Source organism: Acrocarpospora catenulata (assembly GCF_018476525.1).
Lineage (GTDB): Bacteria > Actinomycetota > Actinomycetes > Streptosporangiales > Streptosporangiaceae > Acrocarpospora > Acrocarpospora catenulata.
Genome location: NZ_JAHCST010000074.1, coordinates 1 through 44,705, shown reverse-complemented (window position 1 = coordinate 44,705; position 44,705 = coordinate 1). Strand labels below are relative to the sequence as shown.

General features: G+C 71.9%; 34 protein-coding genes. 18 read left to right on the top strand and 16 right to left on the bottom strand.

Annotated features, from left to right (window positions below; all coding sequences use genetic code 11):
• The 7 genes from KIP79_RS40755 to KIP79_RS40720 form a co-directional block, all read left to right on the top strand.
• Positions 1–1,222 (top strand): DUF5691 domain-containing protein (locus tag KIP79_RS40755; protein WP_214110382.1); only part of this gene is annotated, 1,222 nt, incomplete at its 5' end.
• Positions 1,219–2,298 (top strand): ATP-binding protein, encoded by a 1,080-nt coding sequence (locus KIP79_RS40750; protein ID WP_214110381.1) that lies wholly within the window; start codon positions 1,219–1,221, stop codon positions 2,296–2,298. The genes KIP79_RS40755 and KIP79_RS40750, both read left to right, overlap by 4 nt.
• The gene (locus KIP79_RS47910) at positions 2,264–5,182 is read left to right on the top strand and encodes a DUF5682 family protein (RefSeq protein ID WP_372453746.1); all 2,919 of its coding nucleotides are present in this window, start codon (positions 2,264–2,266) and stop codon (positions 5,180–5,182) included. The genes KIP79_RS40750 and KIP79_RS47910 overlap by 35 nt, the downstream gene beginning before the upstream one ends.
• The gene (locus KIP79_RS40735; protein ID WP_214110380.1) at positions 5,179–6,351 is read left to right on the top strand and encodes a VWA domain-containing protein; all 1,173 of its coding nucleotides are present in this window, start codon (positions 5,179–5,181) and stop codon (positions 6,349–6,351) included. Before KIP79_RS47910 ends, KIP79_RS40735 begins: the two co-directional genes overlap by 4 nt.
• Positions 6,352–6,496: 145 nt before the next feature.
• Positions 6,497–6,778, top strand: coding sequence for a hypothetical protein (locus tag KIP79_RS40730; RefSeq protein ID WP_214110379.1), 282 nt, complete (start codon positions 6,497–6,499; stop codon positions 6,776–6,778).
• A gap of 17 nt (positions 6,779–6,795) precedes the next feature.
• Complete coding sequence (locus tag KIP79_RS40725) at positions 6,796–8,136, top strand: MFS transporter (protein ID WP_308170162.1); 1,341 nt, start codon at positions 6,796–6,798, stop codon at positions 8,134–8,136.
• 13 nt (positions 8,137–8,149) lie between these two features.
• Positions 8,150–9,157 carry an enolase C-terminal domain-like protein gene (locus KIP79_RS40720; RefSeq protein ID WP_214110378.1) on the top strand — a complete coding sequence of 336 codons (1,008 nt, stop codon included), beginning with the start codon at positions 8,150–8,152 and terminating at the stop codon, positions 9,155–9,157.
• A 2-nt stretch (positions 9,158–9,159) separates the two neighbouring features.
• Here KIP79_RS40720 and KIP79_RS40715 read toward each other — a convergent pair whose 3' ends face one another.
• Complete coding sequence (locus tag KIP79_RS40715; RefSeq protein ID WP_308170161.1) at positions 9,160–10,563, bottom strand: LCP family protein; 1,404 nt, start codon at positions 10,561–10,563, stop codon at positions 9,160–9,162.
• A 126-nt stretch (positions 10,564–10,689) separates the two neighbouring features.
• Positions 10,690–12,168 (bottom strand): alpha/beta hydrolase family protein, encoded by a 1,479-nt coding sequence (locus KIP79_RS40710; protein ID WP_214110376.1) that lies wholly within the window; start codon positions 12,166–12,168, stop codon positions 10,690–10,692.
• A 143-nt stretch (positions 12,169–12,311) separates the two neighbouring features.
• Between KIP79_RS40710 and KIP79_RS40705 the strand changes: the two genes are divergently transcribed.
• Entirely contained in the window at positions 12,312–13,403 is a 1,092-nt protein-coding gene (locus tag KIP79_RS40705; protein ID WP_214110375.1) for an exonuclease SbcCD subunit D, read from the top strand.
• The gene (locus tag KIP79_RS40700) at positions 13,400–17,140 is read left to right on the top strand and encodes an AAA family ATPase (RefSeq protein WP_214110374.1); all 3,741 of its coding nucleotides are present in this window, start codon (positions 13,400–13,402) and stop codon (positions 17,138–17,140) included. The genes KIP79_RS40705 and KIP79_RS40700 overlap by 4 nt, the downstream gene beginning before the upstream one ends.
• A 173-nt stretch (positions 17,141–17,313) precedes the next feature.
• Here KIP79_RS40700 and KIP79_RS40695 read toward each other — a convergent pair whose 3' ends face one another.
• Genes KIP79_RS40695 through KIP79_RS40680 form a run of 4 tightly spaced genes read right to left on the bottom strand, consistent with a single transcriptional unit; the run spans position 17,314 to position 23,833 of the window.
• Complete coding sequence (locus tag KIP79_RS40695) at positions 17,314–20,610, bottom strand: coiled-coil domain-containing protein (RefSeq protein ID WP_308170160.1); 3,297 nt, start codon at positions 20,608–20,610, stop codon at positions 17,314–17,316.
• On the bottom strand, positions 20,607–21,869 hold the full coding sequence (locus KIP79_RS47905) for a hypothetical protein (protein WP_250214666.1): 1,263 nt from the start codon (positions 21,867–21,869) through the stop codon (positions 20,607–20,609). The genes KIP79_RS40695 and KIP79_RS47905 overlap by 4 nt, the downstream gene beginning before the upstream one ends.
• A complete protein-coding gene (locus KIP79_RS40685; protein ID WP_214110373.1) occupies positions 21,862–23,061 on the bottom strand; it encodes a hypothetical protein in 1,200 nt (399 codons plus the stop codon). The genes KIP79_RS47905 and KIP79_RS40685 overlap by 8 nt, the downstream gene beginning before the upstream one ends.
• Before the next feature lie 46 nt (positions 23,062–23,107).
• Complete coding sequence (locus tag KIP79_RS40680; protein WP_214110387.1) at positions 23,108–23,833, bottom strand: M50 family metallopeptidase; 726 nt, start codon at positions 23,831–23,833, stop codon at positions 23,108–23,110.
• A 91-nt stretch (positions 23,834–23,924) separates the two neighbouring features.
• On the opposite strand from KIP79_RS40680, the gene KIP79_RS40675 reads away from it, so the two are divergent.
• The 4 genes from KIP79_RS40675 to KIP79_RS40660 all read left to right on the top strand — a co-directional run bounded on the left by KIP79_RS40675 (position 23,925) and on the right by KIP79_RS40660 (position 27,522).
• Positions 23,925–25,037 carry a magnesium and cobalt transport protein CorA gene (locus KIP79_RS40675; protein WP_308170158.1) on the top strand — a complete coding sequence of 371 codons (1,113 nt, stop codon included), beginning with the start codon at positions 23,925–23,927 and terminating at the stop codon, positions 25,035–25,037.
• Between the two features lie 84 nt (positions 25,038–25,121).
• Complete coding sequence (locus KIP79_RS40670; RefSeq protein ID WP_214110372.1) at positions 25,122–25,700, top strand: PadR family transcriptional regulator; 579 nt, start codon at positions 25,122–25,124, stop codon at positions 25,698–25,700.
• Positions 25,697–26,668 (top strand): ATP-binding cassette domain-containing protein, encoded by a 972-nt coding sequence (locus KIP79_RS40665; protein ID WP_214110371.1) that lies wholly within the window; start codon positions 25,697–25,699, stop codon positions 26,666–26,668. Before KIP79_RS40670 ends, KIP79_RS40665 begins: the two co-directional genes overlap by 4 nt.
• Entirely contained in the window at positions 26,665–27,522 is an 858-nt protein-coding gene (locus KIP79_RS40660; RefSeq protein WP_214110370.1) for an ABC transporter permease, read from the top strand. Before KIP79_RS40665 ends, KIP79_RS40660 begins: the two co-directional genes overlap by 4 nt.
• 41 nt (positions 27,523–27,563) lie before the next feature.
• On the opposite strand, the gene KIP79_RS40655 is transcribed toward KIP79_RS40660, so the two are convergent.
• From KIP79_RS40655 to KIP79_RS40635, 5 genes are all read right to left on the bottom strand, one after another.
• Positions 27,564–27,971 (bottom strand): Rieske (2Fe-2S) protein, encoded by a 408-nt coding sequence (locus KIP79_RS40655; RefSeq protein ID WP_308170156.1) that lies wholly within the window; start codon positions 27,969–27,971, stop codon positions 27,564–27,566.
• A gap of 90 nt (positions 27,972–28,061) precedes the next feature.
• Complete coding sequence (locus KIP79_RS40650; RefSeq protein ID WP_214110369.1) at positions 28,062–29,210, bottom strand: acyl-CoA dehydrogenase family protein; 1,149 nt, start codon at positions 29,208–29,210, stop codon at positions 28,062–28,064.
• The gene (locus KIP79_RS40645; RefSeq protein ID WP_214110368.1) at positions 29,210–30,121 is read right to left on the bottom strand and encodes a hydroxymethylglutaryl-CoA lyase; all 912 of its coding nucleotides are present in this window, start codon (positions 30,119–30,121) and stop codon (positions 29,210–29,212) included. The genes KIP79_RS40650 and KIP79_RS40645 overlap by 1 nt, the downstream gene beginning before the upstream one ends.
• Positions 30,121–32,091, bottom strand: a complete 1,971-nt coding sequence (locus KIP79_RS40640) for an ATP-binding protein (protein ID WP_250214665.1) — start codon at positions 32,089–32,091, stop codon at positions 30,121–30,123. The genes KIP79_RS40645 and KIP79_RS40640 overlap by 1 nt, the downstream gene beginning before the upstream one ends.
• A gap of 5 nt (positions 32,092–32,096) precedes the next feature.
• Positions 32,097–33,665: a carboxyl transferase domain-containing protein gene (locus tag KIP79_RS40635; RefSeq protein WP_308170163.1), complete on the bottom strand. Its 1,569-nt coding sequence runs from the start codon at positions 33,663–33,665 to the stop codon at positions 32,097–32,099.
• 55 nt (positions 33,666–33,720) lie between these two features.
• Between KIP79_RS40635 and KIP79_RS40630 the strand changes: the two genes are divergently transcribed.
• Positions 33,721–34,287 carry a TetR/AcrR family transcriptional regulator gene (locus KIP79_RS40630; protein ID WP_250214664.1) on the top strand — a complete coding sequence of 189 codons (567 nt, stop codon included), beginning with the start codon at positions 33,721–33,723 and terminating at the stop codon, positions 34,285–34,287.
• Here KIP79_RS40630 and KIP79_RS40625 read toward each other — a convergent pair.
• Complete coding sequence (locus KIP79_RS40625; RefSeq protein WP_214110366.1) at positions 34,284–36,512, bottom strand: thiamine pyrophosphate-dependent enzyme; 2,229 nt, start codon at positions 36,510–36,512, stop codon at positions 34,284–34,286. The two genes, KIP79_RS40630 and KIP79_RS40625, sit on opposite strands and share 4 nt — an antisense overlap.
• A 210-nt stretch (positions 36,513–36,722) precedes the next feature.
• Between KIP79_RS40625 and KIP79_RS40620 the strand changes: the two genes are divergently transcribed.
• Positions 36,723–37,781 (top strand): hypothetical protein, encoded by a 1,059-nt coding sequence (locus tag KIP79_RS40620; protein ID WP_214110364.1) that lies wholly within the window; start codon positions 36,723–36,725, stop codon positions 37,779–37,781.
• 152 nt (positions 37,782–37,933) lie between these two features.
• Here KIP79_RS40620 and KIP79_RS40615 read toward each other — a convergent pair whose 3' ends face one another.
• The gene (locus KIP79_RS40615; protein ID WP_214110363.1) at positions 37,934–38,599 is read right to left on the bottom strand and encodes a hypothetical protein; all 666 of its coding nucleotides are present in this window, start codon (positions 38,597–38,599) and stop codon (positions 37,934–37,936) included.
• A 257-nt stretch (positions 38,600–38,856) separates the two neighbouring features.
• Here KIP79_RS40615 and KIP79_RS40610 point away from each other — a divergent pair, with 257 nt between their 5' ends.
• The 3 genes from KIP79_RS40610 (at position 38,857) to KIP79_RS40600 (ending at position 40,688) form a co-directional block, all read left to right on the top strand.
• The gene (locus tag KIP79_RS40610; RefSeq protein WP_214110362.1) at positions 38,857–39,081 is read left to right on the top strand and encodes a UCP032817 domain-containing protein; all 225 of its coding nucleotides are present in this window, start codon (positions 38,857–38,859) and stop codon (positions 39,079–39,081) included.
• Between the two features lie 108 nt (positions 39,082–39,189).
• Complete coding sequence (locus KIP79_RS40605; RefSeq protein ID WP_214110360.1) at positions 39,190–40,068, top strand: phosphotransferase family protein; 879 nt, start codon at positions 39,190–39,192, stop codon at positions 40,066–40,068.
• A gap of 161 nt (positions 40,069–40,229) precedes the next feature.
• Entirely contained in the window at positions 40,230–40,688 is a 459-nt protein-coding gene (locus tag KIP79_RS40600) for a GNAT family N-acetyltransferase (RefSeq protein ID WP_214110359.1), read from the top strand.
• An 80-nt stretch (positions 40,689–40,768) separates the two neighbouring features.
• Here KIP79_RS40600 and KIP79_RS49070 read toward each other — a convergent pair whose 3' ends face one another.
• From KIP79_RS49070 to KIP79_RS40585, 3 genes are all read right to left on the bottom strand, one after another.
• Entirely contained in the window at positions 40,769–42,685 is a 1,917-nt protein-coding gene (locus KIP79_RS49070; protein WP_214110358.1) for a hypothetical protein, read from the bottom strand.
• 74 nt (positions 42,686–42,759) lie between these two features.
• On the bottom strand, positions 42,760–43,683 hold the full coding sequence (locus KIP79_RS40590) for a carbohydrate kinase family protein (RefSeq protein WP_214110357.1): 924 nt from the start codon (positions 43,681–43,683) through the stop codon (positions 42,760–42,762).
• A gap of 2 nt (positions 43,684–43,685) precedes the next feature.
• Positions 43,686–44,594 carry a pseudouridine-5'-phosphate glycosidase gene (locus KIP79_RS40585; RefSeq protein ID WP_214110356.1) on the bottom strand — a complete coding sequence of 303 codons (909 nt, stop codon included), beginning with the start codon at positions 44,592–44,594 and terminating at the stop codon, positions 43,686–43,688.
• Between the last annotated feature and the right edge of the window lie 111 nt (positions 44,595–44,705).

Genomic DNA, 44,705 nt, shown 5'->3' with positions numbered 1-44,705 from the left:
GGAGGAGACCCGCCCGGCGGCCCCGCGCCGGGCGGGGGACCGGCTGGCCCGCATGCTCGGCGGCGAGCACCCCCGGCTGGTGGAGGAGTGGCTGGAGATCGCCGCCGAGCGGGGCGTCCGGGTGCCGGCCCCGCTCATCCCGCCCCTGCTCGACCTGGGCGCCAGGGACCGGTCGATCCGGGCCCGGCTGGCCGTGCTGACCGGCGCCCGCGGCCGCTGGCTGGCCGGGCTCAACCCCGCCTGGGCGTACCTGCTGGGCGAGAGCTCCGGCGCGGGCGACGCGCTCGACCATGGCATCTGGGAGTTCGGCGCCGGCGGCGACCGGCGCGCCTTCCTGGCCCGGCTGCGGGCCGCCGACCCCGGCCAGGCCCGCGAACTGCTCGCGGTCGGCTGGGCGAGCGAGTCCGGCGACGACCGCGCGGCCTTCCTGGCCGCCTTCGCCGACGGCTTGAGCATGGCCGACGAGCCGTTCCTCGAGTCCGCCCTGGACGACCGCCGCCGCGAGGCCAGGCAGACCGCGGCCGACCTGCTCACCCGCCTGCCCGACTCCCGGCTCGGGCGCCGTATGGCGGAACGCGCCGCCCGCGCCCTGGTCAGGGTCGGCGACACCCTGACGGCCCGGCCGCCCCAGGCGTGCGACAGCGCCATGGAGCGCGACGGCCTGCGGGCCAGGCCCCCCGCCGGCGGCGGCGAGCGCGGCTGGTGGCTGCAGCAGGTGATCTCGCACACCCCGCTGGCCTTCTGGCCCGGCCACCTGGGCGGCACGGTCGCCGAGATCACCCGGCTGGACCTCGGCGACTGGGCCAGGGAGGTCCGCATGGGCTGGACCAGGGCCGCCATCCTGCAACGCGACCCCGAGTGGGCCCGCGCGCTGCTGGACATCGAGCCGCTCACCGACCTGCTGGCCGTGCTCCCGCCGGACGAGCAGTCCCAGCGCGCCGCCCAGCTCGTCTACACCGGCAAGGTGGACGGCCAGCTGATCATGATGCTCGGCGGCGTGCCCCGCCCGTGGGGCGAGCCCCTGGCCCGCGCGGTGCTGACCCGGATCACCGAGCTCGCCGCCAAACAACCCTGGAACGCCGGAGAGCTGGCCAACCTCGCCGCCGTGCGGATCGACCCCGGCTGGTACGACCAGGTCGCGCGGTTCGCGGAGCACGGTGAGATGGAAGACCTGGCGGCCATCCTTCGTTTCCGATCCGACATGATCAAGGAGTTCTCGTGACCACGGTGCTACGCCCGCACGCCGAAGACCAGTACGCCGACGAGCTGGCGCTCCTGGCCAAGGGCGACGAGCGGCCCCGCCCGCCCGGCTGGAAGCTCTCTCCGTGGGCGGTGACCACCTACCTGCTCGGCGACCCCGACCATCCCGGGGGCCCGATCACCCCCAAATACATCGGCCCCCGCCGGATCGTCGAGGTGGCCGTGGCCACCCTGGCCACCGACCGGGCGCTGCTGCTGCTCGGCGTGCCGGGCACCGCCAAGACCTGGCTCTCCGAGCACCTGGCGGCCGCCATCAGCGGGGACTCCACGCTGCTGGTCCAGGGCACCGCCGGCACCGCCGAGGAGGCCGTGCGGTACGGCTGGAACTACGCCCGCCTGCTGGCCGAGGGGCCCTCCCGGGAGGCGCTCACCCCGAGCCCGGTGATGCGGGCCATGGCGGAGGGGCGGCTGGCCCGGGTGGAGGAGCTCACCCGCATGCCCTCCGACGTACAGGACGCGCTGATCACTGTGCTCTCCGAGAAGACCCTGCCGATCCCCGAGCTGAACCTGGAGGTCCAGGCGGCCAAGGGCTTCAACGTGATCGCCACCGCCAACGACCGGGACCGCGGCGTGAACGAGCTCTCCAGCGCGCTGCGCCGCCGGTTCAACACCGTCGTGCTGCCGGTCCCGGCCAGCGCCGAGGAGGAGGTGGACATCGTCTCCCGCCGGGTCAGCCAGCTCGGCCGCGCCCTGGAACTGCCGGAGACCCCGGCCGGTCTCGACGAGATCCGCCGGGTGGTCACGGTCTTCCGCGAGCTGCGCGACGGGGTCACCGCCGACGGCCGCACCAAGGTCAAGTCGCCCAGCGGCACGCTCAGCACGGCCGAGGCGATCTCGGTGCTGACCAGCGGGATCGCGCTGGCCGCGCACTTCGGCGACGGCGTGCTCCGGGCCTCCGACGTGGCCGCGGGCATCGTCGGCGCGGTGGTCCAGGATCCTGTCTCCGACCGGGTGGTCTGGCAGGAGTACCTGGAGACCGTGGTCCGGGAACGGGAGGACTGGCGTGACTTCTACCGCGCCTGCCGCGATGCGGGCTGAGCCCCGGCGGGCCAACGCCCTGCGCGTCTCGGCGGGCGGCAGGGAGGCCGGGCTGACGGTGCTGGGCATCCGGCACCACGGGCCCGGCTCGGCGAGGGCCGTCCGGGATGAGCTGGCGCGGCTCGTCCCGGACCTCGTGCTCATCGAGGGCCCGCCGGAGGCCGACGCGCTGGTGCCGCTGGCCGCCGACCCCGACATGGAGCCCCCGGTCGCCCTGCTCGCCCACGTGCCGGGCGACCCGTCCAGGGCCGCCTTCTGGCCCTTCGCCGGCTTCTCCCCGGAATGGCAGGCCCTCCAGTACGCGGCCCGCGCGGGCATCCCGGCCCGCTTCTGCGACCTGCCCGCTGCCCACAGCCTGGCGATACGCCCTGACTCCGCCCAACACCCTGACTCCGCCCAACACCCTGACTCCGCCCAACACCCCGACTCCGCCCAACACCCCGACTCCGCCCAACACCCCGACTCCGCCCAACACCCCGACTCCGCCCAACACCCCGACTCCGCCCAACACCCCGACTCCGCCGAACAGCCGGAACCTGCCGAAGCGCCGGAGTCCGCCGAAGGCTCGGAACTCCCCGAACGCCCGGAACTCTCGGAACGTCCGGAACTCTCGGAGCGTCCGGAACTCGCCGAAGAGCCGGACACGCGGTCCGGCATCCGGGTGGACCCGATCGGCGCGCTGGCCGAGGCAGCTGGTTACGACGACCCCGAACGCTGGTGGGAGGACGCGGTCGAGCACCGCGGCGACACCCCCTTCGAGGTGATCGCCGAGGCGATGGCCGCCGTGCGCGACGGCCACACCCCCGACCTGTACGAGTCCCAGCGGGAGGCGTACATGCGCCGGACCATCCGGGCCGCGGTCAAGGAGGGCTTCACAGAGATCGCCGTGGTCTGCGGCGCCTGGCACGTGCCGGCCCTCACCGAACCGGGCACGGTCGTCGCCGACACCCAGCTGCTCAAGGGCCTGCCCAAGGTCAAGGCCGAGCTGACCTGGGTGCCCTGGACCCACGGCCGCCTGGCCAGCTGGAGCGGCTACGGCGCCGGGATCACCTCCCCGGGCTGGTACGGCCACCTCTTCGAGCACCAGGACCGGCCGATCGAACGCTGGCTCACCCGGGCCGCCCACACCCTCCGCGAGGAGGGGCTGCCCGTCTCCTCCGCCCACGTCATCGAGGCGGTACGGCTCGCGCACAGCCTGGCGCTGCTGCGCGGGCGCCCGCTGGCGGGCCTGGCCGAGGTGACCGAGGCGGCCAGGGCCGTGCTCTGCGAGGGCGACGAGCTTCCCGTCGAGCTCATCCAGCGCCGCCTGGTGGTGGGCGAACGCCTCGGCCAGGTGCCCGACTCGACGCCGATGGTCCCGCTCCAGCGCCACCTGCGGGACGAGCAGCGCCGCCTGCGCCTCAAACCGGAGGCGCTGGCCCGGGTCCACGATCTCGACCTGCGCAAGCCGCTGGACCTGGAGCGCAGCCGGCTGCTCCACCGCCTGTTGGTGATCGGCATCCCGTGGGGGGAGCGCCGGGAGACCAGCGGCAAGGGCACCTTCAAGGAGTCCTGGTCGCTGGAGTGGCGGCCGGAGTTCGACGTCGCCCTGATCGAGGCCGCCGCCTGGGGGGTCACCGTACCCGCCGCCGCCGTCGCCCGCATCCGTGAGCGCGCCGAGGATCCGGCCGGTCCCGCCCTGGCCGACCTCACCGGCCTGCTCGAACAGACCCTGCTGGCCGACCTGGCGGACGCGCTTCCGCCGCTGCTCCGCGCGATCGGCGACCGGGCGGCCCTTGACCACGACGTCCGCCGCCTGATGGCCGCGCTGCCCGCCCTGGTCCGCGCCGAACGCTACGGCGACGTCCGCGGCACCCCGGCCGCCGGCCTGCGCTCGATCATCACCTCGCTGCTGGCCCGCAGCTGCGCGGGCCTCTCCCCGGCGGTAACCGGCCTGGACGACGACACGGCCCGCGAGATGCTGGTCCAGATCGACGCGGTCACCTCAGCGGTGGCCCTACTCGGCGACCCGAACGAGCCGGGGAAGCCGAGCGACCCCGGTGTGTCTGGTGAGGCTGTGGCGCCTGGCGAGGCCGGGTCCGGTGTGTCTGGTGAGGCTGTGGCGCCTGGCGAGGCCGGGTCCGGTGTGTCCGGCGAGGCTGTGGCGCCTGGCGAGGCCGGGTCCGGTGTGCCCGGGGAGGCTGTGGCGCCTGGCGAGGCCGGGTCCGGTGTGTCCGGCGAGGCTGTGGCGCCTGGCGAGGCCGGGTCCGGTGTGCCCGGGGAGGCTGTGGCGCCTGGCGAGGCCGACGAGGTTGTCGCGCCTGGCGAGGCCGGGTCCGGTGTGTCCGACGGGGCTGTGGCGCCTGGCGAGGCCGGGTTCGGCGTGTCCGGCGAGGCTGTCGCGCCCGGCAAAGCCAGGTCCGGCGGATCCGGTGAGGCCGCTGCCATCCCCAGGGATCGTTGGTTCGCGGCGCTGCGTGGTGTGGCCGACCGTTCCGACGTGCCCGGCCTGATCGAGGGGCGGCTGGTTCGCATCCTGTTCGACGCGGAGGTCATCGACGACGCCGACGCGCGGATGTCGCGGGCGCTTTCCCTCGGTCACCCGCCCGCCCGGGTGGCGTCCTGGGTCGAGGGTTTCCTGTCCGGCGGCGGGTTGCTGCTGGTGCACGACGCCCGGCTGCTCGCCATGGTCGACGACTGGCTCACCGGGCTCTCGCCGGAGGCGTTCGTCGACGTGCTCCCGCTGCTGAGACGGACGTTCGGGGCGTTCGCGCCACCGGAACGGCGCTCGATCGGAAACCGGATCGCCTCCGGCGCCCCGGCGCGGACCGAGACTACTTACGACGAAGGTCAGGCGGCGGGGGCTGTCCGTACTGTGCTGGCCATCCTGGGGAGGGCGCGATGAACGTGACCGACGAGCGGCTGCGCCGCTGGCGGCTGGTGCTCGGTGGCGAGGCCGACGGCATGTCCGGCTGCCCGGCCCTGGGCGCCGCCGACGCCGGCATGGACGCGGCCCTGGCCGCCCTGTACGACCAGGGCGGCCAGGGGCAGGGCGAGCGCAACGTGCGCAGCGCCGGCCTGGGTGCTTCGGCCCCCAGGGTGAGCCGGTGGCTGGGTGACATCCGCACCTACTTCCCGTCCACCGTGGTCCAGGTCATGCAGAAGGACGCCATCGAGCGCCTCAACCTGGGCCGCCTGCTGCTGGAACCGGAGATGCTGGAGGCGGTCGAGCCCGACGTGCACCTGGTCGGCACGCTGCTCTCGCTCAACCGGGTGATGCCGGAGGAGGCCAGGCAGACCGCCAGGATGGTGGTCCGCAAGGTGGTCGAGGACCTGGAGCGGCGCCTGGTGCAGAAGACCAGGGCGGCCCTGACCGGCGCGCTGGACCGGGCGGCTCGCACCCACCGCCCCCGGCGCCCGGCCGACATCGACTGGGACCGCACCATCCGCGCCAACCTGAAGAACTACCTGCCGGACCGGAACACGGTGGTGCCGTCCCGCCTGATCGGCTACGCCCGCAAGCAGCGCTCGGTGCAGCGGGAGGTCGTGCTCTGCATCGACCAGAGCGGGTCGATGGCCGCCTCCGTCGTCTACTCCAGCGTGTTCGGCGCGGCGCTGGCCTCGATGCGCGCCCTCCGGACCAGCCTGGTGGTCTTCGACACGGCCGTGGTCGACCTCACCGACCAGCTGCACGACCCCGTCGAGCTGCTCTTCGGGACCCAGTTGGGCGGGGGCACGGACATCAACCGGGCCATCGCCTACTGCCAGGGGCTGGTCACCCGTCCCACCGATTCGATCTTCGTCCTGGTCAGCGACCTCTACGAGGGCGGGGTCCGGGAGGAGATGCTCCGCCGGGTCGCGGCGATGACGGCCGCCGGGGTCCAGGTGATCGTGCTGCTGGCCCTCTCCGACGAGGGCGCCCCGTCCTACGACCGGGAGAACGCCGCCGCCCTGGCCGCCCTGGGCGTGCCCGCCTTCGCCTGCACCCCCGACGTCTTCCCCGACCTGATGGCCGCCGCCATCCAGCGAAAAGACCTGTCGGCCTGGTTCGAACGCCACCAGCCCGCGCGCTGAAGGGGGGCTTGGCGTGCTGAAGGAGGGCGTGCTGAAGGGAGCTAGTGGGGCGTCTCCGAACCTTGACCCGGATTCGGTCGGGGGCGGGGGCGTGAATTGCCGGGTCAAGGTTGCGTGACGGGCCACTAGGTGACGTCGCCGGTCGGTGTGCGCCCGCATCATCCGCGGCCAGACGCTCTCCCTGCGCGAGCGCGAGTTCGTGGACGCCGGCCTCCAGGATGGCCGAGACCGGCTGCTTGATGCCGAGGTTGATCATCTCGTAGCCGTTGTTGGACAGGATGATGTCGACCCCGGCCGCCGAAGCCTCGCGGTTTTCGCCCGCTTGCCCGAGACCTGGTGCCGCTCGGCCCTGCCAGCCTGGTTCGAGGTCACTGCCGGCGCGCGGAAGTCCTACGACCAATTCCCGATGTTCGGTGATATGTCGTGATTTGTAGCGTTCAGGATGTGACTACTGTGATTTCTCCTCCTACGGTGCCCCGGGTCTTCGACCCGCGCTACCGGGCACTGAGCGCGGGCATGGTGGCGCTGTTCATGCTCGTCGCCTTCGAATACCTGGCGGTGGCGACCGCGATGCCCGTGGTCGGCCGGGAGCTCGACGGCTACCACCTGTACAGCCTGGCCTTCAGCGGGGGCCTGGCGGCCGGGGTGATCGCCACGGTGGCCGGTGGACGGTGGGGGGACCGCAGAGGACCGGACGCGCCGCTCTGGGCGGGGCTGCTGGCCTTCACCCTCGGCCTGGTGGTGTCGGGGATGGCGCCGGTCATGGAGATCTTCCTGGTCGGCCGTTTCCTCCAGGGCCTGGGCGGCGGCATGTTCAACGTGGCGGTCTACGTCCTGGTCGGGCGGGTCTACCCGGCGATCATGCACCCCCGGGTGTTCTCGCTGCTGGCCGCCGCCTGGGTGCTCCCCTCGGTGATCGGCCCCGCCATCACCGGCCTGGTCACCGAGCGGTTCAGCTGGCGCTGGGTGTTCCTGGCCGTGCCGCTGCTGGCCGCCCCTGCCGCCCTGGTGCTCTGGCGCGGCCTGCGCGCGAGCGTCCGCGAGACGCCACCGCCCCCCGAGCAGACCAGGGCGTTCCTGCCCCGGTTGCTGCTGGGCGGGCTGGCCGCGATCGGGGCCGGGCTGCTCCAGTACGGCAGCGGCGCCCGGCACATCCCGCTCATGGTCGCCGGGCTGCTGGTGCTGGTCGTCGCGCTGCCCCGGCTGCTCCCGCCGGGAACCGTACGGGCGGCCAGGGGGTTGCCCACCGTGGTCGCCCTCCGGGGCGTCGCGGCCGGGTCGTTCTTCGCCGCCGAGGTGCTGGTCCCGCTGGTGCTCGCCCAGGAACGCGGCCTCTCCCCGGCCCAGGCCGGGCTGGTGCTCACCGGCGGCGCGGTCTCCTGGTCGTTCGGATCCTGGCTCCAGGGGCGCAAGCCGTACGCGCGGAAGGGCATGTTGCGGGCGGGGAGCGCGCTGATCGCGGCCGGGATCGCCGGGACCGCGCTGGCGGTGGCCGGGGTGGTGCCGGTGGCGCTGTCGTTCGTGGCCTGGTCGGTGGCCGGGCTGGGCATCGGGGTGGTCTATCCGACCCTTTCGGTGCTGGTGCTCGAACTGTCCGAGCCGGGGGAGCAGGGGCACAACAGCGCCTCGTTGAGCGTGGGCGAGTCGGTGCTGACGATTGTGGCGGTTGCCGTGACCGGGGCCGTCCTCACCGTCTCCGCCGCGTACGCGGTGTGCTTCGCGCTGCTGGTGGCCTTGGCCGCGGTCGGCGTGCCCTTGGCGGGACGTGCGACGATGGAGACCTAGCGAGGGAGATTCCATGCCACGTGTCCGGGAGATCGAGGTGTTCCGGCTGTTCCTGCCCTACGGCAGGCGGCCGGAGAGCATCCTCGTCAAGCTGACGGACTACGGCGGCATGGCCGGGTGGGGCGAGGTCGTGCACCCGGCCCCCAAAACCTGGACCACCCTTGAGGGATCGCTGGGTCAGGCCCTGCTCGGCGTGGACTGGGAGCATCCCGACGAGCTCGGCGGCGTGCCGGGCGGGTCGGCGGCCGACATGGCCTGCTGGGATCTGTGGACCCGGCTCTCCGGCGTCCCGCTGGCGCACGCGCTGGGCGGCAGCCGTACCTCGCTGATCGCGACCGTGCGGCTGGCTCCGGACGGGTCGGCGGAGGGCACGGTGGCCCGGGTCAACCGGCATGTCGGCGCCGGCTACGGGCACGTGACCATCGACGTGCGCCCGGGCTGGGACGTGGAGCCGGTCCGCGCGGTCCGCGCGGCCTACCCGGTGCTGTCCATCGCGGTGGACGGCAACGGCGCCTACACCGACACCGCCCAGCTGGAGGCCCTGGACGCCTACGGCCTGGCCGGCATCGAACGGCCGTTCACCGACCTGTACACCAGCGCTGACCTGCAGGAACGGGTCTCGGCCCCGGTCGCGGTGGAGGTCGGCTCGGTGGCCGCGCTGGACCACGCGATCTCCTTGCACGCGGGCCGCTCCCTGTTGCTGCGCCCGTCCCTGTTCGGCTCCCTCACCGCGGTACGGCAGGCCCACGACCTGGCGCTCCTGGCCGGCTGGGACATCACCTGCGCCGACGGCCGGGGGGCCGGGCTGGCCCGGGCGGCCACGGTGGCGGTGGCCAGCCTGCCCGGGTGCACGCTGCCCAGCGACGTCACCGAACCACCGCGCAGCGCCCAGATCGTCGCCCCGCCGGTGGGCGCCTCCGGCGGGGTGGTCGCGGTCCCGCTCACCCAGCCGGGCCTGGGCCACACCGTGGACGAGGACCGGGTACGGCGGCTGGCCAGGGACAGTTTCCTGCTCCGCTGAGCTCAGCGGCAGTCGGCGCTCAGCCGGGGTGCCGGCGTGGGGGAGGGGGCGGTCGACGGCGCGACGGGGTTGGCGTGCAGGACCGCCATGGCCTTGACGCCGGGTTTGTCCCGCGTGCCGGTCTTGGTCTCCGGTTTGGCCTGGGCGGACTCCTTCAGCGCACGGGCGGTGGTCTCCCGGATCAGGTTCCAGTCCGGGTACCCCGTGTTGATCAGCGGCGGCACGAACTGCACGCTGCGCACCGAGGCGTTCTTGATCTTCGCCATCAGCGGCACCAGGTACGGCAGCGTGCCGCGCGGCAGATCGGTGTAGATCATGCCCTGGGTGGCCCGGGCGATCTGGTCGAAACCGGTCAGCACCTTGCCGGGGTCGGCCTGCCGCAGCAGCGCGTCGAACACGCAGCGCTGCCGCCGCATCCGGGTGAAGTCATCGGCGAAGGTGCGGGACCGGGCGTACCAGAGCGCCTGGGCGCCGTCCAGCCGCCGCAGACCTGCCTTGACCCGGCCCTCGTTGTAGCGGCCGTAGACGACATCCCGCTCCACGTTGAGCACCAGACCGCCGAGGGCGTCGATGATGCGGGCGAAACCCCAGATGTTGACCAGCGCGTACCAGTCGATCTTCAGGCCCAGGGTGTAGCCGACGGTTTCCTTCAGGGTGGCGGGGCCCATGTTCCGCCGGCCGCCGAAGATTTCCGGGTGCTCGTTGGCGTACCCCCAGACCGAGTAGAGCAGGTCGTCCCTGTCCCCGCCGGGGCTTTCCGGCAGGCGGAAGCCGTACGGGAAGCGGGCCCGCATCGGGCTGCCGGGCGGGAAGCGCACGTCCTCCAGGTTGCGGGGCAGGCCGAACAGCACGGTATTGCCGGTGCGCACGTCGATGCTGGCCACGTTGACGCTGTCGGTCCGGGTGCCCACCCTGCCGGGGTCCCAGTCGCCGCCGAGCAGCAGGATGTTGACCCTGTCCTTGCCGGCCAGCGGGTCGCCGCCGTTCCCGGGAACGGTGAAGACCTGGTCCAGGGTGCGCTGGGAGATCGCCGCGTACCGGGCGGTGACCGCGAACGGCAGCGCCACCAGCAGGGCCAGCAGCGCGGCCACCACCCCCGTCCCGGCCTGCCACCGGCGGGAGGCCAGTCCCGGCCGGAGCACCAGGAACGAGTGCACGATCAGGGCGCACCAGGCCGCCGCCAACACCCCCGCGGTAACCGTGATGGCGGGCAGCCGGCCCAGCGCCCACCCGGCCAGCGCGGCCGGCCCCAGTTCCACGACCAATCCGGTGACCATTAGCACCATCGCCAGGTAGGCCAGGAGCAAGACCAGACCGGTCCGCTTCCAGCCCGCGCGCAGATGCGCGGCGCCCGGCAGGACGGCCGAGAGCACGAGCCACCCGATCACCCCTGCTGGATTCTTCACGTCCACCCCATTACCGACCGTGTCGCTTCGGTTACATTGAAGCGTCACCGGCGGCCAGGTGCCCTCAGCTTTACGGTGCGCGGCGCGTTGATCCCGGGTCTTTGACCTCGGCCAGGCCGACAACCCCTACCAAGGGAACGCGAACAGCCCGTAATAGGCGGCGGTCACCAGCAGCAATCCCGTGCCGCCGAGTATCCCGGTCAACGTGATCTTCTGCCACCGGGTGGGCTGCCAGCCGTCCCGGAACCCGGCGATCATCACTCCGGCCGCGCCCACCGCCTGCGCCAGGATCACCACGGCGAGCACCCGCACCACCAGCCACCCCGCCTGGACGGCCGGCCAGGCACCCGCCTGGTTCACCGAGAAGAGCACGATCAGCGTGATGAAGGCCAGCACGGCGGCCAGCAGCCCGACCCCCGTCCAGACCATGCGCCGCAGCCGCCGCCGCAGCCCCGGCCAGAGCTGGGCGTTGGTCTGGTGGCGCAGCTCCCGGCCGCGCAGCCGGACCACCATCTCGGTGACCGGCGCGGCCACGTAGCCCACCGCCGCCAGCAGCAGGGTCAGCGTGAGGAAGGTGGTGCCGCCGTACCAGGGCGCGGCGGGCACGTCACTGGCCTGGAACCGCTGCACCGGGGTGGCCCCCGCCATCCGGATCTCCGGCAGCCGGGGCAGGCCCTGGATCCAGTTGGCCAGCGTCGGCAGGTAGTCGGGCACGAAACGGCCGCCGTTGATCCGCATCGCGTGGTCGGCCCCCGCCAGGAAACGGATCGTGTAGTCGCTTCTGGGCAGCGCGTCGATCAGCGTCTGGGTGCTCTCCACGAACGGGATGGAGGGGTCCATCGTCCCGTACAGGGCGAGCGTGGGCTGGTGGATGCCGTGCAGCGCGGGGACGCTGTCGTAACGCAGGAAGTTGAAGCCGACCCCGCCCATCGCCCGGGTGAGCAGGTCGCGCACTCCGTCCGGCGCGCGCAGCCGGAGCAGCTGTTCGTTGAGCGCCCAGGCCACCTGCCGCATCGGGGAGACGTTCGGCGAGGAGACCAGCACGGCGTAGGCGACGTCCCGGCTCTTGGCGGCGGCGATCGGCACCACCCAGCCGCCCTCGCTGACCCCCCACAGCCCGGTCCTGGCCTGGTCCACGTCGGGTCGTTCGCGGAGCACCTGGATCATGTTCAGCGCGTCGTCGGCCAGGAGCGAGAAGTCCCTGCTGCGGAAGGAGTACCCGACCGTGCGCTTGTCGTAGGCCAGGGTGATGATGCCCGACCTGGCCAGCCACTCGGCCTGCGAGATGAACTCGTCCCTGGTCCCGGAGCCGGAGCCCTGCACGAAGACCATGGCGGGGTGCTTGCCGGGGGTCTGCGGCGCGCGGATGGTGGCCGTCAGCTTCTCGCCGTTGACCGGCACCGTGATGTCCTGCACCTTGATCGGCGCGGTGGTGTTGACCGGCCGGTGCTCGGCGGGCGGCTGTTCTGGCAGGTCCTGGAAGGCGGGCGGGTTGGTCAGCGGCGGGGGGTCGAACGCGGGCGGGGGCAGCAGGTAGCCCAGCACGGCCAGAACCGCGACCAGCGCGCCCGCCACCACGCTCAACGTGCCCCGGCCAGCCGTCATGCCGCTCCCCGACGGACGATCCACATTCCCGGTCGTGCCCTCCCCCTTACTGTGCCCGCTGATCGCCAGGTTAAGACATTACGTGTCGCTACCGGTGCGGCAGGGGCCACATTTGTCGGCGGGACCTGTTAGCTTCCTGCGACATGCGGCTGCTGCACACGTCGGACTGGCACCTGGGCCGGTCGTTCCACCGGGAGAGCCTGCTGACCGCCCAGGCGGCCTTCGTGGACCACCTGGTCGCCACGGTCCGCGCCGAACGGGTGGACGTGGTGGTGGTCTCCGGCGATGTGTACGACCGCGCTCTGCCGCCGGTCGACGCCGTGGCGCTGTGCGGCGAGGCGCTGGCCCGGCTGCGGGCGCTGGGGGTGCACACCGTGCTGATCAGCGGCAACCATGACTCCCCGGTGCGGTTGGGTTTCGGTGCTGATCTCATGGATCGGGTGCATCTGCGCACCGATCCTGGTCGGGCCTGGCAGCCCGTGGTCGTCAACAACGTCGGTTTCTACGGCATTCCGTACCTGGAGCCGGAGCTGGTCAAGGGCCCCTGGGAGCTGGCCGAGCGCACCCACACGGCCGCGATCACCCATGCCATGGACCGCATCAGGGCCGACCGGCGGGAGCGCAAGGTGGTGCTGGCGCACGCGTTCGTGACCGGCGGGCAGGCCAGCGACAGCGAGCGGGACATCACCGTCGGCGGGGTGGCGCACGTGCCGCTCGGCGCCTTCGACGGGGTGGACTACGTCGCGCTCGGCCACCTGCACGGCCGCCAGCGGATGAGCGACACCGTGCGCTACTCGGGGTCGCCGCTGGCGTACTCCTTCTCCGAGGCCGGCCACGTCAAGGGCTCCTGGCTCGTCGATCTGGACGCCGGGGGCGCCGAGTTCGTGCCCGCCCCCGTGCCGCGCCCGCTCACCCGGCTCACCGGCCGCCTCGCCGACCTGCTCACCCGCGACCCCTGCGACCACTGGATCCAGGCCACCCTCACCGATCCGGTACGGCCCAAGGCCGCGATGGAACGCCTGCGGGAACACTTCCCCAACACCGTGGACCTCCAGTTCGCCCCCGAGGGCGGGGCGGAGTCCGCCGCCGCGCCCGTGACGACCGCCGGGCGCCCGCCCGTCGAGGTGGCCCTGGACTTCGTCCGAGAGGTCAGGGGCGAGCCCGCCGACGACGAGGAACGGCGGCTGCTGGAAGAAGCGATCATGGCCTACCGCATCAAGGAGACCACCGCGTGAGGCTGCACCGGCTGCGGATGACCGCCTTCGGGTCCTTCCCCGGCGTCGAGGAGGTCGACTTCGACGCGCTCGGCGAGGCGGGCCTGTTCCTCATCCACGGGCCCACCGGCGCCGGGAAGACCACCGTCCTGGACGCGGTCTGCTTCGCCCTGTACGGCATGGTGCCCGGCCTGCGCAACAGCGCCCGCACCCTCCGCTGCGACCACGCGCCGCCCGGCCGGGGGCCTGAGGTGCTGCTGGAGGCCACCATCCGGGGGCGGCGGCTGCGCATCCAGCGTTCCCCGTCCTGGTCGCGGCCGAAGCTGCGGGGCCAGGGCACGGTCCAGGAGAACGCCAAGGTCGTGCTGGAGGAGCTCCGGCACGACTGGGTCGCCCTCACCACCCGGCTGGACGAGGCCGGGGATCTGATCGGCGGCCTGCTCGGCATGAACCACGACCAGTTCGCCCAGGTCGCCATGTTGCCCCAGGGCGAGTTCGCGCGCTTCCTCCGCGCCGACGGTGACGACCGCCGCAAACTCCTCGAACGTCTCTTCTCCGTACGCCTCTACACCGAGGTCGAGAAGTGGCTCGCCGAGCACCGCCGCGTGACCGGCCGCGCTGAGGACGCCCTGCGCGGGAACGTGGCGGCCGCCGCCAACAGGATGCACGGCGCCGCCGGTGACCTGCCCGTCGCCGACCTCGGCGACGACCCGCTCGGCTGGTCCGCCGCCCTGCTCGCCACCGCGGCCACCGCCGCCTCCGAAACCGCCGCCTCCTGTACGGCCGGCGAGACGGCCCTGCGCGAGGCGCGAACTCGCCTCGAGGGCGCCCAGAACCTGGCCGACCGCCAGAAACGCCACGCCGCCGCCCTGATCCGCCGCGACGAGCTGGAGAACACCGCCGAGGAACGCTCTGACCTGGAGACCTTCCTCACCGAAGCGGCCAACGCCGACCGGGTGCTGCCCCTGATCCAGCAGTACGACGCCCGGACCGCCGCCGCCGAACTGGCTGACGACCACGCCACCCAGGCCCTGTCCAGGCTCGGCTCGTCCGGGAACCTGCCCGGTTCACTCGCGGCGTCTCCCCCCGAGCTGACCGCGCTCGAACAGGAACGCCGCGACGAGATCGCCCGGATCGAGCAGCTCCGGCCCGAGGAGTCCCGGCTCGCGCAGCTCCGCGCCGATCGGGATCGGACCGGCCATGACATCGTCGCGATGGAGAAGATCCAGAGCGAGATCACCGACCGGCTCGCCGTGCTCCCGGTCGAGCTCAAGGAGGCCGAATCCCGCCTGTCCCACGCCCGCCTCTCCAAGGCGGCCTTACCGGGGGCCGAGGCGGCCGTTCGCGCGGCCGAGTCCACCCTGACCGCCGTCCGCCGCCGCGACACTCTCGCCGCCGCCCTGGCCGAGGCCGTCGAGCTCAGGGAGAGTTCCCTGGCCGCCATCCGGCCCTTCGCGCCGGATCCCGACCTCGGGCAGGTCGCCTCCTGGGAGCGCACCTGGCGGGAGGAGGCGGCCCGGCTGGGTGAGCTGGTGGCGGAGGAGGTCCGGCTGGCGGCCGTCCAGGCGGAGGCGGAGTCGGTCGCCGCCTCGCTCACGAAGCTCGCCGCCGACGAGGCGACGGCGCTCCGGTCTGTGTCGGAGATTCCGGACCTGCTCGATGCCGCGAAAGCCGGCCTGCAGCAGGCCAGAGCCGCGGCGGCGGAGATCCCGGTCGCCGAGGCGGCCTGCCGCACCGCGCGGGAGCGGTTCGAGGCGGCCCTGCGGCGGGACGAACTCGTGGCGGAGTCGGCCGCCGCCGATGAGGCACGCCGAGCCGCGACCGACCAGGCCCAGGCCGCCCTCGACCGGCTGCTCACCGTACGGCAGACGCGGATCGACGGCATGGCCGCCGAACTGGCGGCCAACCTGGCCTCGGGGGAGCCCTGCATGGTCTGCGGCTCCGACGACCATCCCTCGCCGGCCGAGCCCGGAATCGGCGCGCCCACCGCTGAGGACGAGGAAGAGGCCCAGGCCGAGGCCGACGCGGCGCAACGCGTCAGGGAAGCCGCCGAATCCGAGGCCGCCGCCCTCGCCGCCCGTCTGGAGGAGGCCACCGACCGGGCGGACGGCCTGACCGTCGCCGACGCGGAAACCGCCGTCGCCGAGGGCGAGTCCACGCTCACCCGGCTGACGGCCGCCGCGGAACCGGAAACCGCCCTCGCCACCAGGGTCGACGAGCTCACCGTCGCCCGCGACGCCGCCAGGGAACGCGCGGAAGACCTGCGCACCACCCTGGCCGAGCTGCGCGCCCACGAACGGAGCCTGCACGACGAGCAGTCCAGGATCACCGCCCGCCTGGACGACGCCAGGGCCGGGCACCCCACCGTGGCCGGCCGCCGCGACCGGATCGTCCACGAAGCCGCCCTGCTCGCCGCCGCCCTCGACGCGGTCGCCCAAACCGACGCCGTCCAGGCCAAGTACGACGACCTGCGCGGCACGGTCCCCGACGACCGCACCGAGGACGCCGCCGCGGCAGACCTGCGGGAGGCCGCCGCCGAACTGTCCCGCCTGCGGCTCGCCGCCGCCGACGAGGAGTCCGGCGCGCAGGAGACGGCCCGGCTCACCACCGAACTCACCGAACTCGCCGAACGCGGCAGCCGCAACGACATCGAACTCGCCACCGCGCGCACCAGAGCCGCCCAACTGGCGGCCGAGGACACCCGGCTGTCGGAGATCATCGACCAGGCCCGGGGCGACGACGCCACCCTCACCGCCAGGGTCCGCCGCCTCACCGACGAGGCCACCGCGCTCCAGCAGGCCGCCACCGCGCTACGTGAGGCGACCGCTGCCGCCGCCGAACGGGACAACGCCCGCGACCTGGCCCGGCGTGCCACCCTCGACGCCGGTTTCGGCGGCATCGAGGACGCCCGCGCCGCCGTCCGCACCGACGCCGACCGCACGGCGATGAGCGAACGCCTCACCTTCCTCCGCGACGAGTACGCCGCCGTCACGGCCCTGCTGGCCGACCCCGAACTCCTGGCCGCCGTCGCCGAACCCGTCCCCGACCTGACGGCACTCGCCGCCGAGCGCGCCCGCGCCGAGCAGGAACACGAGGACCGCGCCTCGGCCCGCGACCAGGCCCGCCACCGGCACGACCGCCTCACCGCCCTCGCCGCCGAACTGGCCACCGCCGTCGAGGCCCTCCGCCCCGCCGAACACCGCCACCGCCTCGCCAGACGCATGGCCGAACTCACCAACGGCAACTCCACCGACAACCGGTGGGACATGCCGCTCTCCGCGTACGTGCTGGGCGAGCGCCTCCGCCAGGTCGTGGACGCCGCCAACGACCGCCTCACCCACATGTCGGGCGGCCGCTACCTCCTCCAGTACGACAAACGCCGCACCGCGGGCTCCCGCACCCGCGCGGGCGGCGGACTCGGCCTGCGCGTCCTGGACGCCTGGACCGGCATCGACCGCGACCCCGCCACCCTCTCCGGCGGCGAAAGCTTCATCACCTCCCTGGCCCTGGCCCTCGGCCTCGCCGACGTCGTCACCGCCGAAGCCGGCGGCACCGAAATCGGCACCCTCTTCGTCGACGAAGGCTTCGGCACCCTGGACGAGGACACCCTCGACGACGTCCTCAACATCCTCGACACCCTCCGCACCGGCGGCCGCTCCGTCGGCATCGTCAGCCACGTCGCCGAACTCCGCATCCGCATCCCCACCCAACTCCAGGTCCGCAAGACCCGCACCGGCTCGACGCTCAGACCAGCTTGATCACCTGGACCGGATGGAACGGTCGTCGCCCTGGGCTGTGGCGTCCGGCGGTCCGGCGGGCGGGGCACCGGGTCCCGCGCGCAGGCCACGCCGGGCCGCCGCGGCGACGGCGAGGCCGGCCGCGACAGAGGCTCGGGGTGGCTTGCCCACCGGTCGGAGCCCGGCTTCGGCTGTCACGCCCAACTGGCTTCAGCGGTCGTCTCGGGGGGCGGTTGGGGATGCGGGCGGGTGATCGAGGTGGACAGGAGGCGGATTCGTTCGGAGTGGCGGTCGTGGGCGAGGATGATCGGGGGTTCGTTGTAGGGCATGGTGTCGGAGGAGCGGCGGAGTTTGATGTACTGGCCGCAGGCGTCGATGGCGTAGGGCTCCATGTCGTCCTGGAGGGCGCCGATCACGGTGATGCCGTGGGTTTCGCCGATTCGGCGGAACAGGGCCACGGCTTCGCGGCGGTGTTCCTTGCCGAGGTTGCGGCCCAGTTCGTCCAGGACCAGGGTGAGGTGGCCGCCGCCGGAGGAGGCGATGGCGGCGGCGCAGACGAGTTTGACGGCCTTCTCGTCCATCAGGGCGGTGTTGGCGCGGCGGTTGTAGGGGACGTAGCCCTGGCCTTCGCCGCGGCGCCATTTGGGGATGACCCGCCAGGCCCAGCGCTGTTCGGGGTCGGCGGGGGCGGCGGGGACGGGGAACTCCAGGGTGGCGCCGTAGCCGCCGTAACCGGTGTCGAGTTTCTCGAACTCCTCGGCGACCCGGGCGAGGCGCACCTTGATGGCCTCGGTCAGGGCCGCGCGGTGGACGGCGGTGGATTGGGCGGCCTCCTCGGCGCCCTTGGTGGCGGCGGCCAGGTCGCGGCGCCTGGAGAGGATCTGGGTCTCGATCTGCAGGCGCTGGTGGCGTTCGTAGTCCTCCTGGGCGCGCAGGTAGGACGCCAGGGCGGCGCAGAGGGCCGGGAAGGTGGCGAGTTCCTGGGCCGTCCGGCCGCCGCGCCTTTCCTTGATCAGGAAGTCGAGCTCCTCGGCGATCTCGTCGCCGTCGGCGAAGGTGCCGCGCAGGGCGCTGTCCAGGAGACGTTCGGCGCCGCGCCACCATTCGTCGGCGGTGAGGGTGTCGGCCTCGGCCAGCCAGGCACGCGCGCTCGCGACGGCTCCCGTCTCGTGGTGGTCCGCCGGGTCATGCTGGGTCACGGAGTCGTGGGGGGTCGCGGAGTCGTGGGGGACCGCGGAGTGGGGGACTGCGGAGTGGGGGACCGCGGAGTTGCGGTGGCCTCTGGAGGTCGTGGCTCTGCGGGTGCTCTCGAGGGTGCCGCCCCAGTCTCTGGCCAGACCGGGGAGGTCCAGGGCGTCGCGTTCGGCGGTCACCTGGGACGCCAGGGCCTTGGCCTGGGCGCGTTCGGATTCCATGTGCTGGCGGCGGGACTCCAGGCGTTCGACCTCCAGGTTCCTGGTCCGGGCCCGGAAGTCCAGGGTGGCCACCTCCTGTTCGGCGGCGTCGAGGATCGGCGTCAGGTCGTCGAGGGCGGTCCGCAGGGTGGTCAGCCGGTCGCGCTGGGCGGTGATCCGGGCCTCGATCTCGGTCAGGCGGATCGCGGCGGTGGCGCCCTCCAGGCGGCGTTCGGCCGTGGCCACGCCGTCCTCCGCCTGCCGGACGGCCTGCGCCGCCAGTTCCTGGGCGTCCAGGGCGCGGCTGAGCCGCTGCTCGGCCGCCTTGATCCTGGCGTCGCGTCCGGTGACGGCCTCCTCGGCCACGCCGACCACGGTCACCCCGGCGGGGCTCACCACGACCGACCCGGGAAGGTCGCGCAGCGCCTCGGCGGCGGGGGTCATGTCCCGGGCGTCCACGATGATCGCGGACTCCTGGGGCCAGCCGTCGCGCATCGGGGCCGGGAGGTCGGCGGGGCGGGCGTGTTCGGCGACCGCGAGGGTGTCCAGCAGGCTGGCGCCGGTCAGGCCCGCGGCGGCCAGCGCGCGGAGCTGGGCGGCGGCGGGGCCGTTCTCGGCGTCCTGGAGGGCGGAGCGGGCGGTTTCGGTCTCGCGGTCGGCCACGCCCTGGGCTTTGAGCGCCTCGGTGAGGTGCCGTCGGGCGGCGGTGAGCTCGGCCTGCGCGGTGGGCACGTCCCGGCCGTCGGCCTGGCGGCGGAGGTTCTCCAGGGCCGGGATCTGGGCGCGGAGCTCGTCCGCCGTGTTCTGAGCGACCGCCCGTTCGGTCTCCAGCTTGCCCGCACGGGCCTGGGCGGCGGCCAGCTCCCGGCGGGCCGCCGCCAGGGCGCGGTCGAGTGTGTCGTCCTTCAGTGCCAGGATCTCGTTCTTCACGGCGGCGGCGGCCTCGGCGGCGGTCTCCGCCGTGTCCTCGTGGGCGGCCAGCTCGGCGGCCAGCTCCGCGTCGCGGTCGGCGGCGTCCACCAGGCGCCTGGCCAGGCGGCCGCGCCAGCTGTGCAGCGCCTCGGCCAGCCGCTCCCTGGCCTGGTCCCGCCGGTCGAACACGGCCAGCAGCGCGGCCGACTCGGCCTCGAACTCGCGCAGCCGCCCCTCGGCCTGGGCGGCCCGGACGAGCTTGCCGTGCTCGTCCCGCCGGGCTTCGCGCTCCTGGTCGAGTTCGGCGTCCAGGCCGGTCAGCGCGGCGATGGCCTCGAAGATGCGCTCCGGGGAGATCTCGTTGAGCGGCTGGGAGAGCAGGTTGGTGGCGACCTTGCTGCGGACCGAGGTGGACAGGAACGACACGCAGCGCACCCGGTCCCCGTACAGGACACGGGTCAGGTCGCGGGCGACCACGTCGCGGCGGCCGGCGCTCTTCGGCAGCTCGGCCCAGATGTCGTCGGCCCTGGTCACCCGGTCGGCCTCGGAGGCGGCGGTGGCCAGGCGCACGCCCTCGGTCCACCGGATCTCCAGGTGGGGCGCCTCCTGGTTGACCCGCAGCCACACGGTGACCGGCAACCCCACCGAGGGCACGTCGAAGACGCCCACGATGTAGCCGTGGTCGGCGCTGGCCCACTGCTGGTCGCCGTGGGCCGCCAGCTCGGCGTTGAACAGCAGCTCGGACACGGCCTTGGCGCCGGACGCGAACCGCCACTGCTCGTCCCCGAGCAGGGCGGTGATCGCCGCGATGAACGAGGACTTCCCGGCCCCGTTGGAGTCCTTCGGCCCGGCTCCCGCCACCACGATCAACGTCCCTGGCACGGTGGGCACCGGGTGGGTCGACAATCGAGAGATGTTGACCGCCTGCACCGCGATCAGCACCCGGTCGCCCACCACGTTCTCGACAGGACCGGCGGGCACCCGCGGCCCGGCCTCCGCCGCCTCTGCGGACGCCGGCGCAGATGACGGCGCGGATGCAGGCTCGGCCGCCGCGGCCACCACCAGGAACCCGTCCTGTCCGCCCGCCGTCTGAGCCGCCGTCTGAGCCGCCGTCTGAGCCGCCGTCTGAGCCGCCGTCTGAGCCGCCGCGTCGCCCGTCACTTCGCCGGTCATGTCGCCGGTCACTCGGTTCCTCCTGGAGCTGATGGTTCGGTGGGGAGCGGGCGGGTCGATCTTCGGGAGCGGATCGCCACGGCCAGCGGCGTGTGCGGCCCGGCGGCCAGGATCAGTTCCTCCTGGAGGCGGGCTCTGGCGGCCTGGGTGAGCCGGTGGAACTGCGGGCCGGGGACGTAACCGCCGCCGGTCTCCTCCGCGCTCTTGACCTGGGTGAGCAGGCCGCACTGGCGGAGCGTGCGGAGGGCGGCGTCCAACTCGCCGATCGGCAGCAGCGTGCGCCTGCGCAGCTCCTCTACCGCCACCGGGTACGGCGAGAGCCAGGTGTCCTCGCCCAGCAGCCCGTCGGCCCGGGGGATCGCCACCGAATGCACCAGCACCAGGGTCAGCACTGCCCGCTCGCCCTCGCCCAGGCGCCCGGCGTCGGACGCGTCACCCCCGGACAGACCGTCGCGGTACCCCGAGATCCAGGTGTCCCGGCGCTGGATGAGCGTGCGGCCCCGGCGTTCCAGCATCTCGGCGAGGGTGCGCCGGAGCGCCGGATCGCGCAGGGCCGTGAAGCGGGCCTCCGGCACCGGCTCGGCCGCGTGTTCCACCGCCATGAAGGCGGCGACCAGTTCGGCCCGCCGCCGCTCGTCGTACCCGCCCAGGAGATCCTCCAGATCCCTGGCGCCCTCTTCCCGAAGGCCCGTCAGCGGCACCCCCGTCTCGCCGGTGGGGGCGGGCGGCGGTATGCGGCGGACGACGTCGCGGAGCTGGGCGTGGGAGTCGGCCGGCCAGAGGGCGCAGCGCGGCCCGAGGCGGACGAAGGCGCCCGCGAGGTCAAGGCGGCCCCTGCCGGGGCGCAGATCCGACCAGTTACCGTCGGCGGGCACGCCCAGGCTGATCCAGCCGGTCTCGTTCAGGCGGCGCAGGGCGCCGATGGACCAGCTGCGCGTGGTGTCGTCGGTACGTCCGGTCAGCGCCCGGTAGCAGGAGAGCGCCTGCTCGGCGGGAACGGCGACCCCGGGCCAGGGGTCGGCGGACAGGTCCTGCCAGCAGACCCGCAGGCAGGCCGCCAGCATGCGCCGGGTCTCCCCGGCCCGCTCGACCGGGAACGGCGCCAGCTGGTACTCCTCCAGCAGGGACGGCGTGGCCCCGTCCGGCCACTGGGGGAGCGCCACGGCCGAATCGCCCTGCGAAAGCCGTACGAAACCCGGCGGGACCCGCTCCGACGCCGGCACCCGGAGCACGCCCGACCTGCGGGCCGCGACATGTGCTTGCTCAGGCATCAGGGGAGCGCCTCTCCAGGGTTCCGTGGGACAGCCAGCTGGGATGGCCCTGCGGGCGGGCGGTGAGGGTGTCGGACCAGCGGAGGCGGTAGGGGAGTTCCGGGCGCAGGTCGGCGGAGGTGAGGTCGGCCAGGAGGCGGCGGATGGCGGGCCAGTCGTTGACGAGGAGTTCGCCGAGCGGGGCCTCGGCGCGGCCCGCGAGGGCACGTTCGGCCACGGCGATGAGGCGGTCCAGGTCGGCCTGCACCGGATCGTACCTACTGGCGGGGCCCGCGTCCGGCAGGGGAGAGCGGGGCGGGGCGGGGCGGACCGGCGTGGGGCGCGGGGCTTCGTCGACGGCCTGGGCGATCGCGGCCGGGTCGTGCCAGGGCGCGGCGGCGTCGAAGGCGAAACCGTCCAGCACGGCGGCCAGCCGTTCCCTGGTCGCGGTCTGCGCGAAGGTCCGCCAGGTCTCGGCCGGGAGCAGGGTCAGGTTCCGGGTGGTGCCCGCCGAGTCGGCCAGCCGCCCGGCCGCCCGCCGGGAGGCGTCGCTGTAGGCGTGGATGGCGGTCCGCAGCTCGGTGCAGGTGCGGTCCAGGGCGGGCCAGCGGCCGAGGATGGTGCCGTGCAGGCTCTGCGCCCGCCGGGTGATCTCCGCGGTGCCCCAGAGTTTGGGAGCCTGCTCGCGCAGCTCCTCGATGGTCCCGGTGGTCAGCGTGATCAGTTCCAGCGCCCAGAGCCGGAACGCCCGCGCCAGGTTCTGCGCCGACTGCCGCGCCTGCTCCATCGTGGTGCGCGGATCGGCGGCGTTCAGGTCCTCCAGGGCGAGCAGCCGGTGCATCTCGCTCTGGCCGCCGTCGTCCATCATGCGCCGGATGAACATCAGCCCGACCACCGAGGTGAACGAGGCCCGGTAGCGTAACTGGTTGGGCTTGGGGAACACCTCCCGCACCGCGCCCAGGCCGCGCAGCACGCGGAGCCGGTTCTCGAACAGGTCGGCGGGGTAGGCGCGGCAGGCGTGGCGCATCTGCTCGTGGGTCAGCCACTCCTCGCCCGCCGCGGCGAACGCCGCGAAGAGCGTCTCGGCGATGTCCACCAGCGCCGGATCGTCCACCACGGCCCCGCTGTCCCTGGCCAGCGCGGCGAACATCCTCCGGTAGGTGACCAGCACCGCCTCGTCGGTCAGCGCCGCGTCCAGCGTCTCCTCAAGCACGCGCCCTACCGTAGGGCCTGCCTCCGACAGTCTCGGCCTCCGGCCGCTACCTGGGCTCCAACAATGTCCCGAGCTCCGACTGAACCAGCAGGTAACCCCCTAATCCGAGGGCGGCCACCGCGACCAGCAGGAAGAGCATCACCCAGAACGCTCCGGGGATCCGGGTCAGCCGCGCCAGCTGGTCGGCGTCGGAATCCGGCGCCCGCCCGCGCCGCCGCTTCCCCTGCAACTCCAGGATCGGCCGGACTCCGCCGAGCATCAGAAACCAGGCGGCCCCGTACGCGACGAAACCCTGAACGTCGTCCTGGGCGAACCAGGAGACCGCGAACACCGCCCCGCCCACCGCGAGCAGCGAGACCACGCCGAACATGTTCCTGATCAGCAGCAGCATGCAGGCGAGCAGGACCAGCACGCCCCACAGCAGCACCCGCACGTACCCGGCCGAGGTCAGCCACGCCGCGCCCACTCCCACCAGCGACGGCGCCACGTACCCGGCCGCCGCGGTGATGATCATTCCGGGGCCGGTCGGATTTCCTCTGGTCAGGGTCACGCCGGAGGTGTCCGAGTGGAGCCGGATGCCGCGTAGTTTCCGCCGGGAAAGCACCGCCGCCAGCGCGTGCCCGCCTTCGTGGGCGATCGTGATCACTCCGCGTGACAGGTGCCAGGCGGGCCGGTACCCGACCAGCACCAGCGCCAGCAGGGCCGCCACGCCGACCAGCCAGAGCGGCGGCGCGGGCTGGGTCGCGGTCAGGTGGTTCCAGAACGCTCGCAGGGGGGTCACCTCCCAAAACTTAACCGACGATCATTGTCTCGTACCGCGAACACCCAGGTATACGTCGTGTTTTGCGGGATAACGTCATCATGTGGCAAGACTGCGTCTGGGTTCCTGGATGAAGCGAGAACTCGCCCCCGAACACTCGATGGACCCGCGCGGTTCCGTCGAGGAGGCCCCCCGGCCGAGCGTGATCGACAATGCCATCTACCAGGACGGCCTGCGTGTCGACACCCCGGCCTCGCTCGGCGACGCCATCGCCGCGCTCCGCTCCCGCCCCGGCGCCATGGCCTGGATCGGCCTCTACCGGCCGCAGGAGGACGAGCTGATCAAGGTCGCCGACGAGTTCGGCCTGCACGAGCTGGCCATCGAGGACGCCATTGTCGCCCACCAGCGCCCGAAGGCCGACCGGTACGGCGGCACCCTCTTCGTGGTGCTCCGCGCCGCCCAGTACCTGGACCAGCCGGAGAAGGTCGCCTTCGGCGAGTTGCACGTGTTCGTCGGCCCCGACTTCGTCATCACGGTGCGGCACAGCGAGGCCCCCGACCTGGCCAAGGTGCGCCGCCGCATGGAGGCCGACCCCGAACTGCTCAGGCAGGGCCCGCAGGCGGTGCTGTACGCCATCCTGGACGCCGTGGTCGACGGCTACGCCCCCGTGGTGGCCGGCCTGCAGAACGACATCGACGAGATCGAGGTCCAGGTCTTCGGCGGCGACCCGGCCGCCCCCCGGCGCATCTACAGCCTCTCCCGCGAGGTCATCGAGTTCCAGCGGGCGACCACCCCGCTCATCGCCATGCTGGAGGGCTTCGACGCGAACTCTCCCAAATACGGCGCCGACGAGGAACTCCAGCGTTACCTGCGGGACGTGGCCGACCACGCCATCACCGTGACCGAGCGGGTGGCCGGGTTCCGGCAGATGCTCCAGGACATCCTGATCGTCAACTCCACCCTGGTCAGCCAGGCCCAGAACGAGGAGATGACCAAGCTCACCGAGGCGAGCATCGCCCAGGGCGACGAGGTCAAGAAGATCTCCGCCTGGGCCGCCATCCTGTTCGCCCCCACCCTGGTCGGCACCATCTACGGCATGAACTTCGACCACATGCCCGAACTCCACTGGGTTCTGGGCTATCCATTGGCGATCGTCCTGATGGGCGTGGTCTGCGCCACCCTGTACATCGTGTTCAAACGCCGCGACTGGCTGTAGTCAACCGCATCCCCAGCAAATCCCATTGTCAGGTCAACTATCTAGATATATCGTTCATGTATCTCGATAGTTGAAGGTGAGGACATGGAAGACAACCTGATGTGGGTGCGCGGCGACCCCTACGCCCCGATGCCGCCCATACCGCCCCTGCCTCCGATGCCGCCGCTTCCCCCGCTCGGCGGCCCCCATCCGCCCCCACGGGTCCGGCGCGGCGACGTACGGCTGGCGCTGCTGCGCCTGCTGGCCGAGGAGCCGCGGAACGGCTACCAGATGATCGAGGAGATCGCCCGCCGGAGCTCCGGAATCTGGCGTCCCAGCCCGGGGTCGGTCTACCCGGCGCTCCAGCAACTGGAGGACGAGGGCCTGGTCCGTGCGGAGGAGACCGGCGGAAGCCGTACCTACCGGCTCACCGAGGACGGGCGGCGGTACACCGAGGAGCGGGTCGGCGCCGACCCCTGGGACGAGGTGGCCCGCAGCCTCCCCGAGGACCGGCACGAGCTGCGCCTGATCTGGGGCCAGCTCGGCGAGGCGTTCCTGCACCTGACCCGGGTGGCCTCCGACCAGCAGGTGGCCGCCACCAAGAAGCTGCTGAAGAACACCCGCCGCGAGATCTTCAAGATCCTCGCGCAGGACGAGGACGACGAGCCCGAGGAGGAACGGTGACCTCCGCCGTCGAGGTACGTGGGCTCCGGAAGGCGTACGGGAAGGTCGAGGCCGTCAAAGGGGTCGACTTCGAGGTCGCGCCCGGCGAGGTGTTCGGCTTCCTGGGGCCCAACGGCGCCGGGAAGACCACCACGATCAGCATGCTCTGCACCCTGACCACCCCGACCGGCGGCACCGCCACCGTGGCCGGGTACGACGTGGTCGCCAACCGGGACGAGGTGCGGCGCAACATCGGCCTGGTGTTCCAGGACCCGACGCTGGACGGCTACCTGACCGCCGAACAGAACCTCCGCTTCCACGCCGAACTGTACGGCGTGCCCCGCAACCTGGTGGACGCCCGTCTCCGCCAGGTCCTGGAGATGGTCGCCCTCTGGGACCGCAAGGACAGCAAGGTGCTCACCTTCTCCGGGGGCATGAAGCGCCGACTGGAGATCGCCCGCGGCCTGCTGCACTCGCCCCGGGTGCTGTTCCTGGACGAGCCCACCGTCGGCCTGGACCCGCAGACCCGGGCGGCCATCTGGGGATACATCAACAAGCTGCGCCGCACCGAGGACATCACCATCTTCATGACGACGCACTACATGGACGAGGCCGAGTACTGCGACCGCATCGCCATCATCGACCACGGCGAGCTGGTGGTGATCGACTCCCCGGAGGCGCTCAAGGCCAGCGTGGGCCGCGACCGGGTGCAGCTCCAGACGGCCGACGACCAGGGCGCCATCGAGGCGCTGCGGGAGCGTTTCGGTCTTGAGGCCGCGATCCGGGAGGGCCAGGTCACCTTCGGCGTGGCCGGCGGCGAGGAGTTCGTGCCGCGCCTGTTCGCCGAACTCGGGGTGCCCATCCGGTCGGTCAGCGTCTCCCGTCCCTCGCTGGACGACGTGTTCATGGAGTACACCGGCACCACCATCCGGGACGCCGAGTCCGAAGGCGGCGCCAACCAGTGGATGAGAGCGATGGTGCGCCGATGACCGCGACCGAGGTGGTAAGCGTCACCCTGCCCAAGGGCGGCGCCGCGCACGACCTGCGCGTCATTCGTATCGTGCTCCACCGCGAGCTGCTCCGGTTCTTCAACGACCGGGCCCGCCTGCTCTCCTCGCTGGTGCAGCCGGTGCTCTGGCTGTTCGTGATGGGGACGGGGCTCGGCTCGCTGGTGCAGGGGGCGATCCCCGGCCTGGACTACCGCACGTTCATCTTCCCCGGCATGATCTCGATGACCGTGATCATGACCGGTATGTTCTCGGCGGCCTCCATCGTCTGGGACCGCGAGTTCGGCTTCCTCCGCGAGATGCTCGTCGCCCCCGTCAGCCGGGGCGCCATCGTGCTCGGCAAGGTGCTCGGCGGCGCGGTGGTGGCCACCGCCCAGGGCGTGATCATCCTGGCCCTGGCGGGCCTGGTGGGCATCCCGTACGCCCCTGGGCTGCTCCTGACGCTCCTCGGGGAGATGTTCCTGGCGGCCTTCACCATCACCGCCTTCGGCACCCTGCTGGCCGCCCGGATGAAGTCCATGCAGTCCTTCTTCGGCGTCATGCAGATGGCCATCATGCCGATGGTCTTCCTCTCCGGCGCGATGTTCCCCCTGGCCAACCTCCCGTCCTGGTTGCACGTGCTGACCACGGTCAACCCGCTCACGTACGCGGTCGACCCGATGCGCAGCGCCGTCTTCAGCCACCTGGACGTGGCGCCCCAGGTTGACGCGATGCTCAACCCGGGCGTGGTCTGGTTCGGCTGGCGCCTCCCGGTCGGCCTGGAACTCGGGCTGGTGACCATGCTGGCCCTGGGCTTGCTCTGGGTGGCGATCGCGCAGTTCCGCCGTACCGACTGACGGCCCGGGGCGTCACCGTGCGCCCCGGGCTGTTACCTGAGTCAGGCAAGGGTGATCTTGTCGCCGTCCACCTTGACGGAAACCTCGGCGAGGGGGCTGGTGGCGGGGCCGGAGGTGACCGAGCCGTCGGTGATGGAGAAGCGGGAGTTGTGGCAGGGGCAGATGATTTCCTTGTTGGTGATGGTGGTGACGGCGCAGCCCTGATGGGTGCACGTGGGGCTGAAGCCCTTGAAGGTGCCGGATTCCGGCTGGGTCACCACCACGTTGGAGAGGATCACGCCGCCGCCGACGGGGACTTCGGCAGTAGTGGTCAGGGCGGCTCCGGGGGCGGGGGCCGCGGTGGCCTCGGTGGCGGGTTCGGTGGTGGCGGCACAGGCGGCCATCGCGGCGCCGGCGCCGGCGAGCGCGGCCGCCCCGAGTACGTGCCGGCGAGTGACGTTCTGCTCCACAGTTGCTGCCCTTTCGAGTGGTTGACCTGCTCACAGCCAACCACCTGGAAAGAGTGCCGCTGACCTCTTGATCTTTTTTCTAATGGTTTCTTAATCCGGCAGGCCGAGCTGGCGGGCGATGAGCATGCGCTGCACCTCGCTGGTGCCCTCGCCGATTTCCAGGATCTTTGCGTCCCGGTAGAAGCGCCCGACGGGGAACTCGTTCATGAAGCCGTAGCCGCCGAAGATCTGGGTGGCGTCCCTGGCGTTGTCCATGGCGGCGTTGGAGGAGACCAGCTTGGCGATGGCGGCCTCCTTCTTGAAGGGCTGCCCGGCGAGCATCAACTCGGCGGCGTGGTAGTAGGCCAGGCGGGCGGTGTGGGTGCGCACCTCCATGTCGGCGATCTTGAACTGGATGGCCTGGTAGGAGCCGATGGCCCGGCCGAAGGCGTGCCGTTCCCGCACGTACCTGAGGCATTCGTCCACGCAGCCCTGGGCCAGGCCGACCGAGAGCGCGGCGATGGCGATCCGGCCCTCGTCGAGGGTCTGCAGGAACTGGGCGTAGCCGCGGCCGAGCTCGCCGAGCAGGTTGGCGGCGGGGACCCGGCAGTCGGTGAAGGCGAGTTCCCTGGTGTCGCTGGCCGACCAGCCGACCTTGGAGTACTTCTTGCCGACCGTGAAGCCGGGGGTGCCGGACGGCACGATGATGGTGGAGATCTCGGGGCGGCCGTCGGCGCGGCGGCCGGTGATGGCCGCCACCGCCACGAAGCCGGTCAGGTCGGTGCCGGAGTTGGTGATGAACGCCTTGGAGCCGTTGATCACCCACGAGTCGCCGTCCCGCACGGCGGTGGTGCGCATGCCGCCGGGCACGTCGGAGCCGCCGCCGGGCTCGGTCAGGCCGAACGCGCCGAGCGCCTCGCCCGCCGCCAGCCGGGGCAGCCACTGCGCCCGCTGCTCGGCGCTGCCGAACCGGTAGAGCGGCATCGCGCCGAGCGACACCCCGGCCTCCAGGGTGATCGCCACCGAGGAGTCGACCCGGGCCAGCTCCTCCAGGGCCAGGCAGAGGGCGAAGTAGTCGCCGCCCATGCCGCCGTACTCCTCCGGAATCGGCAGCCCGAACAGGCCCATCGCCCCCATTTTCCGGACGATCTCGTACGGGAACTCGCAGCGTTCGTAGTAGTCGCCGATGACCGGGGCGACCACCTCGCGGGCGAAGGACTCGACGGATTTGCGCAGTTCGCTGTACTCGTCGTTGAGCATCAGGATTCCTTACCGAGGAGGGCGCGGACGACAGGGGAGGGGCTGGGGCGGCCGAGGCGGTCGGCCAGCCAGCCGCTGGTGGCGACCAGGGATTCCAGGTCTACGCCGGTCTCGATGCCGAGGCCGTGCAACATCCAGACCAGGTCCTCGGTGGCGAGGTTGCCGGTGGCGCTCTTGGCGTAGGGGCAGCCGCCGATGCCGCCGGCCGAGGCGTCCACCACGGTGATCCCGCAGCGCAGCGCCTCCAGGGTGTTGGCCAGCGCCTGGCCGTAGGTGTCGTGGAAGTGCACCGCCAGCCGGGAGGGACCGCACGGGAAGGCCTCGATCAGCGCGCGGACGTGGCCGGGGGTGCCGACGCCGATGGTGTCGCCGAGGGAGAGCTCGAAGCAGCCGAGGTCCAGCAGGCGCCTGCCGACCTCGACCACCTGGGACACCGGCACGGGCCCCTCCCACGGGTCGCCGAAGCACATCGACACGTACGCCCTGACCCGCACCCCGTTCTCCAGGGCCCGGGCCACCACCGGCGCGAACATCGTGAACTGGGAGTCCACGCTCCGGTTGAGGTTGCGCTGGGCGAAGGTCTCGGTGGCGCTGCCGAAGACGGCGATCTCGGTGACCCCGTGCTCCAGCGCCCGGTCCAGACCGCGCAGGTTGGGCACCAGCACCGGGTACCTGATGCCCGGCCGCCGCTCGATCCGGCGGAGCAGGTCGGAGGCGTCGGCCAGCTGGGGCACCCAGTCGGGGTGGACGAAGCTGGTCGTCTCGATCGTGGTCAGGCCGGCGTCCACCAGGCGTTCCACCAGTTCGGCCTTGACCTCCAGGGGCACGACGGCGGGCTCGTTCTGCAGGCCGTCCCGGGGGCCGACCTCGTAGATGCTCACCCGTTCCGGCAAGCCGTCGATGCGGTACATCACGCCTCCTCCGGCGTCACGGTGGCCAGCACGGCGTCCATCCCGACCTGCTGTCCAGCGCGCACGGGCACCGCGGCGACCACCCCGGCCAGCGGGGCCGTCACCGTGTGCTCCATCTTCATCGCCTCGACCACGACCAGCGCCTGCCCGGCCGCCACCCGTTCCCCGGCGCCCACCTTGACCACCAGTACGGTTCCGGGCATCGGGCTCCGCACGACTCCGTCGGCGCTGCGGCTGCCGCCGGACCGGTCGCCGGGATCGCCGACGCGGTGCAGGGTCACGCCCCAGGTCTCCCCACAGGCCGCCACCCAGAACGCGGCGCCGTCCCTGGCCACCACGTAACGCCTGGTCACGCCGTCGACGGTGGCCGTGTCGCCGGTGGCGAGCCTGGCCTGGAGCACGACCCCGTCCACCTCGACCTCGGTGACCTCCAGGCCGGACCGGATCCGGACCTCGGCGATGCGGCCGCCGGATTCCAGGCGGTACCGGGTCCAGGCGCGTTTCCCGAGCCGCCATCCGTCGGCGATCTCCCAGGGGTCGCCGGTGGCCTCGCGCCGGGGATGGGTGTGCAGGGCCACGACGGCGAGCACGTCCCCCGGCACTCCTCCCGATACATCAGGAAATTTCGGTATTAGTTCGTCCAGGTGGCGTTCTACCAGGCCGGTGTCCAGGTCGCCCGCGACGACCGCGGGATGGGCGAGCAGGGCCCGGAGGAAGGAGATGTTGGTGGGGACTCCCAGGAGGACGGTATCCGCGAGCGCGTCCCGCAGCGTCCGCAGCGCCCCGCCCCGGTCCGCCGACCACGCGATCACCTTGGACAACATCGGGTCGTAGTCGCTGCCCACGACCATGCCCTCGGCGATGCCGGAGTCCACCCGGACCGCGCTCGACTGGGACGCCGCGGCAGGCTCACGAAGCGTCAGGATCCGCCCGCCCGTCGGCAGGAACCCCCGGGAGGGATCCTCCGCGTAGACCCGGGCCTCCACGGCATGCCCGAACAGTCCGACATCGCCTTGGGAGAACCCGAGCGGCTCACCCGCCGCCACCCGCAACTGGAGCTCCACCAGATCCGGCGCAACGCCCCGAACCCGGGCGACCATCTCGGTCACCGGATGCTCGACCTGGAGCCGGGTGTTCATCTCCATGAAGAAGAACTCCCCGGGCGCGCCACCCCCGGGCACGATGAACTCGACCGTCCCGGCCCCGACGTACCCGACCGACCGCGCGGCCTCCACGGCGGCGGACCCCATGGCCTCTCGGGTGGCGGGGTCGAGGAACGGGGAAGGCGCCTCCTCGATGATCTTCTGATGCCGCCGCTGCAGGCTGCACTCGCGTTCCCCGAGGTGGACGACCTGCCCGAGCGTATCGGCCATCACCTGAATCTCGATGTGCCGGGGATTCTCGACATACCGCTCGATCAGCAGCGTGCCGTCCCCGAAAGCCGCCAGCGCCGTCCGCCGGGCCGACTCCACCGCCTCGGGCAACTCGGCCGCCGACCGGACTAGCACCATGCCCTTCCCGCCACCCCCGGCGGACGGCTTGATCAACGCGGGGAACTCCGCCCACCCGGACAGGTCTCCGCTGGCCCCGGGCACCACGGGCACCCCGGCGCGGGCCACCGTCTCCTTGGCCCGGATCTTGTCGCCCATCGCCTCGACAGCCTCCGGCGGCGGCCCCACGAAGGCCAGCCCGGCCTCGGCGCAGGCCCGCGCGAACGAGGCGTTCTCCGCCAGGAACCCGTAACCGGGATGCACCGCCTGCGCCCCCGTACGCCGGGCCGCCGCCAGGATCGCCTCGGTGTCGAGGTATCCGTGCGGCAGCCGTACCGCCAGATCGGCGGCGGCCACGTGCGGCGCGGCGGCGTCGGCGGCGCTGTACACGGCGACCGACCGTACGCCGAGGGCGCGCAGCGTCCGGATCACCCGGAGCGCGATCTCCCCCCGGTTGGCCACCAGAACCGTGTCGAACATGCTGATCACATCCTGAATACGCCGTAGCCGACGGGGTCGAGGGGCGCGTTGGCGGCGGCGCCGAGCGCGAGGCCGAGCACGGTCCGGGTGTCCACGGGATCGATCACGCCGTCGTCCCAGAGCCGGGCCGTGGAGTAGTAGGGGTTGCCCTGTTCCTCGTACTGCGCCCGGATCGCGGCGGGATCGGCGTTGCCGACGGTGGCGAGCACGTTCGCCGCCTGTTCGCCGCCCATGACCGAGATCCGGGCGTTCGGCCACATCCACAGGAGACGCGGCGAGTACGCCCGCCCGGCCATCGCGTAGTTCCCGGCCCCGAACGAGCCGCCGATGATCACCGTGAACTTGGGCACCCGGGCGCAGGACACCGCCGTGACCATCTTGGCCCCGTGTTTGGCGATGCCGCCCGCCTCGTACGCCTTGCCGACCATGAATCCGCTGATGTTCTGCAGGAACACCAGCGGCACGGCGCGCTGGTCGCACAGCTCGATGAAGTGCGCGCCCTTCAGCGCCGACTCGGCGAACAGGATGCCGCTGTTGGCGATGATCCCCACCGGGTGGCCGTGGATCCGGGCGAATCCGGTCACCAGCGTGGGACCGTACTCGGCCTTGAACTCCAGGAAACGGCTGCCGTCGACGATCCGGGCGATGACCTCGCGCACCTCGTACGGCGTGCGGGTGTCGGCCGGCACGATGCCGTACAGGTCCTGCGGGTCGTACAGCGGCGGCTCGGACGGCGTGGTGGTCCAGGGGGCGGGCGGGCGTGGCGCGAGCGTGGCCACGATGTCGCGGACGATGCGGAGCGCGTGCGCGTCGTCCTCGGCGAGATGGTCGGTGACGCCGCTGACCCGGGCGTGCACGTCGCCGCCGCCCAGTTCCTCGGCGGTGACGTCCTCCCCGGTGGCCGCCTTCACCAGCGGCGGCCCGCCCAGGAAGATCGTGCCCTGGTTCCGCACGATGACCGCCTCGTCGCTCATCGCCGGCACGTACGCCCCGCCGGCGGTGCAGGAGCCGAGCACGGCGGCGATCTGCGGGATGCCGCGCGCCGACATGGTGGCCTGGTTGTAGAAGATCCGGCCGAAATGCTCCCGGTCCGGGAAGACCTCGTCCTGCCGGGGCAGGAACGCGCCGCCCGAGTCCACCAGGTAGACGCAGGGCAGCCGGTTGTGCAGCGCCACCTCCTGCGCCCGCAGGTGTTTCTTGACGGTGACCGGATAGTACGTCCCGCCCTTGACCGTGGCGTCGTTGGCCACCACCACGACCTCCCGGCCGGACACCCGCCCGATACCGGTGATGATCCCGGCGGCCGGGGCCTCGTCGCCGTACAGCCCCGTGGCGGCCAGCGCCGACAGCTCAAGGAACCGCGACCCGGGGTCGAGCAGCGTGTCCACCCTGTCCCTGGGCAGCAGCTTCCCCCGCGCCACGTGGCGCTCCCTGGACCGCTCCGGCCCGCCCAGAGCCGCCGTCGCCAGCCGCTCCCGCAGCTCGGCCACCAGTCCCGCGTTGACCTCGGCGTTCCGCTTGTACGGCTCCGCCCCCGGATCGCAGCCACTGGCCAGCACCGGCCATCCGTCCACCGCCACCTCCCGAAGTTAATCGGCGCTAACATACTAAACGTCTACGATGGCGTCCATGGCCACCCCTACCCGCAATCGCCGTGCCGAGATCCTGGACGCTGCGGCCGGGCTGTTCGCGGCACGCGGTTTCCACGGCGTCTCCATCGAGGACATCGGCGCCGCGGTGGGCGTCTCCGGGCCCGCCCTCTACCGGCACTTCCGCGGCAAGGAGGCGCTGCTCGGCGAGATCCTGCTGGACATCAGCGCGCGGCTGCGCGAGCAGGGCGCGGCGACCGCCGCGCTGCCCCCGGCCGAGGCGCTGTCCGCCCTGCTCAGCGGGCACATCGCGTTCGCGGTCCAGCATCCGGAGCTGATCCGGCTGCACGAGCGGGAATTGCACAACATGCCCGAGCAGGACCGCCGCCAGGTGCGCAGGTCGCAGCGCCTCTACGTGGAGGAGTGGGTGAACGTGCTGAGCGACCTGCACCCGGACGCCCCGTCCGCCCGGCTGCGCTCGGCCGTGCACGCGGTGTTCGGCCTGATCAACTCCACCCCGCGCACGGCCGGCGAGCTCCCCCCGGAACAGATGGCCGGGTTGCTGGAACGCATGGCCCGAGCCGCCCTGAAAGTTAGTGCCGACTAACTCAGCATCTTCCGTGCGGCCTGCTCGATGTCGTGCTCGGAGAGCAGCACGTGATCGGCCGCCGCGCCCAGCGGGATGAAGCTGTCCTGCGAGGTCACCCGCTGGATCGGCCCCGTGAAGCCGTTGTCGATCAGGGCCGCGATGACCCCCTCCGAGATGCCCCCGGTGCGCCGGGTCTCGTCGGCGATCAGCACCTTGCCGGTCAGCTCGGCCGCCCTGAGCAGGTCCTCCACCGGCAGCGGGGAGAGCCAGCGCAGGTCGAGCACCCGGCAGCTCTGCTCGTCCTTGGTCAGCCTGACCGCCGCGCGCAGGCTCATCCGCACTCCGTTGCCGAAGGTCACGATGGTCAGGTCCCGGCCGTCGCCGTACGAGCGGGCCCGGCCGAGCGGCACGTGCGTCTCGGCCCACCGCATCGGCGGCACGTACGGCGCCATCCAGCCGCCGTCGCCCTCCTCGAACATGTCCCTGGTGTGGTAGAGCGCGATCGGCTCCAGGAACACGCACACGCTGCCGTCGTTGCGGGCCGCGGCCAGGCAGGTGCGCAACATGGAGGCGGCGTCGTCCGGCCGGGCCGGGGAGGCGATCACGATGCCCGGGATGTCGCGGAGCGCGGCCAGCGAGTTGTCGTTGTGGAAATGCCCCCCGAAGCCCTTCTGGTACGCGTACCCGGGCACCCGCACCACCAGCGGGTTCCGGTAGGCGCCCTGGGAGAAGAACTGGAGCGTGGACGCCTCGCCCCGGATCTGGTCCAGCGCGTTGTGCAGGTAGGCCAGGTACTGGATCTCCGGCACCGGCAGCAGTCCCGACACCCCCGCGCCCAGCGCGAGCCCGAGGATGGCCTGTTCGTCCAGGAGCGTGTCGAAGACCCGTGAGGTGCCGAACTGGCGGAGCAGGCCGCGGGTCACCCCGTACACCCCGCCCTTGCGGGCCACGTCCTCGCCGAAGACCAGCATGCCGGGGTCCAGCGCCAGCGCGTCGGCCAGCGTGCGGTTGACGGCCTGGGCCAGCGTCAGCCTGCCCTCCTGCTCCGGCAGGGTACGGAAGACCTTCTCCCGGCCGGGGGAGAACCGGGCCGAGGCCACCGCCACGGCGTGCGGATGGCGGGGGGCCAGCGGGGCCATCACCTCCTCGGCCTTGCGCAGGCGGGGGCGGCGGGTGCATTCCAGGGCCAGTTTGAGCACGTGGTCGCGCTCGGTCTCGTACCGGGAGATCAGCTCTTTGGGGGTGGCCAGGCCGGCCTGGACCAGCAGCCGGGCGGTGCCGATCAGCGGGTCCCTGGCCAGGTCCGCGCCGATCTCGCGGCGGGTGCGGTAGGCGATCTCCACGTCCGAACCGGCGTGACCCATCAGGCGTACCGTCCTGACGTGCAGGAAGGCGGGGGTGCGGGTCTCCCTGACGAACGTGACCGCGCGCTGTGCGGCGTCGTGTATGTCGGCCAGGTCGCAGCCGTCGGCGGTGAAGTACTCCAGCAGCGGGTGGTGGGCGGCCTCGACCCAGCCCTCCGGGGTGCGCACGCTGATGCCCAGGCCGTTGTCCTCGCAGACGAAAAGCAGCGGCAGCCGCAGGTCACGGTAGGTGCCGTACGCTGCCGTGTTGAGGCCGGTCAGCGCGCTGGCGTGGTTGACGCTCGCGTCGCCGAAGCTGCACATCGCGATGGCGTCCTCCGGCCACTTCCCGGCCACGCCCAGCTGCCGGGCCCACTCGATGGCGAAGGCCACGCCGGTCGCGCGAGGGAGGTGGCTGGCGATGGTGGAGGTCTGCGGGATGATCGCCAGCTCCGGGTGGCCGAACACCTTGTGCCGCCCGCCTGCGATCGGCTCCTCGGCGGAGGCGGCCAGGCCGAGCAGCACGTCGCGCAGGCCCTCCTCGGGCAGCCGCCCGGCCTGCGCGGACCTGGCCAGGTAGAAGGCGCCGGAGCGGTAGTGCGGCAGGACCGGGTCGGTGGGCCGCAGCGCCGCCGCGATGGCCGCGTTGCCCTCGTGCCCGGCGGAGCCGATCGTGTAGTGGCCCTCGCCCCGCTCGCGGAGGATCCGGGCGGCGATGTCCAGCAGCCGGCTGCCCACCTGGATGTCGAAGAGCTCCAGGCAGCGCGCCCCGGTCAGGGTGGTGCCCTCCCGCACCGGGAGGCTGGGGTCCCTCAAGGCGCCCGGCTGGAGAGCCCCGACGGCGTCCGCGAAGTGCGTCTCAACGGTGTCCCACTTGTCTTCCCTAGTGTCCCGCGCCACATGCCCGATTATGTCGTCCTGAACAGGGTGCCGTCGCCCGGCTTGCTCACTCTGTTGATGTCTTGTTGCGGAGCGCTGTCTTTGACATGGGTTAATGACAGCTTGTCATTCACTCCAACCATCCATCCTCCGAATCCGTCTATTAGTAAGGAACAAGACGTGGCACCCTCAAACGCCGCGTTCAGCACCTCGGGTAAGGAAAGGACCCGCATGTTGAAACGCATCAGTGCCGTGGTTCTCGCGGCCGCCTTAGGCTCGGCGGCCCTGGTCGCCGCCCCGGCGGCGCACGCCACAGCGACGGCGGCTCCGACCATCAGCGGCATCACGATCAACCCCAGTCCCGTGGTCGTGACCAGCTCCACCAAGGTCAGCGTGTCGTTCAAGTTCACCACCACGGACGTGAGCGACGCGTCCAAGGTCACGGCCGAGACCCAGGCGCCCAACGGCGCCAAGTCCAGCCTGACCCTCAGCTCCCCTGACAAGACCCAGTGGAGCGCCACCAAGGAGTTCGGCCGGGGCGAGCAGCCCGGCACCTGGAAGCTCCTGATCAAGGCGGGCAACGGCGACGGCACCACCGAGTCCTCGGCCGACTTCAAGGTCGTCCAGGTCTGGGAGACCGACATCAACCGCTTCGGCGCCTCCCCCGAGCCGATCAAGGCGGGCAACGTGCTCACCCTGAGCGGCAAACTCGTCGTGAACGGCCCGCAGGGCTGGCGCGGCTACGGCGACCAGAAGGTCTGGATCGCCTTCAAGCAGGCCGGCAGCCACAGCTGGAAGCGGGTCGGCTACGACTACACCAACTGGCGGGGCGAGTTCTCCGTCGGCATCAAGGCCTGGCGTACGGGCTGGTGGCGCGCCGAGTTCGACGGCGTGGCCGAGCGCTCGCACCCGGCCACCAGCGACAGCGACCAGGTCGACGTGACCAAGCCCGACCCGGTCGTCGTCATCCCCGACAAGGACAGCCGGATCATCCGCTTCAACGCCTCGCCCGAGCCGGTGAAGTACGGCAAGTACCTCTCCCTGCGCGGCACGCTCCAGGTCGAGCAGCGCTGGGACTGGGACGGCTACGGCGACGCGAAGATCACGATCTGGTTCCGCGCCAAGGGTGGCTCCTGGAAGTACGTGAAGACCACCTGGACCAACAGCTCCGGGAAGTTCTTCACCAAGACCAAGGCCACCAAGTCCGGTGACTGGAAGGCGGTGTTCGCCGGCGAACGGCACATCGACCCGTCCTCCAGCGCCCGCGACTACGTAAAGGTCAAGCGCTAACCCCTACCGAACAGCCCGGGGCATCATCACGCCCCGGGCTGTTTTTGTTTGCCGCCGATCCGGCCGGGCGGACTCGACATCGACCTCGGGATCGACGGCCTCACCACCGACTACCCGGACCGCCTGCGCCGGAGCGTGCGGCACTGCGGCAGTTAGCGCGCCACGCCAGCCCGGACGGCGAGAGCACGGAGTTCCGTGGGCGTGGGGCCGGGGCCGTACAGCAAGCCGGAAACGAGCGTCGCCACCGAGGGGCGCGAGATCTCCTGCGGCGCGATGCGTTCGGCGGCCAGTAGTGTCTGTACGGCCTGAGTGGGCCGGCCGAACTGTTCCCAAGCGCGGGCGGTGTCGATGCGGTAGCGGGCCTGCCGCTCGGGAGTGGGCAGCAGGTGGTGGTCGACCGTGCGGGCATGGTTGAGCGCGATGCCGGGTTCGCCCAGTGTGGTGTGGATGCCGATGCGGTACACCGCGACGTTGGCGGGAGTGGGGAGCCTGCCCCGGCGGTTGGCGTCTGGCAGGCGGGCGGCGGCCTGTTCGGCTTCGCCAATGAGGTCGAGGGCCTGCGCCCGCTGACCGTTCTGGGCGCAGGAGTAGGCCGCGGTGCACAGAAGAGCCGCGTACACCGAGAGCACGTCCGGATCGGGTTCGCCGGTGTCGGCGGCGAGGCCGAGGGCGGTGCGGGTGAGCAGGTCGACCGCGCCATGGTGATGGCCTTGCCTGCGCATGGCGATGGCCACGGAGCGGGAGGCGGCTCCGACAGTGATGGGGTCACCCGATCTGTTGGCGGCGGTGAGGGCCCGGTCGGCGGCGACCCAGGCCATGCCGTCCTGGTTGAGCTGTAGGAACGCTGTTCTTCCCGTTGCGGCAGAGGTGTCGTTGAGGTGCATCACCAACGAAATCCGCCGAACGAACGGAGCACGCCATGAGCCTCCTCCTCACCCCTGCCAGCTCTCGACCCGCGAACCCTGGTATCCGCTGAGCTGTACGCCCGGCTCACACTCCGGATCACCGTCGACCACCGGCTCCCGTTGGAGGAGGCTGAGCGGATCATGACTCAGGCGCTCGCCTTCCTGTACGCGTGCGCCCAGAACCCGGCGTCGGCCTGGCCCCATCCGAGCGGGTGGACATCGGCTGGCACACCTTCCTCATGTACACCCGCGACTACGCCGCCTTCTGCCAGACTGTGGCCGGTCGGATCATTCACCATCAGCCTGATGACGACCCCGCGCCCGGGCTCTTCGCGAGGGCCGCCCGGCGATCACGAGGACGCTGGCGGCGATGCGGGCGGCTGGGCTGCCGGTAGACGACGAATTGTGGAACGCGGCGGGCTCGTGTAACGAGCAGAAGTGCCATCAGTGCCACGCCGGCTGCTACGACTCGCCCCGGTAGCAGCCTCTGGAGGGGAGCGCCGGTGCTGCGGCTGCAATGGGACGACCTTCCGGATGAGACCCGAACCGTGATTCAGCGCGGTTTCGGGGCCGTGAGCCGGGTCACGTCCGTCGGTGCTCGGCTGACGAGGGGGGTCGCCTCGCGGCTGTATACCGAGAGCGGGGTCGTCTTTCTGAAGGCGGTTCCACTGCGCTCTCCTTCCTTGGCCCACTACGAGCGGGAACAGCGCGTCAATGTCCTGCTTCCGGCCTCGGTGCCCGCTCCGCGACTGCTGTGGAGCGGGCGGTGTGCGGGATGGCTTCTGCTGATTTTTGAGTGCCTCGACGGGCGTCCAGCGGATCCGTCGCCTGGGTCACCAGACATTCCCGGACTGCTTGACACCGTGGCCGAGCTGGGCAAGATGCTGACGCCCTGTCCTTGGCCGGGCGCGCCTGAGGCTATCGAGAAGATCGATGGAATGCGGGGGTATGCGCGGCTGGCCAACCTCGGTGACTTCCCGGCGCCCCACCGGTACGCCGCCGCGCTTGAGCGTCTGGACGCCGACGCGTTGACGGGAAACACGCTTCTGCACGCTGATCTGCATGAGGAGAACTTCCAGGTCATTGGGGGGCGTGCTCACGTCATCGACTGGTCGTTGGCATGCCGGGGCGCGCGCTGGCTGGACATCGTGCTGCTGTTGCCCCGGTTCATCATGGCCGGTCACACACCTGAGCAGGCAGAACGGTTGGCTGCGGGGGTTCCTGCCTGGCATGACGCGCCCGCCGAAGTCGTGACGGATCTGGCGGCGCTTCGGACGTTGTTCTCGGCTTATCTGGCCGTGCGCGGGCCTGAACATCTGCGTGCGCGTCGTGCCCGGGTTGCTGCTGCGGGGCGGGCGTGGGTGGCGCATCGAATTAGCTGACACAGGATTTTTCGGTCAGTGTGGGCAGGCTGGTGATGGGGGTGTCGCAGGGGGTTTGAGCTGGGCAGAGTTGTGGGGTGGGGGGGTTTACGGGCAAGCGTAGGGGTTTGTGGGTTGTGTGGTGATGGACGGGTGGGATGCCGGAAACCTAGGGTGCTTCTATGGATACGGATGATCTTTGTTTGCGGTGGGCCGTGGTGGGTGATGCGGAGGAGATCTTCGCGTTGGCCAGGGAGTTTGCGGTGACGTTTCGGCCGGAGCGGGCGGCGTTTGATGCGGCGTTTCCGCAGCTGTTGGGGGAGGAGGATGCGTTTTTGAAGGTGGCGACGGTGGATGGGGTGGTCAGGGGGTATTTGCTGGGGTTTGCGCATCTGACCTTGTTCGCCAACGGGCGGGTGGCCTGGGTGGAGGAGGCCATGATCGAGAGTGGGTACCGGCGGCATGGGCTGGGGCGGTTGCTGCTGGAGGAGTTCGAGGCGTGGGCGCGGGAACGGGAGGCCGGGTATGTGGCGTTGGCGACCCGGCGCGCGTCGGAGTTCTACCGGGCGTTGGGGTACGAGGTGTCGGCGACGTACTACCGGAAGATGCTGACCCCTCCGGCGGCTCGTCCGGAGGGGTGATCAGCAGACGGGGCCTCGTCCGGAGGAGGGACCGGCGGACGGGTCTCGTCCGGAGGGGTGAGTGAACGGTTGGGGGCGGGTCAGGACGTCAGCTGGGCGTCCAGGCGGTAGCCGTCCACGGTGACGTACACCGAGTCGCCGGGGCGGGCGTTGAGGCGCATCAGGACGGGCTGGAGGGAGTCGAACACCGGCTGGCGGTCCCGCCAGACCAGGACGACCGCGTTGTCGCCGGGGCCGGTCACCGAGAGCAGGGTGCCTGGGCGCATGCCGAGCTGCGCCGCGTACCCTTCCGGCACCGCCACCGGCTCGCCGCGCAGGTGGCCGCTGGTCACGTCGATCCGCTGCCAGCGGCGCGGGTCGGCGGACGGGCTGGAGGTGGTACGCGGGCTGGGCACCAGGTGCGGGCGCGGGGTGCCGGTCAGCGCGTTCAGCGCCGCCAGCGCGGTCGCCGGGTCGGGGCCGGCGTTGGCCATCGACGGGATCGGCACGCCGTTGCGCTGCTGGTGGCCGTTGGCCCCGGGCGTACGGCGAGGCAGGGGGGAGCCGTTGGGGTCGGCGGGGGCGCCCGGTGCGGCCGGGGCGGCGGGGCGGGGCAGGGTGGTGGCCGGGGGCATCGAGTCCAGCCACGCCTTGGCCGAGTGCGCGCGGATGCCGAGCTGGCCGAGCACTTCGATGACGTCGGCGTCGGCGGGCTTGTTGGCGAGGATCTGCCGGGTCCGGTCCCGCAGGCTGCCCAGGTCGCCCACGACCAGCCAGCCGTCCTGGAGGCGGCGGTCCGGCATCAGGGTGACCAGCACCCGCCAGAGCTGGGTACGGAGCGAGGGCACCTCGATCGGGTGCGACGGGTCGGCGCCGATCAGCTGCTCCTGGGTGGCCGCCGCGCCCAGCCATTCGGTGAGGCCGAACATGTGGCCGGTCAGGGCCGCCGAGTCGGGGGAGCGGAGCCAGAGCAGCACCCGCTCCTCGGCCGCGCGCTGCGCCGTCGAGAGCGCCTCCCGGTCCACGCCCAGCTGGTGGGCGAGGGTACGCAGGCTGACCGGCTCGGCCGCGAACAGGCGCTCGGCGGCGACCGCGCGCTCCATCGGGTTCCACTCGCGGAACAGGCCGTCCAGCAGCGCCACCATGGGGGCCTCGCTGGCCGACACGGGCGCGGCGAGCGGCTGGTCGAGGCTCGGCGGGCCCGACGGGACCGGCGGGGTCACGCTCGGCATCGAGCCGGTGTCGGCGCGGCCGTTGCGTGAGGCGGGTACGGCCGGCATCGGGCCGGTGTGCGCGCCCGGCTGCTGGGAGACCACGCGGTCGCCGGCCGCGCCGGCGCGGGGCAGGGCGGGCATCGGGCCGGTGTGGCGGCCGGGCTGGGGGACGCCGGGCTGGGGGAGGCCGGGGCGGCTCTCTGCCGGGGCGGGGGAGCCGGGCTGCAGGGGAGGTAGCGGGCCGGTGAGGGGCGCCTGCTGGGCGGGCGCGGGGCCGGTGCGGGGTGCTGCGTAGCCGGGCTGCTGGGGGATCGCCGGGGCCGCCGGTGTGGTGGTGGAAGATCCGGCGGCGGCCTCAGCTTCCGGAAGGGGAGCCTCGATCCGGATGTGGCTGAATATTTCGCGGAAGACGATCGTGAGGACGACTTCCGGGCTGGCCGGGATCGACGGGCCCTGGAGGTCGCCCGGGGTGAGGCGGCGGAGGCGGTGCCAGCCGCCCAGGCCGGTGATGACCGACCTGGCCGGTTCCGGCCAGCCGGGCAGCGCCGGGTCCACCGAGTGCACCTGGAGGGCCGGGAGCAGGTCGGTCAGCGTGACGTGGTCCATCCGGCTCACCGCCAGACGGGCCAGCCGGTCGCAGAGCCAGTCGAGACCGGTCGTCCCCAGGGCGCGGCCGAGCGCCACCGAACCCCACCAGCCGCCGGGCAGCCGGGGGTCGCCCAGCACCTCGGCGACCTGCTGGGGCCGGGACCAGCGCAAAGCCGGCACCAGATCGCTCAGGCAGATCGTTGACTCGGCGTCCATCGGTTGACCGCACCCTCCCGAGAGTGACGCTTGTTGCTAATGGTGCAGCTTACGCCGCAAGCTATCAATTGGTGTCAATAGGGTAAAGCTTCCGTCGGTACGGAACGGCCCGGTGGCCGTCCGCCTACCCCGCCGACCGCCTCCGCACCTGCCCGGCAGCCGGCTTCCACACACTCGCGGGCCGGCGAACCGGCCAGCCTCGCGGCGAGAAATCCCGCCGCGAACGCGTCTCCCGCGCCCGTCGAATCGATAGTCGTGTCAAGCATGGTCAACTCCCGGTGCGTGGCCCGCGACACGATTGTGCCGTGCTCGGCGAGTAGTGCGCCGTAGGCTCCCAGTTTCACGACGGCCGTGCCGTACCGGCCGCTGAGCGCGATGGCCGCGGCCTCCGGTTCGGTTTCGCCGGTCAGTAGGAGTGCCTCGTCCCGGTTGGGGATGACGATACTCGCCTCAGCGGTCTCGCGGAGGAATCGGGCGACACCGAAATCTCGCAGGAATCTGGTTGATGCCGGATCAATGCTGATTGATACTCCTCGTCCGGTTGCTGCCTGGAACGCCAGGCGGGCGAGGGCGAGGCCGGGGTCGGCGAACAGGGTGTAGGCGGAAAGGTGCAGGTGGCGTACGCCGTCCAGGAGGTCGTCGGACCAGTCGTCGGGGCCGAGGTTTCTGCTGGCGCCGCGGTTGGTGACCATGGAACGCTCTCCGGTCGGGTCGACCAGGGCGATGACCACGGCGGTGGGGAGGGTTGGGTCGACCGTGACGTGGGGGTGGACGCCTGCTCGTTTCAGTTCGGTGATGTGCCAGGTGGCGGTGTCGGAGCCTGCGCGGGCCAGCAGGCGGGTGTCCGCGCCCAGATGGGCGGCCCAGGCTGCGGTGTTGGCGCCTGAGCCGCCGGGGCGTACCACGATGTCGGCGGTGGTGTCGGTGCCGCGTTGTACGGGGTCCCTGTGCAGGGCTACCACGTCGGTCACCAGGTCGCCGATCACCAGGAGGCCCATGGTCAGCTCTTCCGGGACCAGGATGTTGCAATTTCGGTCGCTAGTCGGACATTTCCTTGTACGGCGGACAGGTTGGCCTCTAGGGATGCGCCTTTGGTCGCTCGTACGAGGTGGTCCAGCAGGAACGGGGTGATCGCTTGGCCGGTGACGCCTGCGGTTTCGGCCGCTGTCAGGGCCTCGGCCAGGACTCGGTCGTGTAGGGACGGGTCGAGTTGGTTGTTCACGTTAATTGGGTTGGCGATGATCAGTGCGGTTTCCGGGCCGCCGAGGTTGTCCTGGGCGTGCATGAGGGCCGCTGCCTCTGCTGGGGACTCGATTCGCCAGTCCACGGGCTCGCCGGAGCTGTGCAGGTAGAAGCCGGGGAACCAGTCGGTGCGGTAGCCGACGACGGTCACCTGCCTGGTCTCCAGGCGTTGGAGTGTGGCGGGGACGTCCAGGATGGACTTCACGCCGGCGCAGACCACGGTGATTCTTGTGCGGCTCAGGGTGTCCAGGTCGGCGGATTCGTCCTGGACCTCGGTCCAGCCTCGGTGTACTCCGCCCAGGCCGCCGGTGGCGAAGACTCGGATGCCGGCGCGGGCTGCCAGGAAGGCGGTGGCCGAGACGGTGGTCGCGCCGCTCACTCGTAGGGCCGCTGCTGGGGCCAGGTCCCGGAATCCCAGCTTTCTCAGGCCCGGTTCGGTGGCTACACGTTCCAACTCGTCCTTGGTTAGCCCTGCCCTGGGTACGCCGTCCAGCACCGCGATGGTGGCCGGTACGGCGCCGCCCGCTCGGACGATCTCCTCCAACTCGGCCGCCACCTGGAGGTTGCGTGGCTGCGGCAGGCCATGCGAAATGATCGTCGACTCCAGCGCCACCACGGGACGCCCTTCGGCCAGCGCACTCGCCACTTCATCGGAACGTTCAATCATGAGGTCAAGGCTAGGTCACGAGGATTTCCGGCCGTGATTGCCGTGGACCTCCCACTCGCCCCCTGCTTATCGTTCTTCTCCCACCCGCCCACCCTCGTGACCCTCCGGGTC

Excerpts from the sequence above, each read along its gene's own strand:
- KIP79_RS40735 (WP_214110380.1), top strand. The coding sequence starts at position 5,179 with ATGAACGTGACCGACGAGCGGCTGCGCCGCTGGCGGCTGGTGCTCGGT.
- KIP79_RS47905 (WP_250214666.1), bottom strand. The coding sequence starts at position 21,869 with ATGCCTGAGCAAGCACATGTCGCGGCCCGCAGGTCGGGCGTGCTCCGG.
- KIP79_RS40705 (WP_214110375.1), top strand. The coding sequence starts at position 12,312 with ATGCGGCTGCTGCACACGTCGGACTGGCACCTGGGCCGGTCGTTCCAC.
- KIP79_RS40615 (WP_214110363.1), bottom strand. The coding sequence starts at position 38,599 with ATGGCCTGGGTCGCCGCCGACCGGGCCCTCACCGCCGCCAACAGATCG.
- KIP79_RS40630 (WP_250214664.1), top strand. The coding sequence starts at position 33,721 with ATGGCCACCCCTACCCGCAATCGCCGTGCCGAGATCCTGGACGCTGCG.
- KIP79_RS40590 (WP_214110357.1), bottom strand. The coding sequence starts at position 43,683 with ATGGGCCTCCTGGTGATCGGCGACCTGGTGACCGACGTGGTAGCCCTG.
- KIP79_RS40600 (WP_214110359.1), top strand. The coding sequence starts at position 40,230 with ATGGATACGGATGATCTTTGTTTGCGGTGGGCCGTGGTGGGTGATGCG.
- KIP79_RS40620 (WP_214110364.1), top strand. The coding sequence starts at position 36,723 with ATGTTGAAACGCATCAGTGCCGTGGTTCTCGCGGCCGCCTTAGGCTCG.
- KIP79_RS40640 (WP_250214665.1), bottom strand. The coding sequence starts at position 32,091 with ATGTTCGACACGGTTCTGGTGGCCAACCGGGGGGAGATCGCGCTCCGG.
- KIP79_RS40670 (WP_214110372.1), top strand. The coding sequence starts at position 25,122 with ATGGAAGACAACCTGATGTGGGTGCGCGGCGACCCCTACGCCCCGATG.
- KIP79_RS40710 (WP_214110376.1), bottom strand. The coding sequence starts at position 12,168 with ATGACGGCTGGCCGGGGCACGTTGAGCGTGGTGGCGGGCGCGCTGGTC.
- KIP79_RS40720 (WP_214110378.1), top strand. The coding sequence starts at position 8,150 with ATGCCACGTGTCCGGGAGATCGAGGTGTTCCGGCTGTTCCTGCCCTAC.
- KIP79_RS40650 (WP_214110369.1), bottom strand. The coding sequence starts at position 29,210 with ATGCTCAACGACGAGTACAGCGAACTGCGCAAATCCGTCGAGTCCTTC.
- KIP79_RS40585 (WP_214110356.1), bottom strand. The coding sequence starts at position 44,594 with ATGATTGAACGTTCCGATGAAGTGGCGAGTGCGCTGGCCGAAGGGCGT.
- KIP79_RS40660 (WP_214110370.1), top strand. The coding sequence starts at position 26,665 with ATGACCGCGACCGAGGTGGTAAGCGTCACCCTGCCCAAGGGCGGCGCC.
- KIP79_RS49070 (WP_214110358.1), bottom strand. The coding sequence starts at position 42,685 with ATGGACGCCGAGTCAACGATCTGCCTGAGCGATCTGGTGCCGGCTTTG.
- KIP79_RS40645 (WP_214110368.1), bottom strand. The coding sequence starts at position 30,121 with ATGTACCGCATCGACGGCTTGCCGGAACGGGTGAGCATCTACGAGGTC.